We start from the raw sequence: 53464 nt of genomic DNA, 5'->3' as shown, positions 1-53464 counted from the left end.
CCCCCGTAACTTATATAGAAAAAATAATAAAAATACATTTTCTCATCATTCACAGGCGCGGGATCTCTTAATGGCAGCTAATAAACAGAGGTTAATTTATTTTGCGTCTTCTGTTATCGCCCTATCTGCGGGAATTTTCTGTTATTACATTTTTAGAGATTTTAATATGATATTTTTTCAAATATTTAAAATAAAAGTGTCTTATGCCAATGTACGCGCTTTTTCAGATAATTTTTTTATAAATTTTATTAGATACAATCTTTGCGACGGTTTATGGCTGCTCTCCGGCATCTTGTTTTTAAGATTTTTATGGTTTAGCGATCCCGTTATAGGCGGCTATTACATAAAATTTTTCATCGGACTTGCGTTATTACTGGAATTGTTACAACTAATAAAATATTTCCCCGGCACATTCGATATATTTGACATATTTACAATGGCGTTCTTTGCTCTGTTAGAGCATTTTATAAATATTTTTTTTACCATTAGAAGGAGACAAAAATGAGTAAAAATCGTTTAGCGCTACATTCAGTAGCAATCTTGGCAATTGTGTTTTTTACGTTTCTGGCAATCAGCAGCACGGCATCTACGCCAAAAATAGCCGCTCCCGTCGGCAGTACGGAAACAGTTGTTAGCAGTAAAACAACTTCCAGGGGGCGCGTTAATGACTTACCGGGTCCGGATCAAAGGCCATTTGACGCATTAGGTTTGGTCTTTGCGACTACAGAAACAAAATATGACCAGAATGGAAATGAAATAGCCAATCAGGAAGGTATTGTGAACCTGCTTTTAAGAGAAGCGCAAAAACTTGGCGGTAATGACATTTTAAATCTTAGAACAGATGAAAATGTTACTTTTTACCAATCAAAAATAAAAGAAGGCAGTACTGAAAAAACAATTACTACAAAAACAGTCATCATTACGGGAAGCGCTTTGGCAATTAAGTACCTTAATAATGCTTCAACGGCAACTGCTTCAGGAAATTCTTCAGGAAATGGCGTATTAGGAAACAATTTAGTTCCGAATAAATTTACTATTGAAGGTACGGTAAAGTAGAAGCACCCAAAAAATAATTGCATTGGTAATCCCCCAGCTTTGCCGGGGGACAGCCCCTGCCTGACAATTACGCAACCGCGTAATTGTTACGGCGGGTATGCGACATTTATGCGGTTACGTAGAAAAACTTTGTTTTTCTACGCAACCGTATACCCGATGTGCTGTAACGCCATTAGTACATACGATAGTTGGAAATTACTATTAAATCGGCCGATTACGCGGCTTAAAATGAAGGATATAAAATTGAACAAGAAACTTATCAGCCTTTTATGGATTGCGGTATTCAGTACCGTTCTTTACGCGCAAACGAGTAACGAAACAATAAGCCTTGCTTATATAATGGGCGTTTCGGCGCCTGTAAGCGGCAAAACCCCTTCAAGGGTAATTATAGAAAACGCGCAATTCAGCGGAACCATAACATGGTCACCGGAGGTATTGGGAACCTTTGCCCCAACTACCGAGTACACCGCTACTATTACGCTGACCGCGAAAAGCGGTTACACCTTTCAAGGGGTAGCCGCTAATTTCTTCATTGTCGTAGGGGCGGCATCGGTACGCAACAATGCCAATTCCGGCGTTGTTACTGCGGTATTTCCAGAGACAAGCGGCGCTATAGTCAATATAGCCGCCATAAAGGGCGTAACCGCCCCTGCCGTCGGCAATACGCCGGTAACGGAAATTACCGAGACTGACCAGTACGTTGGGACCGTAACATGGTCTCCTGCGGTATCAGGTACTTTTGCCCCAACTACCGAGTACACCGCGATTATTACCCTGACTCCAAAAAAAGGCTACACCTTTCAAGGGGTAGCCGCCAATTTCTTTACCGTCGCAGGAGCGACATCGGTACGAAACAGCGCCAATTCCGGCGTTGTTACCGTGTCATTCCCCACGTCGGTGACGGTAAATATCGCAGTAATACCCGGAGTTACAGTGCCGGCAACCGGAAATATCCCGGTTAAGGCAATTATCGAAACCGCGCAGTACAGCGGGACCATAACATGGTCTCCTGAAGTATCAGGCACTTTCGCCGCGACTACCGAGTATACCGCGACTATTACGCTGACCGCAAAAACAGGCTACACATTATTCGGGGTAAAGAATAACTTCTTTAAGGTTGCGGGGGCATCGTCTGTAAGTAACTCTGCAAACTCAGGCGTTATTACGGCGGTGTTCAAGCCAACTCAAGAAGAAAAGTCTGTTTTTCAAGAAGACAAAAGGCTAAAGTTGATTGGCGCTTCGGTTGGCACTTCGTTTGCCGCGCCTCTGGCTATCGTCACGTTACACGGAACGCTTGCGCCCTTCGATGACTCTTTCTTTGATTTAGGCGTTGACGCGGGCTTTGGAATTCTTGGCGTTGACGATGTTGAGTATTTTTCCGTGTACCCTTATGTCAATTTCGCCTTGTTCACGCCATTTGAGCGGTCGGAGGGCGAGAAAAGAGGGGGCTATTACGCGGGCGCCGGTATCGGCGTAATGTTTGCGAATTACACATATAAAGTCGCAGGCGCAATTTGGGATACCGCCTTTGCAGTGAACATTGTTATCGGCCTTAACTTATTTGAAATGTTTGATATTTCATATACCCTGCGGACTAATTTCACATCGGCAGACAACAAGTTGTCGATTGGCTATGTTTATAGGTTTAAATAGAGGAGTTTCATTATGCGAAAAAATTTATTAATTGCGTTAGCCGTTTTAACCGGTATGGTAATTTCAATGAGCGCCTGCATATTAGGTGAAAACATTGAAACGCTCGAGAAAATGGCATCGGAGGCTAATCTTGGAGATACTGTAAATATCGCCAACATACCGGGCGTGACAGCCCCGATGAACCGAGGCATTCCCGTTACAAGCATTGAAAGCCCGCAATACACGGGAACGGTTTCATGGTCGCCTGCGCCCGGCGCCTCAGGTTTTAATTATCAGACCTCATACACGGCGACAATTACCCTTAAAGCTAAAAAAGGCTATACATTGAACTTGGTAAAAGCCAACTTCTTCAAAGTAGCGGGTGCGACAACGGTACGCAATAATGCTAATTCAGGCGTTGTTACGGCTGAGTTTCCGCAATCTGCCCAAGGCATTATTAATATTGCCGCCATACCGGGCGTGACACCGCCGGAAGCAGGCGATATACCGGTAACGGCAATTGCCGGAACAGAGCAATACACGGGAACGGTTGCATGGTCTCCAACAGTATCAGGAACCTTTGCTTCAAGTACCATATACACGGCGACTATTACATTGACCGCAAAAACAGGCTACACATTACAAGGGGTAGCGGCTAACTTCTTTACGGTTGCAGGAGGGTCAACACCGGCAAGCAATTCCGCCAACTCAGGCGTTATTACCAAAGTATTTTCACAAACTAATGTTTCAGTGCCAACTAATAGGATTGAATACTACTGGGTGGATCAACACGGTTCCCTTGTTACCTCAAGCGGCGGCGTAACCAGCATAAGCTCAGGTTCAACCTTGACCATTACTCCACAGGGAACCACAAGCTATGCTATTAATAAGTGGTATGTGAACGGCGTTGATACAGGACAGAACGGAAGTACATATATCTTCTCAAATACAACAATCGGAAGACATACGGTAGACTTGTTTTTAACTAAAGACAACAAACTTTACAATACCAGTATTACCATTACGGTAACCTCTAATGAATTAACTGCTAATACATGGACTAACGGCAGTATTACCTCATCAAGCGATGCGCAATGGTTTAAATTCACAGCGACCGATTACTCACAGTATATACACGCAAGTTTTGGAACATTGAGTTCTAGTAATGGCTTTTACGTACAGGTGTATGACTCGGCAGGCAGTCCGGTCACAAGTCAGACAAGGTTATACAGCGGTAATTATACATACGTCAACTTTTCAGCAACAAGCGGGGATGTCTATTATATAAAGGTAACGCCTTATTCCAGTAACTACGGCACGTACCAAATAACGTTTAATACGTCCAGTACCCCGCCGCTTCCAAGCAACAGCGCTACAGCAGTCATGCTTACTGTCGGTACTTGGGCAGACAGCACTATTTCCTCAACAGGCGAACAGTGGTTTAAATTCACTGCGACAGCAAACTCATACCCATACTACCAGTATATACACGCGAGTTTTGGTACATTGAGTTCTTCAAATGGCTTTTACGTACAGGTGTATGAATCGACAGGCGGTATAGCCGCAAGTCAGACAAGGTTATACAGTAGTAATACATACACTTACCTGTCATCAGTAACAAACGGGGACACATACTATATAAAGGTAACGCCTTACAACAGCTACACCGGTACGTACCAGATAGCGTTTAATACGTCCAGTAATCCGCCGCTTCCAAGCAATGTCATAACAACAGCGACCCCGCTTACTGCCAGCACATGGGCAGACGGCAATATAACCTCATCAAGCGATGTGCAATGGTTCAAATTCACCGCGACCTCAAGCACGCAATACATACACGCAAGTTTTGGCACATTGAGTTCTTCGTCTGGCTTTTACATACAGGTGTATGACTCGACAGGCGGTATAGCCGCAAGTCAGACAAGGTTATACAACTCCAACCCATACATCTCCCCATCGGTATTAAACGGACAGACGTACTATATAAAGGTAACGCCTTACAGCGTTTACACCGGCATGTACAAGATAGCGTTTAATACGTCCAGTAATCCGCCGCTTCCAAACAATATTGCTACAACAGCGACCACGCTTACTGCCGGCACATGGGCAGACGGCAGTATTACCACATCAAGCAATGAACAATGGTTAAAATTCACCGCGACAAACTCATACCAGTATATACACGCGATTTTTGGCACATTGAGTTCTTCGTCTGGCATTAATGTACAGGTGTATAACTCGACAGGCGGTACAGTCGGAAGCCAGACAAGGTTATACTACAGTAACACATACACCTACCTGTCATCAGTAACAAGCGGGCAAATATACTATATAAAGGTAACGCCTTACAACAGCTACAGTACCGGCACATACCAAATAGCGTTCAACACGTCTTCGACACCCCCTGTAAATCTGCCTTCCAACGCAACAACGCTTACCGTTAATACTTGGGCTAACGGCAGTATATACTCATCAAACGGCGAGCAGTGGTTCAAGTTTACCGCGACCGCAGACACGCAGTACATACACGTTAATCTTGACACGTTAAATGATCTGTATGTACAGGTGTATAACTCAAGCGGCAGTGAGGTTGGAAGCCAGTCAGAATTTTTTTACAACGGCCAATACATATCACGGTCGGTAACAAGCGGGCAGATTTACTATATAAAAGTAACACCGTACTACTACAACACCGGCACGTATAAAATAGCGTTCAACACCAGCCCCACAAGGCCCAACTAAGGAGGATATAAAAATGAGAAATGGAGAAAGAGTTATGAAAAACATGAAATATGGCATATTGTTAGGGATTGCGCTTTTTGGAGCGATGCTGTTTGCCGCTTGTGATAATATCTTCGATAAACCGGAACTTCAAACGCCAATTGAAAATGGTTACGGGAGAGTAAGCATCGATTTAATTGGCGGTGATGCGGAACAGGAATCTGCGCGGACAGTTCTGCCTTCTACCGCTTTTTTCCGATATGTGTATACCTTTACCAAAGTAGGCCAAACAACCGGAACAGAAAAAACTCCTAACAGTCAAGGTAACTTTATTCTGGAAGCCGGTAGTTATACGGTTCAAGTACAAGCCTATATCGTCTCCAACGCGGATACCACCCTGGCGGCAAGCGGGACATCCTCAACATTTACAGTTGGATCAGGAAGCAACACCTCAGTACAAGTACAACTTACCGGCCAAACAACCGGAACGCAAGGAAGTTTCAAATACACAATCACCTACCCGGCAGGCGCTACAATGGAAATATCATTGAAAAAATGGCCGGGACTGACTAATATTACATTAACTCCCACTGATGTGCTTCAAGGAAACGGAAAAACCCAAACATTGAATAATTTAGATGTCGCCTCTTATCTGCTAACTGTCCTTATTAGTAAAGACGGATTGAAAGCGGGAAAAAGTGAAGCTGTACATATCTATCCATCGATTGTTACTGAATACACGAAAGATTTTACTGATGAGGATATGCTTGTTGCGATCCCCCCCACTTTTAACAATACGGCAACCACGCTTACCGCCGATACTTGGACTGACGACTCTTTTTCTTCAACCGGCGGCGATATGTGGTTTAAATTCACCGCTACTGCGACTACGCAGTACATACACGCAGGTTTTTACACGGTTGATTCTTCTTTTTATAGCTATGGCTTGAATGTTCAGTTATATGACTTGGGCGGAAATACGGTCGGAAGCCAGGCAAGATTATATGGCGGCAACAGATACATCTCCCGTGCGGTAGCAATCGGGCAGACGTACTATATAAGGGCAACGCCGTACAATTCCAGCTACTTAGGCGCATACCGGATTACGTTCAGCGCGTCCGTAAATCCTCCAAGCAATACTTGGACCACAGCAATCCCGCTTACTGCCGAGACTTGGGAAAACGGCTATATTTCCTCAACCGGCGAACAATGGTTCAAGTTCACCGCAAATGCAAACACGCAGTACATACACGCAGGTTTTGGCACATTGAGTTCAAATGGCCTGTACGTTCAGTTATATGACTCTACAGGCAGCAGTACGGTCGGAATCCAGACAAGATTATCTAGCGATACCAAATACACATCACAGTCGGTAACAAGTGGGCAGGTGTACTACATAAAGGTAACGCCTTACAGTTCCAGCAGCGCCACCTATCGGATTGCGTTTAGCGCATCAAATACTACGCCGCTTCCAATGGCAACAACGCTTACCGCCGGCGTCTGGGCAGACGGCGATATTTCCTTATACGGCGAGCAATGGTTCAAATTTACCGCGACATCAAATACGCAGTATATACACGCAAATTTTGTCGTGATGACTACTTATGATGGAATGAATGTTCAGGTTTATGACTCAGCCGCCGCCGCCACAGTCGGAAGCCAGATTCTATTATACTATTACCAAACAGACGCCACACTGCCGGTAACAAACGGACAGACGTACTATATAAAGGTAACACCTTTCAATAGCTTCACCGGCACGTACCAGATTGCGTTTAATGAGTTGGATACTCCGCCGCTTCCCGCCAATAGCGCCACAGCGACCACGCTTAATGCCGGTTTATGGGCAGACGGCACTGTTTCCTCAGGCGGAGAACAGTGGTTCAAATTCACTGCAACTTCAAGTACGCAGAATATACACGTTACTTTAGGCACGTTGAGTGATCTGTATGTATGGGTGTATGACTCAAACGGCGGTACTGTTGGAAGCCAGACGACAGAATTTTATAGCAACACATACACTTCACGGACGGTATCAACTGGGACCGTCTACTATATAAAGGTAACGCCTTACAGTGGCTATAGCGGCACTTACCAGATTACATTTAGTACCTCCAGCACCTCGCCTTCCCCAATTATCACGCTTACTGCCGGCACATGGTCAAGCGGCACTGTTTCCTCAACCGGTGAGCAGTGGTTCAAGTTTACCGCAACATCAAGTTCGCAGTACATACATGCAAACTTCAATGGCACGCTGAGTTCTTCATACGGCATTAACGTACAGTTGTATAACTCAAGCTTCACTACAGTTGGAAGCCAGACAAGATTATCCAGCGGTACCACATCCACCTCACTGTCGGTAACAAGCGGACAGGTGTACTACATAAAGGTAACGCCATACAGTTCCAGCGGTACATACCGGATTACGTTTAATACATCCACTACTCCGCCTTCCCTGCCTCTATATAACTCAGTTACCATTGACATGTATGATTCTGATAACGATGGTTGGAACGGGGGAGGCGCATTGAGAATTAATGTAAACGGAGTTGATACTGAAACTAGTGTAAGAGTAAGCGGTTCTTATGATACATACACCTTCAATGTCACAACAGGCGATGTAGTTCAACTGTATTGGGTTACAGGGTCTTATCAAGGAGAAAACTCATTTATTGTGTACTACACCAACACGCCGCCCAGTCCGGCATTTACTACCAGTAATAATAGCAGTTGGAGCGGCAGTAATGCATTGGTTTATAAATTACGGGGTACAATGGACGGCATAAGCGGCGGCACATTGCTTGGTTCATTTACGGTTCCTTAAGGAGGAATAAACAAGGTAAAGCCGCTCCGCAGAAATTGGCAATGTGACAGCGGCTTTACCAAAACTCCTGTACAAAAAAGGAAAAATAAGGGATAATTAAAAGACATTTCAGAAAATAGGGGGTTATCCGTCATGACAATCAAAAAAACCGCTTTTGTATTTTGCATATTATGCCTGGTCTTTTGTTCGTGCAGCTTATCAAATCAAACTCTTGAATATACTTTTGACAATAAATCGTCATATACAATTAGAATAACTTTAGCCGAACCGTATAAAACTAATAAAGATGATGAAGAAAATAGAACCTCTCCGTTTTCAGTTTATAGCTTAAATGTAACAAATGTCTATGTTCAAAGCAATGGGAGCGTAGATTTTCAATGGACAACCAATTCCGCCCAAGACAATCCAAAAGTATATTGCGTAACGAACGGTCCAAAAGCGACTTTTAAAAACCGTTAAGGAGTAAATATGAAAAAACAGGCATTACCGTTAAAAATATTGTTACTTGCCATTATTGCGTCCGCTCTTGTTACTTGCGGCAATGAAGGCGATCTGCATGAGATACCTTTGTTTGCAGAGGAATTCTGGGGCGAGTGGATACGCATGGATACTGGCGAAACATGGTATTTTGCAAATAATTACAGAATGATCGGAAACTCTTACTATACTACCACTGTTAATATGACAAAGGAATCAGATAACGTAATAATAGTTACGGAAGGGACGGGGGTAAACGCAAAGCAATATTTCCTTTACGCTTCAAGGACTCGAAACAGCACATTTGGAGCCTCGGCAGTTAAAGATGACGGTTCAAGAGCGCTGTTTTCCAGAGTGGTGAATGTGCCAAAAGGAACAAATGCGGTAGTAGAAGCTGTAAAAAACGGAATGGACAAGCAGACGGTTGAAATCGGCGATGAAGGTGAATTAGAAGCTGAAAACATCATAGCCGGCGATGATTATATTGTTACCATAGATGATCATGAATTTACCGTAACCCCCAATACAGACGGCGAAAATGTCGGAACTCTTACGTTGACAAGCGGGGTGAATATAAAAACTTCAATTGTACCGCAGTCATACTCTACCGATCTTATGCGCTTGTTTAGCGGTCAACCTTACGATTTAACAATTAAATTCACTAACATTGGTGAAACTATTTCCACGGCTATGGAATATCGGCTTACATTGCCTGCCGGCCTTGAAATTACCAGAAATACCAATTCGACTCGTTTGAATGCGGGAGATTTACAATCCATTATGCCGGGAAAAACGAGAGAAATAGATATTACTGTCCAGTGCGGAGCAATATCCGAAGAATTTGAATTTAAAGACATTGTCATTGATACTGAGGATTTTAATGGGAAAAAATGGACGGACTCTGTTTCCCTAAAAATAAACAAGGAAAGCGTTACTTTTAATATACGGTCGAACTTGGCAATAAACGGCATAATAATCGTCCCAAACGGCAAAGCGTACTATTTTAAGACTTCCGGCTCAAGCAGTTTGTATTCTGCGGCTGTTAAAGTTCCCAAATATCTTAAAGATTATCTAATTGTATTTTCGGGAGCTTCGGCGGATACCGAGGCAAAATATTCATTTGCGGTAGATAAAATCCCTGCCGTAAATTTTGCCGATTACGGCATTAACAGTCTAAAACAATATTGGCCAAACGGTACTGAAGGAGAGGCAGCGGAGATAGATTCTAATCAGGAAGTCATGGCATATCTATTAATGAACGTGGCCAATTACTACAAGGTAAAATTTACGGAATAATCATGAAAAAAATTATCCCGTTAATTTTTTTACTGCTCCCCTATTTTGCGTATTCGCAGAGTAGTTCGTTAAGTTTTGGAAACGCCAGTTTTTTTATGGACACAAAAGTAATGAAAGACGGTTCCATTGTCAATGTTGGTTTTGGCTTGAATTACAGTGATGTCTTAGGCGGGGAAATACGCGGGCTAATTGAAAAAACATCAACAAGCGAAGAACTGGATGATCCTGCCGTTTCCGATTCTATAATTGTAAATAATGAAACTGTTTATGAATTGTTTTTTCTCCCGATACAATACAGGCATACGATAAACGAAAATTTCAATTGGCAGGCGGGAGCCGGATTGTATTATGAATACCAAGAATCAAGAGAAAAAGGCTATTTAGATATGCCCATATTAGGTTCTCAGCGTCTTAATTCCTATACTGACGATTTTTCTATGCACATTTTAGGCCCTCTTATAGATGTTGGAATAAAATTTGACTCTGAAAAGTTCAGTATCGGTTTTTCCGGCGGCATTGTTCCCGTATATTTTCTGACCGCCGCAGAAAACCAAAGGATGTTCCCGTTATTTGATACTGTTAACCACTCGCAAGAAACATGGGGCAGCCCTTACTTTTACCTTGGGCTGGACAGCGTTTTGTTTAAATATGTCAGCCTGTCGGCAAAGTACAATTATTCTCAATTAAAATACGAAGTCATTGATCTTGACTATGATCAAAATACAAATAAATTTTTCCCGATATTTCCTGAAAGTACCGTTGTCAGCCAGTCACTAATGTTTGAAGCTTCGCTATTAATACCGGTTGGGGGAATGTACATTCAGATTGGTTACGGTTATATGTTGAATTTTTACACCCTGAATAACGATAGTCCCGTATCGGGAGACAAACACTACTTTATTTTATCAGCAAGAAAATAAGTTTTTATTATTTTTCCTTTACATTGTTTATTATTGTATGTTAAAATATATACCATTACAAACAATATTCCAGCATATCATTTTGATATGCTGGAATAGAAAGAAGGCATAAATTGGGAAAGGTTATACGGTGGTTTATTACTATTATGGCAGTCGGTATGATCCCTATGTTTATGAGGGTTTTGGTGTATTTATTATTGATTGATAAATATACAATTCAACCCGTATTGATCAGCGATGTTATAGTATTGGGTCTGGTTCTCAATATTGGCATTTTTAACGAAAGACATGGTCATTTTCGCTATGACCTTTCGCTAAGTGATACTTCTTCAACGATTTCTGTTATTTTAATTGTCCTGTTTTCCGGGATGTTCTTTTTTATGGTAACTAACGAGGTTATGCCATTATTTAAGCATAAAGCTCTGTTTTTTGTAAGTATATTATTCAATGTACTTTCTATTGTTTTGTGTATAATATATATTATTACTTGTTATCCCTTTCTTAAAAATAAAGCTATACTTGAATTAGAGGACAAGGAGGAACAATAGTTATGGCTGATATTATTTTTATTGCAGTTGCGATTTGTATTGCGCTTGGTTTACTAGTCAAGGTATTAGTAACCGCATACCGCGTATGGAATAACCATCCGGTTAACGTAGAGTTAATTCCCATAAATAATTCCAAACATGCGGGAACAGTTAATTTAGGGCTTTATGTGGACATTATAAGCAAACAATTTTCAGAGATATTGGACAATTAACCTGATGGATAATGAATATAACTTTAACTCAAAAGTTTGGTGGGAAGATATTAAAGACTTTGCCGAAAGATTTGTTACCTTTGTTAATAAACAGAGTGAACAAAAAGAATCACAAATAGTTTTGAAGATACAACCAAAAGAGTTTGAGCGGGTTAAACATGCTTATTTTAGTAATTTGCAGATATTTAAAAGAAAGGTTTATGGGAAAAATGTATCTGAGCATAGAATAGACAGGCATAAAATAATCGCTTTGTATATAAAATCATTTTTAGAAATCTCACCTTTTTATACTAAAGGCGATAACAAATATAAAAGAACAACAGTTCAAAGTTTACCTAATGAATACTTTTCACTCGAGATAATGAATCTCATAATTACAGCATGGAATCAATCAGAGGAAGGTATTCGCATGGATGAAAATGAGAAAAAATGGTTTATTATTTTACTCAACCATTATAGATTGAACATAAATACGCTGGATGTGCTTTCTTTGGCGCAAATTATTTATTACATTGAAGATAAATATATAAGAATTAATAAAACTAACCATTAATTCTTTTCAACTGCCTATAAGCCTGCTCCGCAAGCCCGAAGTTGGCGCTCTTGGTGTAATCTTTGGCATATTCATCGTAGAGCATATCTTCGTACATTTTACCGGCAAAACTGTTGTCCACAAGCCCCGATTTTTGCACGGTATTTCTCATGCTGGTTAAAAGATTTTTAACTAGGAATGTCTCAAGTTCAAGGCACAACTGGTAGAGCTTGTCCTCTTTATCAATAGGCTCTTCACCTGCGCGTTTTTCAACAACGGTACTGTTAGCTGAAGCTCTTTTTAGCGCCTCCGCAAATTTATCGGGGCTGTGGACAGCCGGAGTTGACGTTAACCGAATGTTATCCGCATAAAATGACGCTGGGTTATTAAAATCAAGTCCGGCTATGTCCATCTATATTACCTCTTTAATGTAGTCGCGGTTCCAAGCATACTGTCGCTTGTTTGAATTGTTTTAGAATTAAATTCATAGGCGCGTTGGGCGACAATCAGATTGACCATTTCTTGAACAACCGCGACATTTGACATTTCCAAAAATCTGTGTTGAATCTGTCCCATGCCTTCATAACCGGGAATGCCGGGAATCGCCTCACCAGAAGCCTGGCTGACCCTGAACAGATTTTCGCCAATCGCGGTAAGGCCTACCGGGTTTGGAAAACGGTACAGTTCGATTCTGCCTACGTCAACCTCAACTTCCTCGCCGTCTCGCGGAACTTTAACGCTTACCCTGCCGTCTTTGGTAACATTGATACTATCCGGCAGAAAAAGCTCCGGCATCATTATATCCGGGACAAGCCAATAACCGTTGCTATTGACCATGCGCCCGTTCGAGTCAACTTTAAAATTTCCGTTACGGGTATACGCCATAGTGCCGTCATAAGTCTGTATTTTGAAAAAACCTTCGCCCGTAATAGCCATGTCGGTGGCTACGCCGGTATTTTGCAGCGCTCCCTGCTCAAAAACCCTTTGAGTGTCCGCCAGTTTAACGCCGTGTCCCATTTGAATGCCTACCGGAACTACAGTGTCTTCAGTAGCCGGAGTCCCCGCCGTTTTTACAGTTTGATAAATAAGGTCTTCAAAATCGGCGCGTTGTTTTTTATAACCGTGGGTATTCACATTCGCGAGGTTGTTTGAGATCGTATCGATATTCGACTGCTGCCCGATCATGCCGGACGCTCCTGTCCATAAACTCCTAACCATTTTTTCCTCTCTTATTATTTTCTATTAGCCAAATTTTGCCACTTGATTTATCAATGTGCCCAATGCGGAATCTTCAGACTGAATAATCTTTTGATTTGCCTCATAAGAACGGTTTACTTCGATCATTTGAACCATTTCCGTTACCGGATCAACATTCGCGGACTCTACAAATCCCTGTATTACCATAGGCCGGCTTACCACGTCCATAGTCCTTGCGGGGCCTGATGTTTGGCTTTCGCGGTAAAGACTGGTTCCCTGTTTTTCAAGATAGCGATCCAGCTCAAAATCAACAATTTTTAGGGTATCCAGCAAGACCAATTCTTCCCATTGGTTAGCCTCTCTTCCTACCATAACATCCGGTTCATCGGGATAGGCGGCGTTGATCCATACCCTGCCCTCGTTATCAACCTTAAAATTATTGGCTTTTACCCTGATAGGGCCATTTTCTCCCAAAACGGGAAAACCGTCTTTAGTTTCAAGATACCCTTCCTTACCCAAGACAAAAGTGCCGTTTCTTGTATATCTTTCGCCGTAAGGCGTCGCCACGGAGAAAAACCCCTTGCCTTCAAGCATTAAATCAAAGTCACTTTGGGTCTCTTTTGGGGCACCTTGCGTAAAAACCGTAAATAATTCATTTAATTCGACGCCAGTGCCAAGTTTCCCGACAATCGGCGCGGCATCCGCAGAGCCAAAAGGCTGTAAATGAACGCCATCGTCATCCATTCGTCTTAACAGCAACTCAGGAAACGCCTTAAAAGACGCAACATCTTTCTTATAACCGGTAGTATCCACATTTGCCAGATTATTCGCCACTGCGTCAAGCCGCCACTGTTGCGCCCTCATCCCGCTTGCGCCCGTATACCATCCTCTAATCACACAGACCTCCGTCCATGCTAAATTATCGGCATTTAGAGAGGCAGGTTTAGAGGGGCAGATACTAGCTTATCGATTTAAATTCATTAAGTACCAAGTCCAGCTCCATTTTGAGTATATTCAACTGCTCCGCCGAAACCAGTTTTTTGCCGTTTTTTAGGTTCTGTTCTACGGTGGTGGCGGCTGTTTGAAGGATGATTTTACCGACATTGCCAGCGTCGCTTTTTAATGAATGGGCAAGCCTGTGGGCAAGAACAATATCGTCGGCTTCCAGAGCGTCAACTATTTCCTGGTATATGTTTTGATTGCCCTTCACAAACATAGATTGTAGTTTTCTTTGAAACTCAATGCTTGCTTCCAATTTAGTGTTCTTATAATCGGAACCCGGTATTTTTGGCGTAAAGTACTTCATAAGGCAACGCCACAGTTCCTGCGAGGTAAAAGGCTTCCCGACGCATTCAATCATGCCGCTGTTTCTGTAAATTTCCCTGTCATTAAACATAATATTCGCCGTCATCGCCACTATGGGAACGCCCGTATCCAGTTCCTTGATTTTTGCCGACGCTTCAAGCCCGTCCATAACAGGCATGTGCATATCCATAAAAATCAAGTCAAATTGCTTTTCATTGTTTTCCTGCCTTTTTTTTACCAATTCATAGCCTTTTAGACCGTTATCGGCAATAATAGTGGTCAGTCCGACTCTTGCCAAATGTTCGTAAACAACCTGTTGATTCATAGGATTGTCTTCGCATAATAAAACTTCGCCTTCAAACGCCGGTTTATCAAGTTCATGAATAACCATTTGATCTTCAAATAAACGCTCATGGTTGGCGTCTACGGTATCAAAAGTCAGTTCAAAGCTGAATCTGCTGCCAATGCCGAGGGTGCTTTCTACCGCAAGTTTTCCGCCCATCATTTCTACAATATCTTTTGTGATAGACAACCCAAGGCCGGTGCCGCCGTATACGCGGGTTGTCGCCGCTTCGGCTTGCATAAACGGATCAAATATTTTATTTACTTGTTCAGGGGTCATCCCAATGCCTGAATCTTTTACCTCAAAGAACATTGTTATGGTCTTTTCATTCATAGCCCTTAATACGGCGTTAAGTTTTACCATACCCGTATTTGTAAACTTAACGGCATTGGACAAAAGATTTACAAGCACCTGGCGGAGCCTTGTAGGATCGCCTAACGGTTTTTTCCCCAGGCTTGGTTCGACATAAAAATGCAGCATAATGCCTTTTTCGACAGCCTTGGGCATAATTAAAGTCCGGCAGCTTGAAAACAATTCATGCATATCAAACGGAATTTTTTCCAGTTCCATTTTGCCGGATTCCACTTTGGAAATATCAAGTATATCGTTTATAATATGTATAAGCCATTCGATGTTAATTTTTATTTTATTTAAATAATCCCTGACTTTAGGCGATATTTCATTATCAAGCGCAAACTCCGAAAAACCCAGGATACTGTTCATTGGCGTGCGTATCTCGTGGCTCATAGTCGCCAGAAATTTTGTTTTTGAAGCCGACATCGCTTCCGCCCCTTCGCGCAGGTGCTCAATTTCATCGTATGGACGCCTTAGTATAACAGCGGCGGCAATGGCGGCGGGTATGCTAAGGAGCAATGTAATCAACCCCATAAGCAATAAACTGCCCGGAACTTCCTTTAATACGCTTTCATTTAATGGGGCGACAACACCGACAAACCAGCCTTCATTAACGCTTGATACGGGGCGGATAGCGTACATTCTGTGCATTCCATCCAGGACGAACCTGCCAGTGCCGCGCTCTTTGTTAATCCCGCGCTTTATCACTATGGATACGCTTTCGTAACGCTTGTCATTTTTAGCCAATTTTAAAAAATTTATTCTTTGTTGCACCCAGTCTTCGCGGTAATTAGAAACAGTATCGCCCTCCGCGTCATGGATAAATAAATGACCTGAGTCCCAGAAAATAAACTTGGACAGTAAATTGCTAAAATAAAAACCGGGCAGAACCGCCGCCAAAACAAAATTGTCATTTATCGGAACTGAAACATACATAACAAGAGCGCCGTCTGGGGCATACATGGTTGTTGAAATTACAGAGCCGCCTTTTATTGCAGTTTGCAAAAAAGGTTCTCGGAGCAATTCGGGAGAAATTTGCGATTTCCCGCAAGAGGCCAATAAATTTGTTTGGTTAAAAATGGCAAGACCGATAAATACCGGATATTTCGCGCATATCTGCTCAAGCCTGTCCGCATCCGGTAAAGATGCGCCTATACCGGCGGTGATACCGGCGGTATTATACGCTTTTATGTCATTAGCGGCATTTTCCGCGTCATATTTTAACATCTTAATTTCATTTGTTACATATTGATCCGCAATATCAACCGTAACCAGCATATCAGATTCCATAGCCCTGCTTATGCTGCGCGTAAGAAACAAGGAACCTACCGCAAGACTTGAAACATTTATAACAATTGCTGTAGCAATAACGATTATTAGTATCTTTAGACGAATTATCTTTTGGTTCTTTTGAAGTTCACGCATATTAATATTCTACCATATATTATTAATTTTTGTTACTATATATTAAATAAATTTTATTTTTTAAAATAAAAAAACCTGGCCTGTAAGACGCACTCAACGGGAGCCGCTCTTACGACCAGGTTTTTTGTAAAAAAGCTTTTTAAATACCAAAAAACCTTAGATTAAAGAACTACCTTTGGTTTCTTGGCTGCGGGTTTTTTCGCCGCAGATTTCTTTGCCGCAGGTTTCTTTGCGGGTTTCTTTGCCGCGGGTTTCTTCGCGGGCTTTTTGGCTGCGGTTTTCTTGGCCGCAGGTTTCTTCGCAGCGGGTTTTTTCGCAGCGGGTTTCTTCGCAGATGTTACTGCCATCTTCTTGTCCTCCCTAATAGGTTTTTTACTGCCTTTCACCGTGGCAGCGGCAGGTTTAGCCTTTACGGACCCCCCTCCCAATATATTATTTCCGGAATTGTTGATAACAGCTTGCGCACCGGCAAGACGTGCTAACGGCACCCGGAATGGTGAACATGATACATAGCTCAACCCAGCCCTATAACAGAAGTCAATACTTGCTGGGTCTCCGCCGTGTTCTCCGCAGATCCCCATCTTGAGATCTGGTTTTACAGATCGGCCTGCTTCAATTGCGAATTTAATCAAACTGCCCACTCCGTCCTGATCAATGGTCTTGAACGGATCAACGTCAAGAACATTTTTTTCCAGATAGGTAGGCAGAAATGACGCAATGTCATCGCGGCTAAAAGCGAAGGTCATCTGTGTAAGATCGTTTGTTCCAAAGCTGAAAAAGTCCGCGTACTTGGCAATATGCGCTGAGCGAATCGCGGCGCGCGGAACTTCAATCATCGTGCCAATTGTTATGGGAACTTTTACGCCCGCCGCAGTAAACACTTTTTCAAGTATTTTTTCGGCATTGGGGCGTAATAATTTAAGCTCTCTCGCGGTTACTACAATTGGTATCATAATTTCCGGATGTACCGGAATTTTTTGTTTTGCGCAATCTGCGGCGGCAAGGGCGATAGCCTCTACCTGCATATCGTAGATTTCAGGGTATGTTACCGCCAAACGGCAGCCGCGATGCCCCAACATTGGGTTGCTTTCTCTAAGAACTTCAATCTTGGAAGTTAATTTATCAACACTGATGTTTAAATGCCCTGCTAATTCTTCAATTTCTTCTTTTGTGTGGGGAACAAATTCATGGAGCGGCGGGTCTAAAAGCCTGATTGTTACAGGGCGGCCTTCCATTGCCTTGAAAATGCCGAAGAAATCTTTCTGTTGAAGGGGAAGAATCTTCTTTAATTCAACTTTTCTCTCTTCTTCCGTTTCCGCGACAATCATTGCGCGGAAATGAATGAGTTTATCCTTGTCAAAGAACATATGCTCTGTTCTGCAAAGACCGATACCCTGAGCGCCAAAATCAAACGCTCTTTTTGCGTCTTCAGGCTGATCGGCATTTGTCCTAACTGCAAAACCTTTAACTTTGCCGCGAACCGCTCCTGCGCGTATGTCATCGCACCACTTAAGGAACGTATTTACATCTTTGGAAATTGTAGGCGCAACAAGCGGCAATTTACCTTCGTATACTTCGCCGCAAGTGCCGTCTATGGTTATCCAATCACCTTCATTAAATATTTTTCCGCCGATTTCGACCGTACTGCCCTGCACTAAAACGCTTTTTGCGCCGGCAACGCACGGAGTTCCCATGCCGCGCGCGACAACAGCCGCGTGGCTTGTCATTCCGCCTGTTGATGTAAGAATACCCTGTGAAACAACCATTCCTCCGATGTCTTCGGGGCTTGTATCTTTACGGACAAGAAGCACTTTTTCGCCTCTTTGGTGCCAAGCTTCTGCGTCTTTTGCGTTAAAAACGATTCTGCCCGATCCGGCGCCCGGAGAAGCATTTAACCCTTTTGTAAGGGCCTTTGCCTGTTTTTGCGCATTAAAATCGATCATCGGGTGCAAAAGTTGGTCAAGAAGAGCAGGGGTAACGCGCATAATGGCGGTTTTTTTGTCGATTAAACCTTCGTTTACCATATCGACCGCGCACTTTACAGCGGCAGTTCCGGCGCGTTTGCCGTTTCTTGTTTGCAGAATGTAAAGAACGCCCTGTTGAACGGTAAATTCCATGTCCTGCATGTCTTTAAAATGCTGTTCAAGACGGTTTTTTATTAATACAAGCTCTTTATATATGGTAGGATTCTTTTTTGCCAGCGTAGCAATTCTTTCCGGCGTTCTGATACCGGCAACTACGTCTTCTCCCTGCGCGTTCATTAAATATTCGCCGTAAAATTCATTAATACCGGTACTTGGGTCTCTGCTAAAGCATACTCCGGTTCCCGAATCATCGCCGAAATTGCCAAAAACCATTGACTGAACATTTACCGCAGTTCCTTTTAGGTTGACAATGTTTTCCAGTTTGCGGTAGGTAACGGCGCGTTTACTCATCCAAGAGCCAAAAACCGCGTTTATCGCGCCCCAAAGCTGATCAAGCGGAGCCTGCGGAAAGTCTTTACCTGAATTATTTTTAACGATTTTTTTGTATTCATCAACAAGTTTTTCAAGATCGGAAGCCGTAAGGTCGGTATCAAGTTCTATGTTCTTTGCCTTTTTAATTGAATGGAGAGCTTCTTCAAACAAATCATGCTCAACGCCCATTACTACATCACCGTACATTTGAATAAAACGCCGGTAAGCATCCCACGCAAAACGCGGATTACCTGTCCTTGCGGCAAGCCCTTTTACCGATTTATCGCTTATCCCAAGATTAAGGATTGTATCCATCATGCCCGGCATGGACATTGCCGCTCCCGAACGAACTGAAACCAAAAGCGGATCATTAGGATCGCCAAGCTTTTTATTCATCATGGTTTCAAGTTTTTTAAGGCTCGCTTCTACCTCTTCTTTTATTCCAGCCGGATATTTATTTTTATTTTCATAATAAGCGGCGCACACATCTATAGAAATAGTAAAGCCCGGTGGAACAGGAATTCCAAGATTAGTCATCTCGGCAAGGTTAGCGCCCTTGCCTCCCAAAATTGATTTCATCTTCGCGTCTCCTTCGGCTTTTCCTTTTCCGAAGAAGTACACATTTTTTTTATTTGCCATTAATATCCCCCTCTTAAATATATCATGATGAATAAATAATAGCAACTATATTTTTTTTTATCAAGTCGCTATTATAAATATTATGAACTATATTGATCTTCCTGTCTACAAGAATCAGAAAAAAATTTTGTCAATGCTTGAAAATAATCAAGCGCTTGTCGTGGAGAGTCCGACCGGTTCCGGAAAGACAACTCAGCTTCCCGTGATACTTTATGAAGCGGGATATACAAAGAACGGAATCATCGGAGTTACACAGCCGCGCCGTATCGCAGCGGTATCCGTAAGCGAATTTATAGCGCGTCAAACAGGCACGGTAATACCCGGACTCATAGGATACAAGATGAGATTCGCCGACAAGACCAATCATGAGACTAAAATAAAAATAATGACCGATGGAATGCTCCTTCAAGAGATGAAAATCGATCCTTGGCTGTCAAAATACGGCGTTTTAATCGTTGATGAGGCGCATGAACGGAGTTTAAACATCGATTTTATCCTTGGATTGCTAAAAAGAGTTCTTGAAAGCAGACGTGATTTTAAAGTGATCATATCTTCCGCGACAATAAACGCGGAAATTTTTTCCGAATACTTTAATAATTGCCCTATTGTGAAGATAGAAGCCCAGCGTTTTCCGGTTACGTTGATTTATGATCCTGTTTTAACAACCGAGCCGAAAGAAAGAGAAGAAAAAAATCGCGAAAAAACAGGTGATAAAAGGCAAATAAACAACAAAGATGAGGCAATTTTATTAAAAATCGAGACAATTACTACACGCTTTATAAGTGAAAAACGCGAAGGGGACATATTAGTTTTTCTTTCAGGCGAAAAAATGATAAAAGATTGCATATCAAGGCTTACTTTTAGTTCTGTGGGAAAATTTTTACACCTTGTTCCATTGTACGGCAGACTTGGAAAAGAAGAGCAGGAAAAAGTTTTTGAAGACCCTCCAAAGGGAAAAACAAAAGTTGTTATTTCAACAAATATTGCCGAAACTTCCGTCACTATTGACGGAATTACCGCCGTAATTGATTCGGGATTGGCAAAAATAAACTGGTATAATCCCAAAACATTTACGTCCAGTCTTATTGAATCGCCAATTTCTATCGCATCGGCGAACCAGCGCAAGGGAAGAGCGGGAAGAACGCGTGAAGGAACCTGTTATCGGTTGTACACGCGCAAAGATTTTGAACAGAGGCAATTGTACACCACCGAAGAAATTTTCCGCACTGATTTATCGGAAGTTATTTTAAGGATGGCGGATCTTGGAATTACGGATTTTGAAAACTTTAATTTTATTGCCGCGCCTGAAAGAGAGGGATTACTTGGAGGAATAGAGACGTTAAATCTGCTTGACGCGCTTGAAAAAGACCGCAGTTTGTCAAATATCGGCAAATTAATGACGGAATTCCCTCTTGCGCCGCGTCAATCGCGAATAATTGTAGAAGCGATACTAAAATATCCCGAAGTGATCAAAGAAACGCTAATCTCTGCGGCGTTTTTATCAACACAAAGCCCTTATATCCTTCCTCCCGGTGAAGAAACCGACGCAAGACAGGCTCATCACCGTTTCCGCGATGATAACGGCGATTTTGTTTCGTATTTAAAACTTTATAAAGCGTATAATGATTCAACCAATAAATTAAAATTCTGCGAAAAAAGTTATCTTGACGAGCGCGCAATGGCGGAAATAGTTAATGTAACCGCTCAGCTTGAAGAAATTCTTGCCAAGATGAAGATTCCCGTACACCAAAGAGCACAACCGCTCTCCTCTGACGAAATTGACGACTATTTATGCTGTATCGGACGCGGAATGATTCAATTTGTCTGTGTTCGCGAAAGAGGGCACGGGGAATCTCGTGCGCATGAAATGCGGGGGAAAATCGGCTCATATCGAAGTTTAACGGCGGATAAAATAATAATTCATCCCGGATCAGTAATGTTCCGCATGGATCCCCTATTTATTGTCGCCGGAGAAATTGTACGCACGTCAAAAATGTACGCGATGTCAGTTTCTCCGCTCTCAAAAGATGTTTTAAATAGGATAAGGCCTGGTCTTTTCTCCAGCGACGCTGACGGAAAATTCGCTGATGGCCGCGAAAAACAAAAGAAAACTCGCGATTTTACCAATAACATAAAAATTTCAGGCGAAGTGTTTGAAATTGCCACTGTAAAAGGAAAGAAAACCGTAATTCTTCCGTGGGAAAGACTTGAGCTTATTAAAAATAATTTATCAAACGAAAAAAGTTTTAAGAGCATAAAAGGAAAAATTACGGTAAAGAACCAATACAATCTTCTTGCCGGAGAAAAACTCAGTCTCTTGCTCTCTCTTGCGCCTGTTTTAGACGTAGACGGCGCTTTCTCCCGCTCTCTGCCCCGTAAAGAAAATTTTAATTCGCATGAAAAACTTTCCGCGCTGATAAAACATTTAGATGATCTTGCAAAGCCTATTATATGGAAAAAAAACTCAAAAGAACTCGGATTTTTAGGTCTTTTCACGGACGGAGACGGAAATTACTGGTTTAGAGCGTCACGCGGTTTTTATACCTGCTTAAATGAAAGCCTTTCCAGTCTTGAATCATTGATTGACGAGTTAGGTGAAGAAGTTGATCTGGAGCAGAAGCATGTCGTGAATCAATGTTATCGCAGGTTATCGGATTATTTGGGGTGAAATGACAAAGACGTTAATATTTGACAAGTAATCTTGCATAATACAAAAATCTTGGATCATTCTTGGAATAATGCCGTAATGTCGCTCCGTTAATTCCTTCTTCTTCTTTTAATGTCGCGTCCATAAAATAAATATTTGCATTATCCATATTGACAAAGATGCTTATGTGCGTCGGCGGCGCGTTTCTTTCAGTACCCATAAAAATAATGTCGCCAGGAGTCAGCGTATCTATGGGAACAGTAAAATATTCATAAAAAGCAGATAACGGCGCATCTTCAAATAACAGGGAATATTTTGTTCCTTTAACCGCATATTGAAAAACGCGAACTATGAAACCCGAACAATCAAGAGTTAAAACTCCTTCTTTTTCCAAATAGTCCCGTCCGCCCCATGCCCATACAGTTTCTCTTTCAACATATTTTCCGGCATAAAATACCGCCCTTTTCCTTACTTCGGGCGGACAATCTGCCACTCTGTACCTTGTTTTTGGGTTGTTTTCTGACAGACCGGATGTCGCGCATGAAAACAAAAATGAACCTGTCACTAATAACACAAAACAAATTACTTTTATTTTATAACGAGAAAAAATACCCTCATTGGTTTTCAATTATCCCTCTTTACGCAAATTAAAAAGCCCGGATGGCGCGAACAGAAAGAGAATTGGTCACTTCACTGGAACTCTGACGGCCATCATTGAACCTCAGATACTGCATACGATAACCCTTATCATCAACCGATAAAGACCAGTACCATTTATCGCTAAAGCTGCCTAAGCCTTTCTCTTTTAGATTTTTATATATCAAATCCAGTTCTTTAACGCTCGGTAAAAACCAGTCTTTAAATCCGTTAAAATTCATTTTTGCGCATAACTGAGCAGCAGCTTGACTGTCATTGATGTTCTGTACTATATACTCTGTGTTTTTTTTGCCAAAACCTATCTCATCCTTCAAATATCCCCAATCCGTATAATCCCACTTACTCCTCCATTGAGCGGAAAATTCAGTTTCGGCGGGAGCCGCTTCCAAATACTGCCAACCGTCTGAAAATGTCCCCTTGTCGTAGAAGACGATGCCTCCGCCAGGACCGCGAGCCCCTATTTTATAAGAGATGCTTGCTGAAGACGCTTTGGCGGACGTTTGCCCGGAACCTGCATTGGCCTGAGAAACTTCTTTTTCACCTAGTAAGAACACTACCTTTTTTTCATCGGCTCTTATTTCTACCGAAGGAGCTGCCACAATAGCGGCGCTCTCTACAGCAAGCACCTTAACGCGAAAACGGTACGCATTCCCTACCGCGCTTAACGAACCGGATGCAATTACCTGAGCGCCAAGTTTTCTTCCTATTGCTTGAGCGGATTCATCGCTTACTTCGCCGGACATTTGAAATTGCTCTTCTTTCCGAATCAAATCCAGTTCTTTGCGATCTAATACAATAAGTCTTTTTCCCCGAACTAATTGACTTGACAGTTCTTCAAGCACATATTCAGAAAACTGTTCCGATGGCGAATTGAAGTTGAGTAAGGCGATTTTCTCCCCTTGTTCTACATTACTCTCAATGTTTCTTGCCACCGTCCTTATAGCATCATCCAATGACATTTCCTTGTTGAATATATTGCCTATAGAAGTGCAAGAAGTGGCCAAAAATAAAACAATCTGAAATACGAGATAAAAATAAAATAAGCGTTTTTTATACATAAATCCTCCTTATATAATAATATATGCCATAAAATGCTTTAATATTATTATATTCATATTTTACTTTTAATTATTTATGCTGTCAATTCGCCGTGAGTCGTGAATGATAGCTTTATCCAGTTGATTTTTTCTCTTTTTTCCCCTACTCTGCTAATATGTCATTCACTTTTTACAACACGCTTGGCCGTGAAAAACAAGCCTTTAAGCCTCTACAAGAGGGAAAAGTCGGCTTTTACGGCTGCGGTCCGACGGTTTATAACTACGCTCATATCGGCAATTTACGCGCTTATGTGCTTCATGACATTTTAGTCCGCTCCCTTCGCAGAGCCGGTTTTGACGTAAACCATGTAATGAATATTACCGATGTCGGCCACCTTTCAGATGACGCGGACGACGGCGAAGATAAAATGGTAAAAAGCGCGGAAGAGCGCGGCAAAAGCGTTCTTGAAATAGCGGATTTTTACACAAAGGCGTTTTTTAACGATACCGACAGAATGAATATTACGTGCCCCACGGTTGTTTGCAAGGCAACGGAGCATATCGGCGAAATGATCGCGCTTATTCAACGGATAGAAAAAAACGGTTTTACTTATTTCGCGGGGGGCAATCTTTATTTTGATATTTCAAAATTTCCTTCTTACGGGGAACTCGCGCTTTTGCGAATGGACGATCTTAAAGCAGGGGCGCGGATAGAACAGGATGAAAACAAGCGTAATGCGGGCGATTTTGTACTTTGGTTTACAAAGAGCAAATTTGAGAATCAGGCATTAGTGTGGGATAGTCCTTGGGGGCGCGGTTATCCCGGCTGGCATATTGAATGTTCGGCGATGAGCATGAAGTATTTGGGCGAAAATTTCGATATTCACGCGGGAGGAATCGATCATATCCCAATTCATCACACAAATGAAATCGCACAGAGTGAGGCCGCCACGGGGAAAAAACCGTGGGTAAAATACTGGTTGCACAATGAATTTCTTGTCCTTAAAGACGGGAAAATGTCTAAATCGAAGGGCGGTTTTCTTACTTTGCAAACTCTTGTAGACGAAGGCTTTGATCCGTTGGATTACCGTTATTTTCTGCTTGGCGGACACTACCGCAGCCAGCTTCAGTTTTCCATGGAAAGTTTGGAAGGCGCGAAAAACGCCCGCAAATCGCTGGTGGACAAAGTTCGCTCTTTTGTTGCAAAACGCGGTACGCCGACAGCCACAGATACGGAAAAAACATCGATTTATATAGAAGATTTCAACAAAGCCATTGAGGACGACTTAAATACCCCTCGCGCTCTTGCGGAATTGTGGGGGCTGTTGAAAGAAGGGGCGGTGGAATCTGAAACGCTTTCTGCTGTTTTTGAAATGGACAAGGTTCTGGGGCTTGGGTTGCAGGACGCTGTAAAAACCGCTGAAAAAGGCGAAAATGACGCGTTTTCACGGGAAATTGAGGAGCTTATTTTAAAAAGAGCGGAAGCGAAAAAGGCAAAAGACTTTGCAACGGCGGATAATATCAGGCAAAACCTTAAAAATCGGGGTATAATTCTGGAAGACGGACCTGCGGGGACAGTATGGCGTACTCAATGAATGTAACAAAAGAGGAAAAAAATTGTTTAAGGTAATAGAAGAGGGACAAATAGAAAATGACGCAAACCATGTTCGTACAGATGCTCCTCGAAGTGAAGGCGAGTCTATGGGGTGGAATTCAACAGTTGAATTCCAGCGCCTTTATGATTCAACGTTTCAAGTTTTGTTGAGGATTGCTTACCGTATAACCAATGACTGGGAAGCGGCGGAAGACCTTTGCCAGGATAGTTTCTTCCGTTTATATGAAAGAAACATGGTTTTTCCAAACAAGGAAGAGGCAAAATACTGGCTGATTCGCGTAGTTAAAAACGCGGCGTTAAATTATGCAAAAAGAAAGGCTAAAGAACGAATTGTGTATCAACGCGCCTTTCGTGAAGACCACAGGCGGGAGGAAACCGGAGAGGGCATACTTGTAAAAAAAGAGACAAGTGAAGAAGTTAAAAGCGCCCTAGAAAAACTGCCGGATAATTTGCGTATGGTTTTGATATTAAAAGAATATGCTGATATGAATTATAAGGAAATTGGCAAAGTGCTAGGAATTAGCGAAGGAAATGTTAAAGTACGGGTGTTTAGAGCCAGAGAACGGCTGACCAGCCTGCTTGCTGGCAGCCTGCTTGTAGACTCTATACAACCGAATATTGATTTACAAGGCGGTAAAAATGTGTCCTGATCCACAGCTTCTATCAATTTATGTCGATGGCGAGCTTCCGTCACCTTGGGATGAAAAAATGGATTCCCATTTAAAGGAATGTCCAACTTGCAGAAGAAAAGTTGAAAATTTTAAACAGCTTCGCGAATTAATCAACCAAGACCCTTCCGCACAAAAAACAAGTCAAGAAGAACTGCTGAAATCCAAAGAAAAAATTTGGCGCAGACTAGAAGAAAAACGGCGCTTTACGCAGTACCCAAGAGTATGGCAGCGCAGGATCTCTATCCCTCTGCCGGCGGCAGCGGCGGCGGCAATTATAATCGCGCTGATTATAATATTTTTCTCACGAGGAGGACAAATTTTGAATAACGGATTTGCCGGCAAAAAGGCAAACCCCGATGAAAGATCAAACTTCATTCTTGCGGCTGAAGAAGAAATCCCGGGAATTATACCGTCTGCGACAGATTTAAACGGCGTTCTTCAATATTTAGGCGCTGACGGTTCGGAAATCATAATTTTAAAACTGCCTGAAAGCAAGAATTTTTCCAGATCCGGCGAACCTGCGATAATCAGAGCCGCTGATTATTCAAGGAGACATCCGTAAAATGATACGCCGTCTTTCTTTTTTAAGCGCTTTATTTGTTTTTGCGACAAGCGTCTGTATTGAGGCGCAGTCTCAGCCGGTAGGTTCCAGAATGATGCCGGAATTCAGAAGGCAGGCGTTGGTTTTGGACATTAACGCAACAGCTCTGGAAAACGAAGAAGTTATATGGAATGATTCCCATCAAAAAATAACCATACCGGGAACTCCTGTGGGCATTCGTCTTGTTGGTTCAAATATTATAGTAGCGGTACAATTTACCCCGTTCATCCGCCGTAATGGCAACGTATTGGTAGCCCAGGGGCAAATTTGGATTAAGGATTCGGAAAAAGGCGTAAGTTATTATACGTCGATTCAAACAATTCCCATGGAATTTAACGAACCTATTTATTTCTTCCCGCTTGGCGCGTCGCCTCAGTTAAACTCATCTATAGAAATAAAACTGACGGTAAACCCATATAAAGAAACATCCGTTACAGAAAATGACAAGTAATACAAAATATTTTACCGCATACCTATACAAACAACTTTTTATTCTTTTGCCTGTGTTTTTTGCGCTTCTTGCTTCATGCGACGCAAAACCTCCGGTTATAAATTCTATCGAACCGAAATTCGGCAGAATGGGAGAGATTATCACGCTTACGGGAAATAATTTTGGCGCGTCACGCGATGAATCTTATGTTACTATTGCGGGTATCTCGCCGACAAACTCATCGTACTATTTATGGCAGGACAATTTAATAATTTTAAAAGTTCCCGAATTAGGCGAATCGGGACTGGTCTATGTGCGCGCGAAAGGGAAAAAGAGCAACGGCGTGCTTTTTTCCAATTCAGCTTCAGTACCTCGGCCTGTTGACGGCGAAGAATTGGGGCTTGAACCAAAGATTACCTCCGTCACGCCGCAGGTTGGCGCGCCGGGGACTCTCATAACAATTATTGGAAATAATTTTGGCATATCACGGGAAAACTCGTTTGACTCCGGCGCGGGAGTTTTCTTTTCATGGGATTATGAGGCAGGAGCGTATAATCCCTTTGCGGTAAGAGAGCCGGAATTTATCGAGGTTTCAGAAACTGAAATGGGTTATGAATACTGGAGCGCGCGCGAAATACGGGTGCGTCTGCCTGACGGTGCCGTTAGCGGAAATTTTGAAATAAGGACGCCTCACGGTAAATCGCGCAGTGTTTTCTTTGACGTAAACGGAAAAACCGGCGTTAAAACCATAAAAGATAAACGCAGTTACACAATAACATACTCAGTTGACATCAGGGTTACTGAAGCCACAAAACCGAATACTCTGTATCTGTGGATACCAAAGCCTATTATCTCCCCTTCTCAAAGAAATGTCATTCTTGTTTCACGTAACATTGAACCTTTTATGGAGAATCACAAGGGTATCAGCCTTTATAAACTGGACAGTCTTGGAACGGGGGCAAATCAATCTGTCAACCTTTCTTACAGGGTCGAAGTATACGCCGTAGAAACGGGAATAAAGCCTTCTTCCATCAAACAGGAAGCAACGGCGCTTTTCAAGACGCACACTCAAAGCACAAGCTTAATTCCAAGCGATAACCAGAAAATCAGGGCGGCGGTTAATTCAATCGTGGGCAGGGAACAAAACCCGTATTTAAAAGCAAAAGCAATATATGAATGGATAATTTACTATATGCAGATTTCAGACTCCGCGTTTTACTCCAATCTTACTGAGGCGTTGGAACTGAGACAAAGCGATCCATACGCAACCGCCCTGCTTTACACCGCAATGGCCCGCGCCGCAGGCGTTCCGTGTATTCCTGTAGCCGGCGTTCTAATTAATCAAAGCGGACAGACATTCCGCCATTACTGGGCTGAATTCTGGATAGACGGTTTTGGCTGGCTGCCGGTTGATCCCGCAATGGGCGCCGGAGCCGTTCATCTGACAGACGGCGCAAACCCGCGCTCCGATGATGAAACATTAACCGGCCGTGATTTGGCAAATTTCTACTTTGGCAACATGGACAACCAGCGCATAACGTTCTCCAGAGGAGAGCCTGTCCTTTCGCAGATTGAAAGCAAGGGCAGGCTTGTTTCGCGTCCACAGTCATACTCATTGCAAAATGTTTGGGAAGAATCCGAAGGGGGGCTTGAATCGTATTCCAGCCTTTGGGGAGACATAATAATTAGCGGAGTCTACATTCGCTAAGGGGTTAATATGGTAACAGTAATTTCATTGGGCGGGTCGATTGTCGCGCCGAAAGAGGTTGATGTGGAGTTTTTAAAAAACTTTACAGGCGTTATTCGCTCATTTATAGAAGCGGATTCTAACAGGCGCTTTATTTTTGTCGTGGGCGGCGGCGGACCGGCGCGGATTTGGCAGAACGCTTATCGGGAAATTTCAGCGGGCGGCGTAAAGGACGAAGAAGCGGACTGGATAGGGATTATGGCTACAAGACTAAACGCGCAATTAATAAAAGCGGTTATGGGCGAGTGGTGCGCTCAGGAAGTGGTAACAAACCCGCGCGAAGTTGATCCGCTGACAGGGCATGTGCTTGTAGCCGCCGGCTGGAAACCGGGGTTTTCAACGGATTACGATGCGGTACTGTTAGCTGAACGTTTCGGCGCCAAAATGCTGATAAACCTTTCAAATATAGAAAAAGTTTACACGGCGGATCCAAAGACCGATCCAAACGCGCGCCCTATTGATAAAATAACATGGGCCGATTTTCGTTCAATGGTCGGCGATGAATGGGTTCCCGGAAAAAATGTTCCGTTTGATCCGGTTGCCAGCCGCCACGCGGAGAAGATCGGCTTAAAAGTTATTTGCGCCGCCGGCAAAAATCTTGACAACTTAAAAAAAATTCTTAATGGCGAAGATTTTACCGGCACTACAATTTGCTAAAAACTTAATCGAGGTTTTTTTATGTTCTACTTTACTCCGCCTAAAATTGTCATCCTTCCGTCGGTTACGGGTTTTATTGTCTTGTTTGCTTTGATGTACTCCGTCACTACATACGAAAGTAAAGTAGAAGTGTTTAAACGATCCGTAGCGGCTAACATTGGCGTATAACCGTCTCCGCCGCCAAGCACATAATCATTGGTACAAATACGGTATATGCGGTTAGTATCAACAGGTTTACCGCCGATAGTAAGATCTTTTATCACGCCTTTGTCTGAAGTTTTGTCAATTGTAAAGCGCACATCGCCTGAAACTTGCGGAAATCCCCCGTTCCCCTGCGGAATTGTCGCTATAAAGTCAAACAATTTTATTACTTGCGAGCCGGTCATTGAAACTACATAAAGGTAGTTTTCAAAGGGAAGCACCGTTAAAACATCCTCCTGCGTTATCGGTCCTTTTTTAATTTCGGCGCGAATATTTCCGCCATTATGAAACGCGAAATCAACTTGCTGTTTGTTTACATTTCGCAAGTACCAGACGTTTGCGTCTGCAATCATGTTGCCAATCGCCGTCTCCTGATACCGCGTTAGGCGATTTCCTAATATAAAGGTATCAGAAGCTTCTCCTATTACCGCTTTTAAACTGGTTCCGGCTTTTTCGATATAAGGCTTAAGCATTTCAATAATGTCATTATCCGGTCTTACGGCTATTGATACCCATTCAAAACTGTCAAGCTTTCCGTTCCGCACGATAATCTTTCCAAAACCCATGTATTTTCCCATTTCATTAGCGGTTACTATCCATGTGTCCCCCGCTCTTTTTGGCATTTCAAAAAAAGAATGTGAATGACCGTCCACTAAAATGTCTATTCCTTCAACCGCCGCCGCAAGATCAACAGACGTTATGTGATCTTCGGCTTCTTTCACGTCGCCCATGTGGACTAATCCGATAACAATATCGACTTTTTCAGTGTTACGCAGAAAATCAACAACATCGCGGGCGGCATCAATTTCATTGACAAACACAAGGGATTTATCGGGACTCGCAATAGTGAGCGTGCGCAAAGTTGTAATGCCGAATATGCCTACTGAAAAGTTATTGTATTGCTTTACAAGATACCTGTTGTCGCCAAGATATGAACCATCCTGTTTTTTTATATTGGATGAAACAAATGAAAAATCCGCAAGGCCGATTTGCCTGTTAAGTTTTTCCAAACTGCCGTCAAACTCATGATTGCCAAAAGTCATCGCGTCATATCCCATCATATTATATGCGCGAATAACCGGCTCGGCATCGAACATATTGGAAAGGGCGCTGCCCGTGTTAAAATCCCCCGCGTCAACAAGTAGAACCTGATGATTAACGGTTTTTACCACATTAACAACAGTCGCCATTTCCGCGATGACAGGGCGTCCGTCGCTTGCCATCAACGCGCCGTGAAAATCGTTAGTGTGAAGAAGAACAAGTTCCCCGCTTCTGCCGATATTGGAACCTTCTCTTATAGGCGCGGCGTACAGAACACCTGTCAATAAAAAGACAACCAGTAAAAAGTACCCTCTGTTTTTCATAACCTTTCTCCTTTTAAGAATTATTTTCTTTTTTTTCAAACGCTACAGTAACATTTACTTCCATTACTCTTTGTTTTATAACCTTTATTACCTTTATTGTCAAATTTTGCCATGTAAGAATTTCGTTAATTTGAGGCAATCTTCCAAGATTTTCCATAATCCAATTTGCGATTGTCGTGTCGGGTATTTCTATTTCTCCCCATGATCCGGCAATTGCCTCCAGCATATCTTTAAAGCTTACGCCGCCCAGTACAGTATAACTGCCGTTGCTTTCTTTTTTAACAATCTCCACCACTTCATCATGCTCATCCCAAATCTCGCCAACCAGTTCTTCTACAATATCTTCTATTGTGACAATTCCTAAGGTGCCGCCATACTCGTCAACTACTACCGCCATGTAAGCCTGTTTTTTCTGCATTGTTTTTAAAAGTTTCCCGACTTTAATTGTCTTTGCAATATAAACAACGGGCTTAATAATTTCCGCCGGCGTTTTTTGCCCCTTCATAACCTGGTGATAAAAATCCTTTATTATAATAATTCCTTTTATGTTATCGATTGTATCCCGAAAAACAGGAATCCGCGAAAACCCCGTTTCGATAAATTTGTTGTCAATTTCCTCTACGGTGGAAGTAATAGACACCGCCTCAACATCGATGCGCGGAGTAAAAATATCAGAAACTTCCAAGTCGTCAAATTCTATAACCTGACGGATCATCTGTTCTTCTTGAACATTAATAACCCCTTCCTGTCTTACCTCTTCCACATACGTTAATAACTCGTCTTCCGTAGTTGAACGATTCATTTTTACAGGAAAAACTTTTAAAAGAAATATTTTCCATAACCCGGCAAGCGCGTTTAACGGCGTTAAAATAAAAACAAAAAACCGCAAAAGCGGAGCGTTCCTAAGGGCGGTTAATTCGGGCGTTTCCTTTGCCAGAGTTTTGGGGGAAATGTCGCCAAAAACCAGCACAAAAATAGTCATAATTACAGTGGCAATGCTCACCCCTTTTGCCTCTCCAAACACCCCGATGAAAAAAGCCGTAGCAAGCGCGGACGCGGTGATATTTACGATATTATTGCCGATTAACACCGTAGAAAGTATTTTGTCATAAGCCTCGAGCAGTTTTAACGCAAGCCGCGCCCTTTTGCTTTTAACAGCGAGATTTTTAAGTTTAATGCGGTTTAACGCCGAATAAGCCATTTCGGACGCGGAAAAAAACATGGATAGAATCAATAGAACGAAAAGAGAAATTCCCAAAATTAAATAGTATGAGTGCGAATTATTCATAATGAATAGGCGCCGATCGGAATCGAACCGATGCATAACGGTTTTGCAGACCGCTCCCTTACCGCTTGGGTACGGCGCCTGAGATAAATGTAATGAAAGAGGGGAAAAATGTCAATTGGGGGAAGGGGAAGGAAGAATTTTACCACGAACCACACGAACAAGGAGCGAACGAAGAGGGATTTGAACTTACCACTAATAACCGAGTAAGGCGAGAGCGCAAGATTTAGGGAAGTCGTGAGAAAAAAAATAAAAATCCTGCTATTTACGAATGGGGCCCTTCCCTTTCGGGGACGGGGAGCGTATCTTGGACATCCGGTATGACCATGTATTCAAAGACGTATAAAATTACTATTTTGGCGAAATACAAGTTTTTCCCGGACGAAGAATTAATACATAATTTTCTTTACTATGATCCCAAAACTCGCGTCTTGCTTGGCGGTAAGACCAGAATAATCACTGTCGAACTTGTAAAGACAAAACCGATAGCCGACAAGCCTGTTGAAGAAATGGCAACTGCGGAACAATGGGCGGTATATTTTCAATATTTGACAGATGAGGGGAAACGGGATAAAATTAACGATATAATTAATCGAGAGGAAGGTATAGCGATGGCGACGGAAATTTTATCGAATATAACGCAAGATGAGGTGGAATACGCGCGTATGAGCACACTGATAAAAAGCCAGCTTGACTATCAAAGTCACATGGTAAACGCCAAGCGAAGTGGGATCAAGGAAGGACGTGAAGAAGGTCTTAAAGAAGGTCTTAAAGAAGGTCTTGTTAAGGGTCACAAAGAAATTCTTGAATTTTTTGAGCAGGGATTATCTGTCGAAGAAATAAAAGAGCGGTTGAGAGATATTTAATCAAATGGAGGGTACAGCAATGTCGAGGGAAGATACAATGAAGACGAGAGAAGCTATGAGAGCGGTGGTGGAAATTTTATTAGACATAACAAAAGACAAGGTAGAATACGATCGTTTGTGTGATGAATTAGTAAATCATCTTGACTATCAAAACGATAGGAAAAACATCAAGCTAAGTATGCTTAAGGAAGCTCGCGAAGAAAACCATAATTATTTACTTGGGTTACTAAATCCAGGATTAACGACAGATGAAATAAAACAGCGTTTTCAAATGGAAGCGAATTAATCCCCTACCCTCCCAAACAAAAAACCGCCCTCTCACGCTTTAATTCGCACGGCAGAGCGGTTCGCTGTTGCAGCAATTTTTTCAAACTGCCGCAATGTCTTTGTGTGGAGAGTATTACCTGCTCATCCACCACACCACGCCGCCGCTAATGAGCGCTGTTACCGGAATCACTATTATTGTAAAAGTCCTGCGCATAGGCAGTCGGCGAGGAAAGCGAGAAGAAGAAAAAGCAGATAACGGCAGCGGTGAAGGGTGTGGGATAATAATTGGAGTGTTTTTTGCGGCGGTTGATGTTCATTTAAATTATAGCCTCCTGAAATATTTTTATCGAAAATATTTCACACTAAGGAAGAGAAGATCACAAAGAAGGAGAGAGCATGTTGTGTCCTCCATCCCCTTGCGTAACACGTAAAAGCAGCAGATACGGTGCGTGCCTCCTAAAATAAATATCTGCGTTTCCAATACTGCTGTTCCTGATTCCCTTGAGAAAGCTTGTTAATTACCTTAAGCGTGAAATTTAATGCTGAATGTGAATCTTCTGTATCAATATAAATTGTCTGTATGTGTTCCATGGGAGAAACCATGATTTCCGTTGAAACTATTTGGAAACGATTGTTAGGATTGGTAAATCCGAATTTATCATAAGATATGTCTACTTCATACTTTGCATAATCGGGAATACTTGACAACTCGCGAGTAAATGGGTTAAATCTAATATCTTCCCATAGGTCTCTTACAAGGCGCGGTTTATTCGGCTCAAGTCCTTTGTCGATAAAACGAAGAAAAATATCTGAATCGGCAAGATTTTTATCAATCTCTGCGCATATGGCAAATTCATTTAAAAAGTGAAACTGTTCATGCTCACGGAAATCATAGTAATCAATATTAAAAATCCAAAATGCATGTTTAAGATAATCACTAATATACTGCGTTAACCATGGAATACGGCGTACTGAAAAGCTCAAATAGACTTTAAATCGCTGATGTTTTTTCCTATGTATCATAGAGGCAATTGAAAAAACCAGCATGAGCGCCATTAAAATTACACTGTAAAACAGGCAATTCCGAAATACCTTTATATTTCCTCGTAGATAGGTAACGATTGCCAAAACAACCATAATTGCAAGCAGAAAGTAGTTGTTCTTTCGTAATGCGCGAAATATGATAAGGCATTTTACCAAAAACATCTTCATATTTTTTGCCTTTTTACCAGAAGCCAATAATGCTTTCCCAGAGCGGTAAGTTTGCATGACTTTGAATTAATCGCGGCATAATACATAAACTGTTCGCCCAACGGAACCACAAGCTCCACTCGCTCGCATTTTTGTAAATCCTGAAAAATGGCAACATGCGCCGGTATCGCCTCTTTTGTAGTGTATTCGTAGGAAGGATCAAGTGGAAATTCCATTTCCGGCGTAATAAAATACTCAGTTAATTTTCTGAGTGTTACTTGTGGAATAGGCGGTTCCACAGTCCTCAGGGGAACAAATTTGGTAATATTGCTTTTAAAAGATGGGCGTTGTCCAAACGAACCCATAGCAAGATCAATATATGAGTAAATGCTTCCCGGTGTTATTTTACCCCGCAAATCAGCCGCACCTCCGTCCATGGCTGCCAGCAGCAGATTGGTAAAAACGCCGTGACCATTCACTTCCGCTGCCGCCTCATGCGGTCCCGATGAAGTCAAAATGGTGACGCCTTTGCCGATATGGACTGTATCAGGGGAAATATCAGGCTTTCTACCCATATCGCCGGAATGGCAGCAATCCAGAATTACGATTTTATCAAGGGATTTTGAATTGTTTACGATAGCGAGTATCTCGGACATGGAGATTCCCTCATCATAATTGGCATAATCAGGCGTTACGATATAACCACCGTATTCATTCAAAAAACCATGACCGGCAAAATAAAACAGGGAAACCGCATCCTCAGCCTCAAAGAAAGCCGATATGATTGCTTTCAGTTTCCCCTTGTTAAGAGACGGCGATATTTCCAGTTTCACGTCAAAATTTGGCGAACCGTCGGTATTTCTAGCTAAAAGTTCCGCGACAGCCTTAGCGTCCTTTACACAGCCCTGCAAAGGAAATGAAGGATAATCATCAATACCAACAACTAAAGCTTTGCTCATATTTCCTCCTGATTTTTTATAGGTACGCTACCATTGCGCTGCCATACTCGGTACGGCACTTCTAAAATCGTGGGTCTTTGGAACTAATTCCAATACTATTTGCAATTATTTTATCAATTGTTCTCTTTTCAGTATCATCAGGTAAAAAATAATGGTCAAATATTTCAAAACCATTTTTTTGATCATCTATTATTTTTGACATTACAACATTAAAGTTAAATTCCCAATCGGTACAATCTGCACAATGTTCAATTTCAATCATTTTATCCCCTGGTGTAAATATTCGCTCCCATTTTTGAATTATATGTAAAATTGATTCTTCCTTTATATTACCCAAATATAAATTGTGCCTTTGATAACCCGGATGCGCCTGTAAACAGCATGTCCAAACATCACCATAAGGGTCAATAACAATTTTTTTAAGAAAAGCGTAACAAACCTTTGATTTTTTCATCTTTGTTTGTATTTTATATCTATTAGGCCCCAATAATTCTTCCCCATTATGATTTTTATATTTTTTCTCTGAAATGTTTTTGACCAAATATTCCCATTCATTTACATCTAATATTGATTCTGTTGATTTACTGTCTTCCAATACATTTTTTGCAATGTCAATAAAATCAATGCCTTGATCTTGCCAATACTCTATAAATTGAAAGATTTCATCTTTGTTTTCCGGCATTAATAAAAAAGAAAGCCCTATTTTGATTTTATTTTTATTACTCCTTTTTATTAATAATTTTTTTATATTATCTTTTACTGTATCAAACATTTTTTTTGCTGTATCACTGTTATATAGGGGGCATTGAACATTTTTGAATGTTTCTCCCTTAAACGCATGTAATGAAAATCTAATTCTTTCAAGTTTCGCAAGTAAAACATCCATGTATTCTTCTTTGATTGCCTCTCCGTTTGTATATACATATATCTTGATATCATTATCTATATCTCTTATAATATCTGTAATAATATCTGATTTAAATATCTCAAGACCGCCTGAAAAATAAACCCTGTTACAACCGAGTTCTTTAACTTCATTAATACAACGCATGATGGAAAATTTATCTAAGGGCTGGTATTGACCATATTTTGGATACATATTTTTCTTTTTTAATTCACCCCTTGAAAAACAAAACTTACAGTTAAATTGACATGCATTACCTAAATGAAATTCCAATATTGACGGATAAATTGGAGGATTTAAAACTATATTTTTTGATATTCTTGGTATATTGAGTATTAAATATGGGTCATCATAAATTTGTTCAACCATATTGAAAAAATATTTATTTTCTTCAGAAGCGTTTTTGATTTCATCAACCCAATTTGGATTTTGTTTTATTTGTTTTAAGAGAGACAACAGGTTTTTATGGTCTTTTGGATATTCTACACCTTCTATGCTTAATTTTGAATATGGAAGAAAAGGTTTGTCTTTAAGAGCATTTTTTAATAATCTTAATTGATCAAAATCATCCATTTTATTTAACCTCCATTAATATGATAATAATTATATTCACTACCGAGCATATTAACAATGCCCGCCGGCGTTTATTTACAGCCCCATACGGGGCCGTTTTCCCTTTTTACTCCCACCCCACATCATTTCCAGTGGAAATTTCATCGTAACCGCCGAGGGTGGTGTTTCGGCTTCTTAAAGTGCCCCAATTACGGTAAACCGCTTTTCCAGAACCGCCAATAGTATTTGCATTATCCCCGGTTCCTCCATAAATAATTCCACTAGTACTACTACCAGAGGCGGCACGTTTAATAAAAGTTGAACCGGTCTCTACATATATACCACCACCATCCTGTCTATGGCCACTGGAAATTGTATTTTTAGAAATTATTCCTCCTGTCATAGTTACTGTGGAATTTCCAAAAACAGCTATTCCTCCTCCAAGAGCACCAGCCAACGAAGCATTAGTTACTTTATTTCCACTAATTATTCCTCCCCGTATATTTACGTTACCTCCATTTGTAACATAAATACCTCCTCCATATGTTGCGTAACTCATATTTTCCCCTTTAATCTCATTTTCACTTATTTCAGCACCTTCGTTTAACTCAATAGAGCCACCAGCAACATATACGCCCCCGCCAAATCCGTGACTACTGTTATCATAATTAGCATTCATCGTAATTTTTGAACCTTGATATAAAATTAAGGTTCCGCCTGATCCTACTGAAACGAGAGCTTTATTGTTAGTACTATGCCCTTTTAACACAATATTCTGCAATTTTAATGTGATATTTGCGTCAACGGAAAAGAGATACCCCTTCCCATCAAGCTGTATTGTCTTAATATCTGCCGAACTTGCGCTACGGATAATAAGTGTAATATTGCGACCCATAGTAGAAACTGTCTGCGGTCCAACGAACTCATTTTTATCTACTGCAATATCAAACACGACTCCATCACCTGCATTGTTGCGTACATAAGCAAGTTTCTCAATAAAAGTACTACCCGGCGGATTTTCTCCTTGTGGAGCATCTGGTTGACTTACCCATTTTGCGTACAATGTAACATTTGCGTTGACGGTATAAACCTCGCCTTCCGCATAACTTGTACCACTGCCATTTGCCAACGTATTCCAACCTTCAAACGTTTTCCATAAATAAGTCATGCTCCCCTGACCCGGCAAATTTATTACCGTTCCCGGGTCTACCGTTTGCGCTGTTGGAACCACGCCGCTCGCGCCGTTTGCGTTAAATGTAACGGTATATGAATCCTGCCATTTCGCGTATAGCGTTATATTTCCCGTAACGTTAAATGTTTGCCCCACCGTATAGTTTGTTCCTCCGCCGTTGCTTTGGGAATTCCATCCTATAAACTTTTTTCCAGTATAGGACAGGCTTCCCTGATCCTGCACGATAACTTCCGTATTGGGATCAACCGTTTGCGGTTGCGGCACAGCCCCGCTCCCGCCGTTGGCGTGATAAGTAACGGTATACTGAACCTCGCTTAGCCATTTTGCGTATAAAGTTACATTGGCGGTTACCGTGTATGTCGCCCCCGCAAGGTAGTTCGTTCCGCCTCCAGTGTCAAGCGTATTCCATCCGCTGAATATTTTGCCGCTTTTGCTGAGATCCCCTTTTCCGGGGATGGTAACGCTTATTCCGCTGTAGACCGTTTGCGGTTGCGGAACCGTCCCGCTTCCGCCGTTGGCGTGATAGGTAACGGTAAATTGCGGGGTGTTTACGTCAAACCATCGGGCGTAGAAAACCATGTCTTTGGTAACCTTAACGGAAGCCCCGACGGCGTAAATTGTCCCGCTCCCGCTTGTGCTTTCGCTCCAGCCTACAAATATATCCGTCCCCTTGCTTAAACCCCCTTTATCGGGAAGATTTATAACCGTGCCGGCGTTTACCGTTTGCGTTTCAGGCGGCGTTCCAGTCGCGCTGTTGGCGTTAAATGTTACGGTATGAGTGTCGGGCGGTTTTTCCCCGTGAAAAAGAGTCGCCATTAAATCACAACCTAAAAATGTTATACCTATAACCATTATCAGAATAAAAAACCCTATCTGCCGTTTTGTCATTTTATCGCCTCCTTAAAACTTGACGGAATACGCCAATTGAAAAGCCAAAGCGCCGTTATCTGAAACTGGCGTTTGAACAATTTTAAATCGCGCGTTGTCCATAACATCCGCTACACGCGGCGCGCGGCTGTAGATAAACGGCCTTACAAAACCGTAAACTAATGTTAATCCCGCTACCGCGACTCCAGCGGTCGCCGGAACGCCGACCATCGGATTGTCCCAGTCGAGCATTGTAGCCTCTACGACAAAAAGCCCCGCCGCGACAGTGTAACCCGCCGTAACCGTAATGCCGCCGCCAATGTCGCCTTCAAGGTACGAGCCAAGACCGAGCAAAATGTTTAACGCTCCTGTCCCTGTTTTTTCACCCGCCGTTTTTGGAGGACGGGCTATATTAAGCAATGACATTACAAGGTTGTCCTTAATTATATTTGTCCTATATTGCACTTCCACTTTCCCGCTTTCAACATTTAACACGCGGACTACGATACGGTATCCGGCGTCAATTTCCGTAAGCGAGCCGGATACTATAGACTGCGCCCCAAGCGTGCGCCCGATTGACTGCATTGACGCGTCGCTAACGTCTCCTGACATTTGGAAGTTTAATTCATTGCGCCTAAGATCAATTTCTTTTCTGTCAATAACTTCCAGCACTCCTGAGTCAACCAGATAAGCGGTCAATTCATCAAGAACATAGGCGGAAAACTTATCGGTTGGCGAATTAAAATTAAGTAACGCTATTTTAATTCCTTCCGAAAGCCTTCCGTCAATGCGTTCAGCCGCCACCATGAGCGCCGTATCCAGCGGAACTGGCTTATTTGCTTGCCCAAAAACGGACAGCGCGGCAAACAGCAAAACAACTGTAAAAAATCTTTTTTTCATCTTATACTCCTAAAGATGCCTATATTTAATGCCACCGCCATGCGGTGTTTTTTTTGAAAACGATGCAAAGACCACTGTTTGTGGGAAAGAGAAGTGAGGAAATAGAGAAAATAAACTGTTGGGGATAAAAACTATAACTATTAGACAGTTGACACGAATCTTATCGTAGTCTAAGTATAATTGGGGGTCTGACCCGATACCCGCCCAAAATATGCACGCGAAACGTTGAGCGTGTTTACGGAACAAAAGCAAAACGGCGTAGGCCCAATAAAGGCTATCGTTACAATAAAATCTGCAGGTCGCCGATACCCGATACCCGATACCCGATACCCGATACCCGATACCCGATACCCGATACCCGATACCCGATACCCGATACCCGATACCCGAATGGGGTAGTCCGCTCGCATGGGTGTATTATGCCTCATAGTTACAAAATACCACAAATAGTAATATTATGTCAATCGGTGTACTGTGTATATTTTCCTATTTTCGGTTTACAGCCTCAAAACTGCTATTTTTATTACTGTTTCTTCCATATTGAATATATGACTTTTTCACGATTTTTCAAAGTAAAATAAGCAATTATTTTTTGACAAAACTCTTAATCTGTGCTATCTGTGTGAGTTCTTTCGGATTTACTCCCATAACCAAAGATTGTATAATTAACTCATGAAGACAAAAAACGTCCTGCCCATAGAACGCCACGGTTACGATTTTATTCCCGCTCAATACCTGCCGCCGGGCGCGGATGAGTACTGGCAGAGGAACGCTCAGCAGACAGAATTGTTTTCTAAAAAGAAAGACAGTTGGCGGCGGCTTAACCCTGAAGAAATTGAAATACTGCTTCAAAATAAAAATTACTGCGCTAAGTGGGACGATTTTCTTGTAATCGATCCATTTGATCCTTCTTTGATCCGCGATTCAAATTTTTACGGTCTTGTGCGCATAGGCTCTTTGCAAAATGTTCTGCTCAAACATCATGACTTTTGTATTTCTACCGGGATTCGTAATAGCACAATTGTTTCCTGCGACATTGGCGATGACACCGCGATACAAAACTGCGCGTTTGTTTCCAATTATATTATCGGGAACAACTGTATCCTCTCCGAAGTCAATGAATTGCAGACTACCAACCACGCAAAATTCGGAAACGGCGCGATAAAAGACGGCGAAGACGAAGAAGTGCGCGTCTGGATTGACGTGATGAACGAAGCCGGCGGGCGTTCCATTTTGCCGTTCGATAAAATGATCGCCGCAGACGCGTATCTTTGGGCTGCGTATCGTGATGATACCGCATTGACCGCTAAATTGGCGGAGATTACGCAAAAACAATACGGCAGTTTACGGGGCAGTTACGGAGTTATCGGCGCAAACGCGGTGATTAAGAGCTGTTCAATTATCAAGGATACGGCGGTGGGGGAGTGCGCTTACATTAAGGGAGCGAATAAACTTAAAAACATTACGATACAGTCATCCGCCGAAGAGCCTACGCAGATAGGCGAGGGCGTGGAAATGGTGAACGGCATTGTGGGATACGCCTGTAACGCTTTTTACGGTTCCAAAGCGGTGCGTTTTGTCATGGGCAGAAATTGTAACTTAAAGTACGGGGCGCGTCTTATTCACTCTGTGTTAGGCGACAATTCCACTGTGTCATGCTGTGAGATACTTAACAATTTGATTTTCCCCGTGCATGAACAGCACCACAACAATTCATTTTTAATAGCCAGTCTTATCGAGGGAATGTCAAACATGGCGGCGGCGGCTACACTCGGCAGTAACCACAACAGCCGCGCAAATGACGGTGAAATACGCGCTAAACGCGGTTTTTGGCCGGGACTGGCTGTCAGCTTGAAGCACTCAAGCGTGTTCGCTTCTTTTGTGATTATCGCCAAGGGAGATTATCCGTCGGAGTTAAATATTCCTCTGCCATTCTCACTTGTAAACAACAATGTACATAAGGACCATCTTGAAGTAATGCCCGCGTATTTTTGGATGCATAACCTTTACGCGCTTGAACGCAATTCATGGAAAACCAAAAACCGTGACAAAAGAAAAATAAAAATCCAGAGAATAGAGTCGGACTACCTTGCGCCTGACACTGCGGAGGAAATCATTTCCGCTTTGTCACTCCTTGAGACATGGCTGTCAGAAAATGGAATTCTACCGATGAGTATTGTGGAAATGAGCGAAAAAATACTGCAAGGCGAGGCTGTGCGAAAAATAAACTGTAATCACTTTGAAAACAGCAAGCGCGGCCAAGTGGTAATAAAGCCGCTTGAAGCCGTTCTTGCATACCGCCAGATGCTGCATTATTACGCTATGAAAACCATCGCCGAATATTTTGACTCAAGACCGGAACTGAGTTATAACGACCTATGTGATTTGTTAAGCGCAAAAGAACGCGTAAAAGATTGGGTAAACTCAGGCGGTCAAATTGCCCCAGCTTTCCGCGTTGATAAACTGCGGAAGGAAATTGGAGAAGGCAAATATAAAAATTGGGACGAGATTCACAATGAATACGATCTTTGGAACGATGAATATACGCTTGATAAAAGCCGTCACGCATGGGCGGTTCTTGAGTTTCTTCGGGGGACAAACGAAATTCCTGATATTGAACTTTTTAAAAAGGAATTAATATTAGTTCTTGATATTCATCACTGGATAGAAGAACAGATCTATGAGAGCAGGGCAAAGGATTACCGTAACCAGTTTAAAAAAGCCACATTCCGCAATCAGGCAGAGATGGAACAGGTGCTTGGAAAACCGGAGGACAATTCTTTTATCCGCCTGATTAAAAAAGAGGGAATCAGCTTTAGAGAGATGATCAACAGAGTAAGCGCCAGGTTATAATCAACCTAATCCGGCTTTTCTGCGTGAATATACGTCGTAGAAGACTGCCAATAGCACGACAAGCGCTTTAACTACGTACTGGTAATGGGCGCCTAAGTTCATAAGGGTCATACCGTTGTTAATGGCTGACATTATAAGTCCTCCGATAACAACCCCTACAACAGTGCCTATACCGCCGGTGGCAGATACGCCGCCTATGTAACAAGCCGCTATTGCGTCCATTTCAAACATATTTCCAGCCTGTGGAAGGGCGCTGTTCATGTACCCTGTACTCACTACAGCCGCAAGCCCCGACAACGCTCCCATAATACAGTACACAATAAACGTAACTAATTCAGTATTAATACCGGACAGTTTTGCGGAACGCTCATTACCGCCAACCGCGTAAATATACCTGCCAAGAACCGTGTTTTTCATAATAAAGTGGAAAAGCCCTACCGTTACTAACAGCACGATTACGACAATAGGAAGCCCAAGGTAAGAGGCAAAACGTTCCGCAAGAACGAGCAACAAAATGCTGAAAAGTGCCAGTTTAACAATAGTAACCGGCATAGGAGAAACAGGATGTCCATGGGCTATTTTTGTTTTCCTGTTTTTAAATTCTACTAACCATAAGATTACAATTATAATTAACGCAAATATAAAGGGTGTCGGATAATAATCAAAAATAACCGGATCTTCCATGTGCAGAAGATCATAATCTATCGTTCCTGTAGAAAAATAGGAATAAATGTCATCATGCGGGTTTACCGGGCTTACTTTGGTTACAATATAGGTAAGCCCACGGAAAAGCAACATACCTGCCAACGTAGCGATAAAGGGCGGAATTTTAGGATACGCAATAAACCAGCCCTGAAAAGCGCCAACGGCTATACCCATTATCAGAGAAGCAATTATAGTAACAAACATTCCTACGCCGGTATTGTAAATCATTACGCTTATTGCGCCTACAAAAGCGACCACCGAACCGACTGAAAGGTCAATTCCGCATATAATAATACATTGAACCATTCCTGTAGCCAGAATAAAAACATAACTGAACTGGAAGAAAATATAGGTAATATTACGGCCGTTAAAATTCGTCCAGCCGCACAGCGGACCAAAGATAACCATGATCAACATTAAAATAATGAACATGGAATAGCTTTTTAAATTTTGTTTGATAAGCTCCTTTATATTGTACGTGTTGTTAAGTTTATTACTCATACTTCTCTCCTTATTATATTATCCGACCAATGCCATATGCATGATCTTTTCTTGTGTCGCCTCTTCGTGCGCCAGTACCCCTTTTATTTTTCCTTCGTTCATTACATATATACGGTCAGCCATGCCCAGAGCTTCTGGAAGCTCGGAACTGACCATGATTATACTCTTGCCAGTCGCCGCCAGATCGTTCAGTATGTTGTAAATTTCCGTCTTTGCTCCGACGTCAATACCGCGCGTCGGCTCATCTACAATAAAAATCTCAGGTTCTGCCGCTAAGCTTCTGCTTACTACCACTTTCTGCTGGTTGCCGCCTGAAAGGTTACGAACAATTTGATTTATCGTAGGAGTTCTTATATTAAGGTCTTTGCGGAACTTTTCCGCCAGTTTAATTTCCTCCATATTGTTAATCACGCCGAATTTTGAAATACTCCCAAGGCTGGAATTGGATATGTTGGTCTTAACGTCTTGAATTAAAATAAGCCCAAGACCTTTGCGGTCTTCAGAAATGTAGCCAAGCCCGCTGTTCATCGCCGAACGACTGGAAGTAAGATACACAGGTTTCCCGTCGATGTACAATTCCCCTTCGCTACGGTTACCGTAGGATCTGCCGAAGATACTCATCATCAACTCGGTGCGTCCTGCTCCCATAGGTCCGCAAAACGCAAGTATTTCTCCCTTTTTTACATCAAAGGATACGTTGTCTACTACCTTGATGTTATGGTACTCAGGGTGGTACACGGTCCAATTCTTCACTTCCATTACCGTGTTACCTGGTTTGCTTTTGCGTTCAGGGAAGCGATGGGTTAAATCTCTTCCTACCATGTCCCTGATTATCTGTTCTTCGGTAAGTTTTTGTTCTTTTACATCATAACTGGCTATGGACTTGCCATCACGTATAACCGTTACTGTATCTGCCACTTTAAGCACTTCGTTGAGTTTGTGGGAGATCATCACGCAGGTTATTCCCTGCTTTTTAAAATCAAGAATCAGGTTAAGCAGTTTTTCGCTTTCATCGTCATTCAACGAAGATGTAGGCTCGTCCAAAATTAAGAGGTCTACTTTTTTTGATAGGGCGCGGGCTATTTCGACTAGCTGTTGTTTTCCCACTCCTAATTTGCTTACTATGGTTTCGGGAGGTTCTTTTAAACCTACAATATCTAAAAATTTTTTTGATTCTTTTATATAGTGATTCCAGTTTATTATGCCGAACGTTGTCTGCATATGCCCCAGAAAAATATTTTCATAGATTGGTAAATATGGGCTTAACGCCAGTTCCTGATGGATAATGGCAAGCCCTTCTTTCTCGCTGTCTTTAACGCTGTGGTAATGCGTTTCTTTTCCTTTATAAAATACCGTTCCCTCGTAATCCCCCTTGGGATATACGCCTGAAATAACGCTCATCAGGGTAGACTTGCCTGCGCCGTTTTCACCGACAAGGGAATGAATCTCGCCCTGTTTTATTTTTATCGAGACATTCTCTAAAGCCCTTACGCCGGGAAAATCTTTGGTCAAATTATTAATTTCCATTATATATTCGTTCATCCGGCAGCCTCCGCTTTTTTTATTAAAAAAAACAGGAGGACTTTCGTCCTCCCGTTTTTTACTTGAAATTACTTACCTTTTAATCTGGGCAGCTTCATCAGCAGGATAGAAACCTGCGTCTGCGGGAACACTAATATTGTCTTTGGTTATTGACTGGACTTGTAACAGATAAACTGTTACTTTTTTCTTGCCTGTATCGCCAATGGCTGCAAGCCCAACATCAGCGGCAACAACTGCTCCGGGAACCTTAATATCAGCCGGTTTTACGCCTCTGATAATTTGATCAACCAGAATAACCGCAGCTTCTGCAAGTTTATTGGTATCTTTAAAGATTGTCATGTATTGCTCACCGTTCTTTATGGACATTACGGAAGCGAATTCAGCGTCTTGTCCTGTAACGACCGGCAGTTTGGCCCTGTATTTGGAATCCGCTTTACAAGCTTCAATAACCGCACGGGCGATAGGATCATTCGGGGCAAGAATTGCATCCAAGGTTACGCTCTTGGCATCATTAATAAGGAGGCCTTCCATACGGCGTTTGGCTATATCCGCTTGCCAGTTTTCGGTAGCAATCTGCAGGAAAGTAGCTTTGTCTTTGGAATTTTTGGGATAGGGTCCTATTACCTTGAGTACGCCTTTGTCGATGTACGGAGTAAGAACTTCTATAGCGCCGTCAAAGAAGAAGTTTGCGTTGTCATCAGTGGATGAACCGGCAAAAAGGGTGATGTTTTTAGGGGCGGCAGTAGTAGCTGCGTCAAGGTTGAGGGCTTTTACAATGGCCTGTCCCTGAAGTTGTCCGACGTTTTTGTTGTTAAAGGTTATAAAGTAATCATAATCCGCGGTGTTTTGGATAAGCCGATCATAAGCAAGAATTGGTACTTTTGCCTTCTTAGCGGCGGTTACCGCAGAACCAACACCGTCATTAATATTGCCAATAATTAACGCTTTGGGTTTTTTGTTTAAGTAAGCCTGAATAATAGCGTTCTGAATTAGCTGATCGGCATTCGCCCAGTTGACTTCTGCAGTATAACCAAGTTTTATTGCATTCGCTTTAAGAGCCTCACCGTCTTTTATCCAACGTTGGACGTGAGTTTCTGGCATAGCAATACCAATAAGGCCTTTGCCCTGAGCGAAACTGAAACTTGCAACTAAAGCAAGCAACAGTAATACGAGAGTAATTTTTTTCATTTTTTTTCCTCCAAAAAATAAATTTGATTCCATTATACAGAGGTATTCTTCTAATGGCAAGCCAAAATTCATAAAAACCTATAAAATTTTGTAGGTATGTAGACGCTCCGTTAGAAATTGGCTATAATTGACTATTCATAATTAAGGACTATAAAATGCCAAAAATTGAAGTAAATGAACAAGTTTTCTATACTCTTGCAGGCTGTCCCGGTGGAAAAAGCCGCTGGAAAAGCAGGGATGAATTTGAAGATGCCCTTGTCTGCGCCAAGGCCGAGCTTGATGAGGATAGCGATAAAAGCCTTCCAGAAGGGGAAAGAACCCTAAAAATCGAGCTAAATGACACAAATCGCCCCGATCTTTGGGGAACTGCGGGGTGTGCCCGTCAGCTTAGGGTATATTTAGATGGTAAAATCCCCAATTATGACTTTTTTTCAAGCACGAATAACGTAAAAAAAACCACTCGCAAAGTGAGAGTTTTGGCTACCGTAAAACAGGTACGCCCGTATCTTTCAGGTTTTGTCGCTAAAGGCAAGCCCATTTCCGACTCATTACTGCGCGACATGATTCAAACTCAGGAAAAACTTGCGTGGAATTTCGGACGGAAACGGCGCACTATTTCGATGGGTATTTACAGAACTTCGCTTATAAAATGGCCGATTATTTACAAGGGCGTAGACCCCGATTCCGTTTCCTTTGTGCCTCTCCAGTGGGATGTTCCGCTTACCCTGCGCGAAATCCTTAAACAGCACCCCAAAGGCAAGGAATACGCCTTTATTCAGGAACATGAGCCAATCCACCCTCTTTTAACTGACGCTGAGGGTTTTGTTCTCTCTTATCCGCCCATCATCAATTCAAACGACTTGGGCGCGGTACAGGTAGGCGACAATGAAGTTTTTATCGAGCTTACCGGAACTGACATTGCGACCCTCAACCTTGCCAATTCGATTGTCGCCTGCGATCTTGCAGACAACGGCTTTACGATTGAGCCTGTGGAAGTTGAGTACGAGTTTGACACGCCCTTTGGAAAAAGCATGGTAACTCCGTATTATTTTCAGGAGCCGGTCTTTTGCTCTCTTTCAAGGATAGAAAAATTCCTTGGCGAAAAATTAAGCGCGGATGAATGTGTGCACGCTCTTACGCGCATGGGCGTAAAAGCGGAAAAAGCCAACGATTGCGAGCGCGGGCAAAAAACGGAAAAAACCGAAGGCGTTCGCGCTTGGCCGCCCGAGTACCGAAACGATTTTCTTCACGCCGCCGATGTTATGGAAGATGTGATGATAGGCCGCTCCCTTAAATCGTTTAAACCGGAGCGTCCGGCGGACTTCACTATCGGGCGGCTTTTGCCTATTACCCTTTTTAGCAGGCAGGTGAAGGAACTCCTTATCGGCTTAGGCTATCAGGAAATGATCTACAACTACTTAGGCTCCCGAAAAGACCTTGTAGAAAAAATGCGTGGCAACGGCGGCAAAATAATCCGCATTTTTAACCCTATGACGGAAAATTATGAATATGTACGCGACTCGGTGTTGGCATCGCTCATGGAGAGCGAATCAATATCGGGACGCTCTGTTTATCCGCATAAAATCTTTGAAGTGGGAAAAATCGCTTTTTTGGACGAAACGGAAGTTTACCGCAGTAAAACCCGCCAATTCGCCGGATTTCTTCACTCAGGGTCGGACGCAAACTTTAACACAGCCGCCGCCGAATTGCAGACTCTCTTTTACTACCTTTCACGCGAATATGAAGTGGAAGAATCCTCTGATTCGCGTTTTATTCCCGGGCGGGCGGCTGCAATTATTTACCGTGGAAAGCCAATCGGCGTTTTCGGCGAACTTCACCCGGAAGTGCTGGAAAACTGGGGCGTTACCGTCCCATGCACTGCCGGGGAAATTGACCTTGACTCGCTTCTGAACTAAGATTTACGGCTGTTATTGTTCTAATCCGAAGTTTTCATTATCAGTGGCGGAATCCATAGTAGAGGGATTCGCAATGTTATTTATTTCATCAAAAAACACGGAATCAGGATAATCCTGTAATGCCGATTTAAGCAATGCTTCCCTGGCGATTGTCTGGTTTGCATTTGTCATAGTCTGGGCGGTTTGCAACAAGATGGAAGATTGAATATTAGAATCGTTTCTGGAGAGCGTATTAAGACGCATATACCTGCCTTCCGGAATCGCGTTGCTATTTTCGCAGTCAATACCTTTAACTTCTACAAAACCGCCGGCTTCTGTTTCGGGAAAATAAACCAGCACTGTTTTTTGGGATACTATTGTGTTCGTTACATCGACAGTTTTTGGCGACTTATACAAATTGGCTTTCTCGTCGGTTACTACCGCAAGAACTCCGCCAACGGCGATCTGACTAACGAGAGAAAAACCTTCGGTTTTAGCATCGCGGCGAACTTCGATAAAATCGTATTCTTTGTTGTTGTAAGTCATCCGGCGGGTTTTTCCGGTTGTTATACTGTCTCCAAGGCTTAAGCTCGCAATCCATTTTGTTTTTGTTGACGCATCTTCTTTATCCTCGCCGTCTATCGCGTACAAACCTGTATTTACCCTTAAAACAAATCCTTGTTTCTTAGTATTTACCTCCGTTGTTGTTGTTACGGATTTGGTTTCTTCAATATTCTCTGTTTGATGAGCGGTTGATCCTTCCGTTTTTTTGCACGAGAAGGTAAGCATAATGGCGACTGTAAGTGCCAGAAGTACGATTTGTTTTTTCATAAAGTCCTCCAATCTTGGAAATTTTGTTTTTGGTTGCTTCCAATACTTTAGAATACTATAGATTTTAAACATTGACAATTAAATAAAAACGAATTATCATAAATTTATGGGTGGAAACGCAAACAATGGGGACATGGATCCCGAACTAGCCGCATTACTTGGAACAGCAAGTACTGGTACCGGTGCAGGCGCCGGTAACGCTCCTATTCCGGATTTCAGCGATATTTTTGGTGGAAAAAACAAGGATGATTTCGCGGATATATCAGCAACATCGGGGGGAGAGGTTGATTTAGCCGCTTCTGAATTTCCGCAGATAAAAAAACGTCTGGAGGAAAAAGGGCATAATTTTTTTAATGATCCCAATTATTATAAAACAGCCCTTACCAATGAGGGCGACATTGCCCAAAGGGTACACACTATTTTACAGAAATATTTAACCGCAAAAGACCCAAAGGATCGCGGCGTATTCAGACAGCAATTTATTTCGCCATATTGGGAATTTCTTTGTAATATAGCGAAAAAAGCGACTAGCAAGCTTCCACCGCCAAAAAAGTACCTGCTCCGTTTTGCGATATTGCATCCCACTTTTCTTAACCCCGATACAAGGGATTTTTTCAGTAAGATAGTGGATGACAATTCGATGGATCAGCCAGTTCTTTATATGGACGAATGGCTCAATGCGATTGGAGTCGCGAAAATGCGCCCCTCCAGCACGGATGAGGTTCGAATAACCAAAGGAAACAACCAGTCTAAAGTACAGGCATTGCTGGAAAAAGCGCAGGGCAAATTTGACGGCGCAAGAACCCTTTTAAAAACAAGAGAAAAAGAACGCGATGAAATTGAAAGAATAATACGCGACAGGATTACCTCGGTATTTGAACGCGTTCCTTTGCAAGAGCTGACTGATGTAAGCGATTGTATGTCAGAAGCTCAAAAAGCGGCAATTAATGAAATTCAAAATCTGCTTAAGCAAATGTTAAAAAATGATCATGAATTGGAATTGAGCATTAAGGATTTTGTCACCGCTCAGGCCGATGTTGAACATTTATCTGATAAACTTGAAAACGAGGGTGGCACCGTAACCGTAGATGTCGGCGCTATAGACGCCGAATTTGACACTATACGCCAAATGGCAAAGATGACAGTAGGACGGCAGGGAAACCATTTCCCTGTGCTTACCTCGGAATATTTTCACTGCGGCCCTAATGATGTGGCGACGCGGGAAAATGTCATCTCTATGCTTGCAAGAATCGAAAGCATAGACGCTGAAGCTTTTTGCCGCATTTATAAAAACAGATTAAACCGCATTGTTCCGTATGTGCTGTTAATACCCACTTACGGCGATATGGGTTTTTGCTGGGAACCGTTTGACCGTTATAACCGCGCAACAAGCCGTGGACGGATTATAATTCCCATGTACCCGAAAAATTTATATTTGGCAATCCTTACCGCTGTCGCCGATCTTCGCTGGCAGGTGGCAAAAGAGAAAGCTTCTTTTTACTGGATGGAAGAAGGGCTAACAGGCCATTATTATCAGTGGTTTCAAGCGCAAAAGTTAAAGGGCGACATTAAAGAATTTTTTATCCGCGATTATATTATGTGGATGACCAAAGAAGCGGAAGGCATTCAAAAACTGGACAAAGACGTGCGCGGCACTTTCTGGCGTTATATGCCGTTTACAAAAGCGGTAAAAGAAAAACTTAAAACTCGCAGTTTTGTGTATCAGGAATTGTACCAGCGCGATCAGAACCGCCTGATGTCTGACGGGTATTGATTTTTACTTTTTACCACGAACCAACACAAATTACTACTACACGATGTATGCCCAAGGAATTTATTCAGTACAGTCAGGGCAGGGCTGCCGGTGGCAAAAACTCTGGGAGAACCCGACTCCGAGCCTTTCCGGCGACTAAATAGCGGTGGGTAGAAAGCTTTATCTAGGGTACGTCGCCGGACTTTTATTCTCTGAATTTTCTTTGTTTTATTCCAAAGTCTCTACGTCGGGGAACCCACAGAAGATGTTTTTGCCACCGGCAGCCCTGCCCTGACTGTACTCAAGGATTTTATTGGGCATACATCTTCTAGCGGTAATTAGCAATTTTCAAATATCTTTATACAAAACGCATATTTGTAGTAAATATCTTCGCTCTCGCTTCGATCTGGTTCGTGTGGTTCGTGGTTAAAAATTATCTACATATCGCCCACACCACGCTGCCGCTAATTACCGCTGTTACCGGGATCGCTATTATTGTAAAAGCTCGCCAAAACTTTGAGTTTTGCGCGTATCTCGCCGATAAGGCTGACTGCTTCTTGTAAGTTTCTGACATTGCGGTTAGTTGTTTCCGTAAGTCCGCCAGTAAGTTCTCTTGCTCTTTGATTGTGTTCTCGTAATTTGCGATTAATTCCGCGCTCGCGTTCAAGTTCTGTTTCAAGTTTTCCAATAGTTTCTGCTGCTCTTGCGTGTTGGTTAGCGTATCGTTTATCAAGGATTCCAATGTTTGCAAATCGTTGTCTATTGAAGAAAAGTCCTGCGCATAGGCAGCCGGCGAGGAAAGCGAGTAGAAGATACAGAATAGGGCGAAGGCGACGAATTGTTTCATTCAAATTTAAATCTCCTTACATGGTGTCAAATATCTTGTTCTCTATTGCCTTAGGTTTATTCTACTCGCCCCTATACAAAGACGGTACTGTATAGAAATTCGTGCGTTATTTAACCGACCATTTGCTTCTCGACCATGTATATGTCCCTGCCTTTTTTTTCTGTTTATCATAGAATGTTGCGAAGTCACCAGGAAACACAACAGCATAAGTTTTATTTGCCCCAATGGTAATGCTGGTCAGTGGGTTGTTATAAAAAGCATTTTTCCCGATGGAGGTAACACTTTTTCCGATGGTAACGCTGGTCAGCTTGTTATCGGCAAACGCTGATTCCCCAATGCTGGTAACATTGTTGAAATTGCAATAAACAACAGTTGTTGTCGGGGTTCTCCTGTGCTAACTCTATATCCTGTAAGGAATTAGCGTTGCTGGTTCGGTACGCCTGAACTGCTTGGAAATTGGTGTTATCAGGTATGACATCAATTTTCAAAAAAATAGGAGTTTTGCTATGCATAACGATTTTACTTTGTTTACAAGGGTTGTTCCTTCGGGGAAAACAGTGGTCTATTATTACGCTTATGACGGCGAGGGGAAACGGTTAGGTCCCTGGACTACTGGACAGAGCAATAAGACGGCGGCAAGGAATTATTGTAATTTGTTGAACAGGAAAGGGAAGCTACTTCCGGGACCAAAGGAAATGCCGACTTTTGCTGAATTTTCCGCTTTGTTTTGGGATTGGGATAAAAGCGATTATTTGAAAGAACGGCGCAAGCGCCGAAACCTGACGCAATCTTATGCGGATAA

Annotated in this window: 43 protein-coding genes, 1 tRNA gene and 2 pseudogenes; 25 read left to right on the top strand and 21 right to left on the bottom strand. The window is 42.3% G+C overall.

The window, feature by feature from the left end; genetic code table 11:
• From ACYVRH_RS02305 to ACYVRH_RS02255, 11 genes are all read left to right on the top strand, one after another.
• On the top strand, positions 1 to 505 hold a 505-nt coding region (locus ACYVRH_RS02305), incomplete at its 5' end, for a hypothetical protein (protein WP_461255312.1).
• Complete coding sequence (locus ACYVRH_RS02300; RefSeq protein ID WP_461255311.1) at positions 502 to 1056, top strand: hypothetical protein; 555 nt, start codon at positions 502 to 504, stop codon at positions 1054 to 1056. The genes ACYVRH_RS02305 and ACYVRH_RS02300, both read left to right, overlap by 4 nt.
• 243 nt (positions 1057 to 1299) lie before the next feature.
• Entirely contained in the window at positions 1300 to 2709 is a 1410-nt protein-coding gene (locus tag ACYVRH_RS02295) for a hypothetical protein (RefSeq protein WP_461255310.1), read from the top strand.
• 12 nt (positions 2710 to 2721) lie between these two features.
• The gene (locus ACYVRH_RS02290; RefSeq protein WP_461255309.1) at positions 2722 to 5430 is read left to right on the top strand and encodes a hypothetical protein; all 2709 of its coding nucleotides are present in this window, start codon (positions 2722 to 2724) and stop codon (positions 5428 to 5430) included.
• 13 nt (positions 5431 to 5443) lie between these two features.
• Positions 5444 to 8233 (top strand): hypothetical protein, encoded by a 2790-nt coding sequence (locus ACYVRH_RS02285; RefSeq protein ID WP_461255308.1) that lies wholly within the window; start codon positions 5444 to 5446, stop codon positions 8231 to 8233.
• 132 nt (positions 8234 to 8365) lie between these two features.
• Entirely contained in the window at positions 8366 to 8692 is a 327-nt protein-coding gene (locus ACYVRH_RS02280; protein WP_461255307.1) for a hypothetical protein, read from the top strand.
• 9 nt (positions 8693 to 8701) lie between these two features.
• Complete coding sequence (locus tag ACYVRH_RS02275; protein WP_461255306.1) at positions 8702 to 10006, top strand: hypothetical protein; 1305 nt, start codon at positions 8702 to 8704, stop codon at positions 10004 to 10006.
• Between the two features lie 2 nt (positions 10007 to 10008).
• Positions 10009 to 10926, top strand: coding sequence for a hypothetical protein (locus ACYVRH_RS02270; RefSeq protein ID WP_461255305.1), 918 nt, complete (start codon positions 10009 to 10011; stop codon positions 10924 to 10926).
• Positions 10927 to 11039: 113 nt separating this feature from the next.
• The gene (locus tag ACYVRH_RS02265; RefSeq protein WP_461255304.1) at positions 11040 to 11474 is read left to right on the top strand and encodes a hypothetical protein; all 435 of its coding nucleotides are present in this window, start codon (positions 11040 to 11042) and stop codon (positions 11472 to 11474) included.
• Between the two features lie 2 nt (positions 11475 to 11476).
• Positions 11477 to 11686: a hypothetical protein gene (locus tag ACYVRH_RS02260; protein ID WP_461255303.1), complete on the top strand. Its 210-nt coding sequence runs from the start codon at positions 11477 to 11479 to the stop codon at positions 11684 to 11686.
• Between the two features lie 4 nt (positions 11687 to 11690).
• Positions 11691 to 12239, top strand: coding sequence for a hypothetical protein (locus ACYVRH_RS02255; protein WP_461255302.1), 549 nt, complete (start codon positions 11691 to 11693; stop codon positions 12237 to 12239).
• Here ACYVRH_RS02255 and ACYVRH_RS02250 read toward each other — a convergent pair.
• The 5 genes from ACYVRH_RS02250 to ppdK form a co-directional block, all read right to left on the bottom strand.
• Positions 12229 to 12630, bottom strand: coding sequence for a rod-binding protein (locus ACYVRH_RS02250; RefSeq protein ID WP_461255301.1), 402 nt, complete (start codon positions 12628 to 12630; stop codon positions 12229 to 12231). The genes ACYVRH_RS02255 and ACYVRH_RS02250 overlap by 11 nt on opposite strands.
• A 5-nt stretch (positions 12631 to 12635) precedes the next feature.
• Positions 12636 to 13436, bottom strand: coding sequence for a flagellar basal-body rod protein FlgG (gene flgG, locus ACYVRH_RS02245; protein ID WP_461255300.1), 801 nt, complete (start codon positions 13434 to 13436; stop codon positions 12636 to 12638).
• Between the two features lie 24 nt (positions 13437 to 13460).
• Positions 13461 to 14312, bottom strand: coding sequence for a flagellar hook-basal body protein (locus ACYVRH_RS02240; RefSeq protein WP_461255299.1), 852 nt, complete (start codon positions 14310 to 14312; stop codon positions 13461 to 13463).
• Positions 14313 to 14373: 61 nt separating this feature from the next.
• On the bottom strand, positions 14374 to 16842 hold the full coding sequence (locus tag ACYVRH_RS02235) for an ATP-binding protein (RefSeq protein WP_461255298.1): 2469 nt from the start codon (positions 16840 to 16842) through the stop codon (positions 14374 to 14376).
• A 161-nt stretch (positions 16843 to 17003) separates the two neighbouring features.
• Positions 17004 to 19937, bottom strand: a complete 2934-nt coding sequence (ppdK, locus tag ACYVRH_RS02230; protein WP_461255297.1) for a pyruvate, phosphate dikinase — start codon at positions 19935 to 19937, stop codon at positions 17004 to 17006.
• 82 nt (positions 19938 to 20019) lie between these two features.
• Between ppdK and ACYVRH_RS02225 the strand changes: the two genes are divergently transcribed.
• Positions 20020 to 22605 (top strand): helicase-related protein, encoded by a 2586-nt coding sequence (locus ACYVRH_RS02225; protein ID WP_461255296.1) that lies wholly within the window; start codon positions 20020 to 20022, stop codon positions 22603 to 22605.
• Positions 22606 to 22618: 13 nt separating this feature from the next.
• On the opposite strand, the gene ACYVRH_RS02220 is transcribed toward ACYVRH_RS02225, so the two are convergent.
• Both ACYVRH_RS02220 and ACYVRH_RS02215 read right to left on the bottom strand, forming a co-directional pair.
• Positions 22619 to 23212 (bottom strand): NlpC/P60 family protein, encoded by a 594-nt coding sequence (locus ACYVRH_RS02220; protein ID WP_461255295.1) that lies wholly within the window; start codon positions 23210 to 23212, stop codon positions 22619 to 22621.
• Positions 23213 to 23231: 19 nt separating this feature from the next.
• Positions 23232 to 24194, bottom strand: coding sequence for an Lcl domain-containing protein (locus tag ACYVRH_RS02215; protein ID WP_461255294.1), 963 nt, complete (start codon positions 24192 to 24194; stop codon positions 23232 to 23234).
• 260 nt (positions 24195 to 24454) lie between these two features.
• Between ACYVRH_RS02215 and cysS the strand changes: the two genes are divergently transcribed.
• The 6 genes from cysS to pyrH all read left to right on the top strand — a co-directional run bounded on the left by cysS (position 24455) and on the right by pyrH (position 29999).
• Entirely contained in the window at positions 24455 to 25873 is a 1419-nt protein-coding gene (gene cysS, locus ACYVRH_RS02210) for a cysteine--tRNA ligase (protein ID WP_461255293.1), read from the top strand.
• A 106-nt stretch (positions 25874 to 25979) separates the two neighbouring features.
• Complete coding sequence (locus ACYVRH_RS02205) at positions 25980 to 26543, top strand: RNA polymerase sigma factor (protein ID WP_461255313.1); 564 nt, start codon at positions 25980 to 25982, stop codon at positions 26541 to 26543.
• Positions 26533 to 27126: an anti-sigma factor family protein gene (locus ACYVRH_RS02200; RefSeq protein WP_461255292.1), complete on the top strand. Its 594-nt coding sequence runs from the start codon at positions 26533 to 26535 to the stop codon at positions 27124 to 27126. Before ACYVRH_RS02205 ends, ACYVRH_RS02200 begins: the two co-directional genes overlap by 11 nt.
• Before the next feature lies 1 nt (position 27127).
• On the top strand, positions 27128 to 27616 hold the full coding sequence (locus tag ACYVRH_RS02195; protein WP_461255291.1) for a hypothetical protein: 489 nt from the start codon (positions 27128 to 27130) through the stop codon (positions 27614 to 27616).
• Positions 27606 to 29303, top strand: a complete 1698-nt coding sequence (locus ACYVRH_RS02190; protein ID WP_461255290.1) for an IPT/TIG domain-containing protein — start codon at positions 27606 to 27608, stop codon at positions 29301 to 29303. The genes ACYVRH_RS02195 and ACYVRH_RS02190 overlap by 11 nt, the downstream gene beginning before the upstream one ends.
• Before the next feature lie 9 nt (positions 29304 to 29312).
• Positions 29313 to 29999 (top strand): UMP kinase, encoded by a 687-nt coding sequence (gene pyrH, locus ACYVRH_RS02185; protein WP_461255289.1) that lies wholly within the window; start codon positions 29313 to 29315, stop codon positions 29997 to 29999.
• Between the two features lie 26 nt (positions 30000 to 30025).
• Here the strand turns inward: pyrH and ACYVRH_RS02180 are convergent, their stop codons facing one another.
• The 3 genes from ACYVRH_RS02180 to ACYVRH_RS02170 form a co-directional block, all read right to left on the bottom strand.
• Positions 30026 to 31564 carry a bifunctional metallophosphatase/5'-nucleotidase gene (locus ACYVRH_RS02180; RefSeq protein ID WP_461255288.1) on the bottom strand — a complete coding sequence of 513 codons (1539 nt, stop codon included), beginning with the start codon at positions 31562 to 31564 and terminating at the stop codon, positions 30026 to 30028.
• A 13-nt stretch (positions 31565 to 31577) separates the two neighbouring features.
• Positions 31578 to 32852: a CNNM domain-containing protein gene (locus tag ACYVRH_RS02175; RefSeq protein WP_461255287.1), complete on the bottom strand. Its 1275-nt coding sequence runs from the start codon at positions 32850 to 32852 to the stop codon at positions 31578 to 31580.
• A gap of 7 nt (positions 32853 to 32859) precedes the next feature.
• Positions 32860 to 32931: transfer RNA gene (locus ACYVRH_RS02170), tRNA-Cys, on the bottom strand.
• Positions 32932 to 33169: 238 nt separating this feature from the next.
• Here ACYVRH_RS02170 and ACYVRH_RS02165 point away from each other — a divergent pair.
• From ACYVRH_RS02165 to ACYVRH_RS02155, 3 genes are all read left to right on the top strand, one after another.
• Positions 33170 to 33715, top strand: a complete 546-nt coding sequence (locus ACYVRH_RS02165; protein WP_461255286.1) for a PD-(D/E)XK nuclease family transposase — start codon at positions 33170 to 33172, stop codon at positions 33713 to 33715.
• 37 nt (positions 33716 to 33752) lie between these two features.
• Positions 33753 to 34001, top strand: a complete 249-nt coding sequence (locus ACYVRH_RS02160; protein ID WP_461255285.1) for a hypothetical protein — start codon at positions 33753 to 33755, stop codon at positions 33999 to 34001.
• A gap of 67 nt (positions 34002 to 34068) precedes the next feature.
• Entirely contained in the window at positions 34069 to 34413 is a 345-nt protein-coding gene (locus tag ACYVRH_RS02155) for a hypothetical protein (protein ID WP_461255284.1), read from the top strand.
• A 25-nt stretch (positions 34414 to 34438) separates the two neighbouring features.
• Here ACYVRH_RS02155 and ACYVRH_RS02150 read toward each other — a convergent pair whose 3' ends face one another.
• The 5 genes from ACYVRH_RS02150 to ACYVRH_RS02130 form a co-directional block, all read right to left on the bottom strand.
• Positions 34439 to 35194: a hypothetical protein gene (locus ACYVRH_RS02150; protein ID WP_461255283.1), complete on the bottom strand. Its 756-nt coding sequence runs from the start codon at positions 35192 to 35194 to the stop codon at positions 34439 to 34441.
• On the bottom strand, positions 35191 to 36132 hold the full coding sequence (locus ACYVRH_RS02145; protein ID WP_461255282.1) for a caspase family protein: 942 nt from the start codon (positions 36130 to 36132) through the stop codon (positions 35191 to 35193). Before ACYVRH_RS02145 ends, ACYVRH_RS02150 begins: the two co-directional genes overlap by 4 nt.
• Positions 36133 to 36193: 61 nt before the next feature.
• A complete protein-coding gene (locus tag ACYVRH_RS02140; protein ID WP_461255281.1) occupies positions 36194 to 37609 on the bottom strand; it encodes a radical SAM protein in 1416 nt (471 codons plus the stop codon).
• A 106-nt stretch (positions 37610 to 37715) separates the two neighbouring features.
• Positions 37716 to 39668: an InlB B-repeat-containing protein gene (locus ACYVRH_RS02135; RefSeq protein ID WP_461255280.1), complete on the bottom strand. Its 1953-nt coding sequence runs from the start codon at positions 39666 to 39668 to the stop codon at positions 37716 to 37718.
• A 12-nt stretch (positions 39669 to 39680) separates the two neighbouring features.
• Positions 39681 to 40547, bottom strand: coding sequence for a CsgG/HfaB family protein (locus ACYVRH_RS02130; RefSeq protein ID WP_461255279.1), 867 nt, complete (start codon positions 40545 to 40547; stop codon positions 39681 to 39683).
• A 672-nt stretch (positions 40548 to 41219) separates the two neighbouring features.
• Between ACYVRH_RS02130 and ACYVRH_RS02125 the strand changes: the two genes are divergently transcribed.
• On the top strand, positions 41220 to 43400 hold the full coding sequence (locus tag ACYVRH_RS02125) for a DUF4954 family protein (RefSeq protein ID WP_461255278.1): 2181 nt from the start codon (positions 41220 to 41222) through the stop codon (positions 43398 to 43400).
• Here the strand turns inward: ACYVRH_RS02125 and ACYVRH_RS02120 are convergent, their stop codons facing one another.
• The 3 genes from ACYVRH_RS02120 to ACYVRH_RS02110 all read right to left on the bottom strand — a co-directional run bounded on the left by ACYVRH_RS02120 (position 43401) and on the right by ACYVRH_RS02110 (position 47336).
• A complete protein-coding gene (locus tag ACYVRH_RS02120; RefSeq protein WP_461255277.1) occupies positions 43401 to 44606 on the bottom strand; it encodes an ABC transporter permease subunit in 1206 nt (401 codons plus the stop codon).
• Positions 44607 to 44624: 18 nt separating this feature from the next.
• A complete protein-coding gene (locus ACYVRH_RS02115; protein ID WP_461255276.1) occupies positions 44625 to 46148 on the bottom strand; it encodes an ATP-binding cassette domain-containing protein in 1524 nt (507 codons plus the stop codon).
• Between the two features lie 72 nt (positions 46149 to 46220).
• The gene (locus tag ACYVRH_RS02110) at positions 46221 to 47336 is read right to left on the bottom strand and encodes a substrate-binding domain-containing protein (protein ID WP_461255275.1); all 1116 of its coding nucleotides are present in this window, start codon (positions 47334 to 47336) and stop codon (positions 46221 to 46223) included.
• A 155-nt stretch (positions 47337 to 47491) separates the two neighbouring features.
• Between ACYVRH_RS02110 and pheT the strand changes: the two genes are divergently transcribed.
• Positions 47492 to 49252 carry a phenylalanine--tRNA ligase subunit beta gene (pheT, locus tag ACYVRH_RS02105; RefSeq protein WP_461255274.1) on the top strand — a complete coding sequence of 587 codons (1761 nt, stop codon included), beginning with the start codon at positions 47492 to 47494 and terminating at the stop codon, positions 49250 to 49252.
• A gap of 12 nt (positions 49253 to 49264) precedes the next feature.
• On the opposite strand, the gene ACYVRH_RS02100 is transcribed toward pheT, so the two are convergent.
• Positions 49265 to 50062: a hypothetical protein gene (locus tag ACYVRH_RS02100; RefSeq protein ID WP_461255273.1), complete on the bottom strand. Its 798-nt coding sequence runs from the start codon at positions 50060 to 50062 to the stop codon at positions 49265 to 49267.
• 106 nt (positions 50063 to 50168) lie between these two features.
• Between ACYVRH_RS02100 and ACYVRH_RS02095 the strand changes: the two genes are divergently transcribed.
• Positions 50169 to 51836 carry a hypothetical protein gene (locus ACYVRH_RS02095; RefSeq protein ID WP_461255272.1) on the top strand — a complete coding sequence of 556 codons (1668 nt, stop codon included), beginning with the start codon at positions 50169 to 50171 and terminating at the stop codon, positions 51834 to 51836.
• A 443-nt stretch (positions 51837 to 52279) separates the two neighbouring features.
• Here the strand turns inward: ACYVRH_RS02095 and ACYVRH_RS02090 are convergent, their stop codons facing one another.
• Both ACYVRH_RS02090 and ACYVRH_RS02085 read right to left on the bottom strand, forming a co-directional pair.
• Positions 52280 to 52666 carry a hypothetical protein gene (locus tag ACYVRH_RS02090; protein WP_461255271.1) on the bottom strand — a complete coding sequence of 129 codons (387 nt, stop codon included), beginning with the start codon at positions 52664 to 52666 and terminating at the stop codon, positions 52280 to 52282.
• Positions 52667 to 52768: 102 nt separating this feature from the next.
• Positions 52769 to 53002: pseudogene (locus ACYVRH_RS02085) on the bottom strand (leucine-rich repeat protein); the annotation flags it as partial.
• A 166-nt stretch (positions 53003 to 53168) separates the two neighbouring features.
• On the opposite strand from ACYVRH_RS02085, the pseudogene ACYVRH_RS02080 reads away from it, so the two are divergent.
• Positions 53169 to 53464, top strand: a pseudogene (locus tag ACYVRH_RS02080) (tyrosine-type recombinase/integrase); the annotation flags it as partial.

The sequence above is a fragment of the Treponema sp. R80B11-R83G3 genome, from assembly GCF_054786115.1.
The sequence above is the reverse complement of the archived record's forward strand: the minus strand, read 5'-3'. Positions and strand labels throughout refer to the sequence as shown.

Excerpts from the sequence above, each read along its gene's own strand:
- ACYVRH_RS02300 (WP_461255311.1), top strand. The coding sequence starts at position 502 with ATGAGTAAAAATCGTTTAGCGCTACATTCAGTAGCAATCTTGGCAATT.
- ACYVRH_RS02290 (WP_461255309.1), top strand. The coding sequence starts at position 2,722 with ATGCGAAAAAATTTATTAATTGCGTTAGCCGTTTTAACCGGTATGGTA.
- ACYVRH_RS02285 (WP_461255308.1), top strand. The coding sequence starts at position 5,444 with ATGAGAAATGGAGAAAGAGTTATGAAAAACATGAAATATGGCATATTG.
- ACYVRH_RS02280 (WP_461255307.1), top strand. The coding sequence starts at position 8,366 with ATGACAATCAAAAAAACCGCTTTTGTATTTTGCATATTATGCCTGGTC.
- ACYVRH_RS02275 (WP_461255306.1), top strand. The coding sequence starts at position 8,702 with ATGAAAAAACAGGCATTACCGTTAAAAATATTGTTACTTGCCATTATT.
- ACYVRH_RS02270 (WP_461255305.1), top strand. The coding sequence starts at position 10,009 with ATGAAAAAAATTATCCCGTTAATTTTTTTACTGCTCCCCTATTTTGCG.
- ACYVRH_RS02260 (WP_461255303.1), top strand. The coding sequence starts at position 11,477 with ATGGCTGATATTATTTTTATTGCAGTTGCGATTTGTATTGCGCTTGGT.
- ACYVRH_RS02255 (WP_461255302.1), top strand. The coding sequence starts at position 11,691 with ATGGATAATGAATATAACTTTAACTCAAAAGTTTGGTGGGAAGATATT.
- ACYVRH_RS02250 (WP_461255301.1), bottom strand. The coding sequence starts at position 12,630 with ATGGACATAGCCGGACTTGATTTTAATAACCCAGCGTCATTTTATGCG.
- flgG (WP_461255300.1), bottom strand. The coding sequence starts at position 13,436 with ATGGTTAGGAGTTTATGGACAGGAGCGTCCGGCATGATCGGGCAGCAG.
- ACYVRH_RS02235 (WP_461255298.1), bottom strand. The coding sequence starts at position 16,842 with ATGCGTGAACTTCAAAAGAACCAAAAGATAATTCGTCTAAAGATACTA.
- ppdK (WP_461255297.1), bottom strand. The coding sequence starts at position 19,937 with ATGGCAAATAAAAAAAATGTGTACTTCTTCGGAAAAGGAAAAGCCGAA.
- ACYVRH_RS02225 (WP_461255296.1), top strand. The coding sequence starts at position 20,020 with ATGAACTATATTGATCTTCCTGTCTACAAGAATCAGAAAAAAATTTTG.
- cysS (WP_461255293.1), top strand. The coding sequence starts at position 24,455 with ATGTCATTCACTTTTTACAACACGCTTGGCCGTGAAAAACAAGCCTTT.
- ACYVRH_RS02205 (WP_461255313.1), top strand. The coding sequence starts at position 25,980 with ATGGGGTGGAATTCAACAGTTGAATTCCAGCGCCTTTATGATTCAACG.
- ACYVRH_RS02200 (WP_461255292.1), top strand. The coding sequence starts at position 26,533 with ATGTGTCCTGATCCACAGCTTCTATCAATTTATGTCGATGGCGAGCTT.
- ACYVRH_RS02195 (WP_461255291.1), top strand. The coding sequence starts at position 27,128 with ATGATACGCCGTCTTTCTTTTTTAAGCGCTTTATTTGTTTTTGCGACA.
- ACYVRH_RS02190 (WP_461255290.1), top strand. The coding sequence starts at position 27,606 with ATGACAAGTAATACAAAATATTTTACCGCATACCTATACAAACAACTT.
- pyrH (WP_461255289.1), top strand. The coding sequence starts at position 29,313 with ATGGTAACAGTAATTTCATTGGGCGGGTCGATTGTCGCGCCGAAAGAG.
- ACYVRH_RS02180 (WP_461255288.1), bottom strand. The coding sequence starts at position 31,564 with ATGAAAAACAGAGGGTACTTTTTACTGGTTGTCTTTTTATTGACAGGT.
- ACYVRH_RS02175 (WP_461255287.1), bottom strand. The coding sequence starts at position 32,852 with ATGAATAATTCGCACTCATACTATTTAATTTTGGGAATTTCTCTTTTC.
- ACYVRH_RS02165 (WP_461255286.1), top strand. The coding sequence starts at position 33,170 with ATGACCATGTATTCAAAGACGTATAAAATTACTATTTTGGCGAAATAC.
- ACYVRH_RS02160 (WP_461255285.1), top strand. The coding sequence starts at position 33,753 with ATGAAGACGAGAGAAGCTATGAGAGCGGTGGTGGAAATTTTATTAGAC.
- ACYVRH_RS02150 (WP_461255283.1), bottom strand. The coding sequence starts at position 35,194 with ATGAAGATGTTTTTGGTAAAATGCCTTATCATATTTCGCGCATTACGA.
- ACYVRH_RS02145 (WP_461255282.1), bottom strand. The coding sequence starts at position 36,132 with ATGAGCAAAGCTTTAGTTGTTGGTATTGATGATTATCCTTCATTTCCT.
- ACYVRH_RS02140 (WP_461255281.1), bottom strand. The coding sequence starts at position 37,609 with ATGGATGATTTTGATCAATTAAGATTATTAAAAAATGCTCTTAAAGAC.
- ACYVRH_RS02135 (WP_461255280.1), bottom strand. The coding sequence starts at position 39,668 with ATGACAAAACGGCAGATAGGGTTTTTTATTCTGATAATGGTTATAGGT.
- ACYVRH_RS02130 (WP_461255279.1), bottom strand. The coding sequence starts at position 40,547 with ATGAAAAAAAGATTTTTTACAGTTGTTTTGCTGTTTGCCGCGCTGTCC.
- ACYVRH_RS02125 (WP_461255278.1), top strand. The coding sequence starts at position 41,220 with ATGAAGACAAAAAACGTCCTGCCCATAGAACGCCACGGTTACGATTTT.
- ACYVRH_RS02120 (WP_461255277.1), bottom strand. The coding sequence starts at position 44,606 with ATGAGTAATAAACTTAACAACACGTACAATATAAAGGAGCTTATCAAA.
- ACYVRH_RS02115 (WP_461255276.1), bottom strand. The coding sequence starts at position 46,148 with ATGAACGAATATATAATGGAAATTAATAATTTGACCAAAGATTTTCCC.
- ACYVRH_RS02110 (WP_461255275.1), bottom strand. The coding sequence starts at position 47,336 with ATGAAAAAAATTACTCTCGTATTACTGTTGCTTGCTTTAGTTGCAAGT.
- pheT (WP_461255274.1), top strand. The coding sequence starts at position 47,492 with ATGCCAAAAATTGAAGTAAATGAACAAGTTTTCTATACTCTTGCAGGC.
- ACYVRH_RS02100 (WP_461255273.1), bottom strand. The coding sequence starts at position 50,062 with ATGAAAAAACAAATCGTACTTCTGGCACTTACAGTCGCCATTATGCTT.
- ACYVRH_RS02095 (WP_461255272.1), top strand. The coding sequence starts at position 50,169 with ATGGGTGGAAACGCAAACAATGGGGACATGGATCCCGAACTAGCCGCA.